A 57,671-nucleotide genomic window follows, 5' to 3' on the forward strand; every position below is an offset into this window, starting at 1 on the left:
CACATCGACATTGCCATCTAAGATGCTTTCGATTGGGCGATCACTCGGGCTCACGATACTAATGGGCGCGTTGGGAAACAGTTCAAACAGGTCATTCAGTATCAGTTCACCCAAAAAATACTGTGCAACTTGGGGCATCGAGATAGTGATAGGTTTGTCATAAGTTAGCGGATCAAAAGTACTCGTCCCCATACAAGATTCAAGACTGTCTAATCCGGCCTGAATAACGGGAAGCTGTTTCTTCAGAAAATCCGTACTTTCAAAATGATGTGCATGTCGAATAAACAACTCGTCACCAAGCTGCTCTCTTAAGCGAGCAAGGTACTTACTAATAGAAGCCTCGCTCTTGCCCAGAATCTTAGCCACTGGCTTGAGTTGTTGGTGTTTATCCAACAACACCAAGATACGTAGAAGATTTAGATCTAAATCTTTATTCACAGCAATAACCCTTCATCGTAAATTCATAAACTTAGCTAACATGTACACGTTAGTATCTAAGTTTAGTCAATACAAGGGAGCGAGCTATTGCTGACGCTATCCTTTCTACCAGCCGTTAGATCTGACGTTCATCTAACATAACGAAGCATCAAAGCGATAAGTTAGATGAAGTAAGCACCCAATTAGCGCTGCGCTTTTTGCTCATATAGCTTTTCATCGGCTTTGTGAAGCACACTTTCCAGTGACTCACTCGCACCTTTGAATGCGACCCCAACGCTCACGGAAACATCAAAACCCAATGAAGCGACTTTAGACTCTGTCACTTGCCTTTGGAGGATCTCTGAAGCTTTCTTAGCATTTTCAAAACTGCAATTCGGCATAATAACGATAAATTCATCGCCACCAACTCGTATCAAGAAGTCATCACGACGGAAAACGTCTTTCATTGAATAAGCGATGTGTTGAATCACTTCATCTCCCCAACTATGGCCAAAGTTATCGTTGATCTTTTTAATTCGGTCACCATCGATGGCGATAACCGAACACGCTTTTCCTTGCACCGCTTGATTGAAAGACGGCTCGTTATAAATTCGACGGTTGTACAATCCTGTCAGCTCATCTTTTAACGCCGAGTGTTTCGCATCTACCAATTCGTCTTTGGCTATCCTGGCCTTATTGACATAAAAGAGATAGTTAAGGCTAGCGAGCAGCAAAACAACAAACACCCAAAAGTAATCAATAACCAACTTGGAATATGGATAGCGATACGTATAAGTAGTCTTATTATCTGCAACCACGGTTTTACTATAGTTCAGATACGAATATGGGTAGCCAGGGTATGTAACAACCACGTTATTGATGTTGTTTGTCGTTTCATAACCTACATCTAAACCACCGCTTATATAAAGTTCTATATTCACGTTCAACACGTAGTCACCAATGATGTTCCCCTCGTCATACACTGGGGTAACAATCGAAATGATTTCCTTTTGGCTTATCAGCCCAATGTGAGGCGGCGATATGATCACCCTATCCGTTAGTTGGTATTCTTTCGCAGTGATCGAACACACCTCACTTCCAAGACAAATGTCTCGTGAAAGATGCGCTTCTGACGGTGTGAAGTTCTCAAATTTATTTGGGAATATGTATTTGGAACCCGAATAAGAACGATAAAAATAGACGAAATTATCGTCGATCCCACCTAGGTTTTTGTACAACGAAATTTGATGCATTAAATGCCTAACAGCGACTTCGGCCTTATTCAGTTCAGGATCACCAAGAGGATAAATGCTATCAACAAAGTTGATCTCATCAACACTGTCGAAGTCATGGCTACCCGCGTCTGACGTTTGATTGATCTGAGATTCCGTAAACAACCCCAACAGAACTAAGTTGTCTTTATGTCTATCTAACTGCAACGTACTTAAATCAAACTCTTTGATGTCATTGTTGATTGCTACCGTGCCAAAACTGACGACAAACAAGAGAAATGACATGGAAGAAAATGTCAGTGAGATCGTCGCCACTTTAAATTTTGGCATTAATTTGATGATTCGTTTGGTTGTCATAATTCAATCACTCTCGACAACTCGACAATACTGTCAACGCTGTACTTGGTAAGCATCCTTCTTTTGTAAGTACTGATTGTTTTCTCACTGATAGAGAGAAATTCTGCGGCATCTTTATTTGTCATTCCCTTAAGCAATAACTTAGCGACCGTCGCTTCACGAGCAGAGAGCTTAAGCGTTCGTTTTGCCTTTTGTGGGTCATTAATCTCTTTAAAAAACGAGTAACCTTTTGCAATGGCTTCAATTGCGTCTTTGAGTACGTTGTAATGCTCCGATTTACACACATAACCATGAGCCCCCACTTTGAACGCCATTTCACTGTAGTAAGCACTGGTTTCAGCAGAATAGAACACCACACGCCCTTTGAACCCATGCGCTCTAATGCGACGATAAAAGTCGAACCCATCGCAATCATTCAAATTTACATCCAAGATCAATAAGTCGATGTTTGATTTACGAACAAACTCATTGGCAGTTTTCAACTCTGAAGCCACGTTGACTTGAGTAATATGAGGTGAGGATTCAACAAGTGATTTGATTGCAACACAAACCAGAGGATGATCATCGAAAATTAAGCAGTTCATTTGATATCTATATCTATTTTTTTGACAAGTTCTAACGGCAACGGTTTAGAAACAAAATATCCCTGACACACTTCTACACCGTATTCCTTTAGCAAAGACCAAGTTTCGTGGTCTTCCACCCCTTCAGCGACAAGCTTAATTCCAAGGTTTTTCGCTAAGCCACATATTGATAAAACGATATTCTTTTTCTTTTGGTCATCTTTAATTTCAAAGACAAACGAACGGTCAATTTTCATTTCGTTGAACGGCAGTTGAGCCAACTTTTCCAAGGTTGAATTCCCCGTTCCAAAATCATCGATCGATACCGTCACGTCATTCACCCTCAATTTAGTGAGGTTCTTGTACAACGAGACACTGTTACGGTAAGTGTCACGCTCGGTAATCTCGATAATGAACGCCGAAGGGTTCACCTCTCGCTCTAAGCATCGAGTAATAAAAGTCTGAGCAAAGTCGCTGTCTTCTAAGTTGAACTGATCGACATTAATAGCGATTTTCTTGTCCAGATTTCGAATTTTAATGTCATCTAACGCGTTGTTTAGAACGGTATCAAACAGCTCTGCTGACAATTTACATCGAGTCACAATAGGCAAGAACACATCTGGGGTTAGCACGCCGTATTCAGGGTGTACCCATCGAGCCAGCGCTTCGTAGCCAGACAAATGCTCCGTGACAAAGTCCACTTTAGGCTGGTAGTAGTTCTGTATTTGGCCATTGGCTAATGCCACCAGAAACTCTTCGTCGGTGACCTCGATCTTCTTTCTCGCAGGACAAGCTTTGTTGGCTGACTTGAGCCTCATCGCTAGCACGTCTTCAATCGACTTTTGGGTATAGGGTTTCTCAATGATGTCTAACACATCAAATGGAAAGCCCTCACACATGGCACGAATAGCCGAAATCACCGTCAGTTCAACGGAGCTGATCAAGACAACATTGCCTTGGTAATTCGCTTCATCCAACATAAACATCATGTCGATTCCGTCGTGGACTGGCATTTGAATATCACAAAAGATAATGTCGTAATTTGTATCAGTAACGCTTTTACAAGCCTCTAACGCGTTATCGAAAACGGTAACCTTGCAACTTAACTTGGTTAGCAGCTGTTTTAACAAGATCAGATGAATCGGGTGATCGTCGACAATCATGATATTAAGATTAGTGTTCATTGGCTTTTAACCACGCTTTTGTAAATTCAATTTCTGACTCAATGGCCCCGACCAATTTCTCTAACTTTTCTTTATTCGCTTTTGGTTCACAACACTCAACGTCTTGGCAGAGCGCAGAAATTTCACTCGCTCCGATTGCGTTTAACGCCCCTTTAATTCGATGAACGGTTCGGTTGATGGTTGGCGAGTGGAAATCAAAATTCGCGACATCTTCAGTCATGGTATCGATAAACACATTGGCAACCGCGATTGCGTCATTTTTCTCGAATCGTTCTAACCAACTGGGAGCACGGCCTGCAGGCGTTGCGTGCTTCTCCAAAATGTCCAATAACTTGGACACACTGTATGGCTTGTAAAGAATGTCATCGATCGCTATGTCTTTGGTTTTCTCACGCGCTACTCGTGAGTCTTCCGCAGTGATACCAATCACGACAATATCTTTAAATTGTTCACTACTTTTGATCTTGTTTGCCAACTCATAACCATCCATTTCGGGCATGTGGAAATCAGTAAGCAGTACCTTAATCGAGTTTTGGTTAATGTAATCCCATGCTTGAAGTCCGTTATCCACAAATACTGGTTTGATGCCGAGCTCATTCATTTGCAACGTCATCACGCTCTGGTTAATTGGATTGTCTTCTGCGATAAGTACATCGCCATATTTCCAATCGCTCACAGCGTCTGGGGTGAGTAAATTAACGGTGTGATCATCTGGTTTTATGATCAAATTCAACAAACTGTCTGGATACTTCAACTGTTCTTTTTCAATCGTTATTTGGTCACTCGAGTTTCGGCGAACCGTCATGCTGACAAGATTGGATTCCGAACTCTGTTTGATGTAAAGATCAGGTGTATTCTCAGACTCTGTTAGCTTCCACTCATGGCACCAACCCTTTAAGTTGTCAGGGAGATCTCGTGAATACGTTAGGCTCCTGATGGAATAGCCCTCATCATCGTCACATCTAACAAACGGGATAGAAACATTGATTATGGTGCCGCGATTCAACTCAGACTCAATGTACAGTTCGCCACCCATGCATTGCAGGAGCTGGTCAACAATGCTGAGTCCTAACCCTGTTCCACCGTAATGTCTTGTTATGCTGTCATCGGCTTGTACGAAGGGTTTCAGCACTTGCTGTTGTTGTGTTGGAGTCATACCAATACCGGTATCGGTTATCTCGACAACTAGCTGATTATCGACAGCCGCAACCACAACACTGATCTCACCTTCTGAGGTGAACTTCACGGCATTCGACAGCAGGTTCGTGAGTATTTGAGACACACGAATGCCATCAACCATCACCCACTGATAAACAAAGGGATGAATCTCAACACGGTAATGAAGGTTCTTACTTTTAGAAATTGGTTCAAAGGTTCTGAATACATCGCAAAGAAGCGGTAATAGTTCGACCTTTTCAGCTTTGACAGACAGCACACCCGATTCGATCTTCGACAGATCAAGTACGCCATCCACCAGCTTATTTAGGTGATCGAGAGAACGAATAGCTTGGTCGACTAAATGACTGTCTTTATCGTTAACCGCATTGATCTTAATGATGTCGAGCAACCCATGCACAGCAGATAAAGGCGTGCGAAGTTCATGGCTCATGGTAGTGAGTAGGTTCTCTCTTGCTTCAACTGCAAGTTTCGCCTCTTTCTCAGCTTTGATTAACGCGTTTTCACGTTTCTTTTGCGCAGATACATCAAGTAAAGACGTCAGGATAAAGCGCTTGTCACTGTTCGATGATGAGATCGTTTTACTCTCTCTGTGAACATGAGAGATATCTAAACGGCAATCTTCGGCCAAGTGAGTATCGTTGAGGTTATCACCATCAAGAATCGTTTTGATCTCAATCTGATTTCCGACTAATGAAGCCCCGCTCGCTTGCGACTTCATGGTACAAACCTGACATTCGTTCGATTGAAACTTAGGACAGTTACTCAGTAATATCTCGTTCTTATCATTATGAATAAAAACGATATTGTTGATCTCTTGAATGATTTCAGAGAGCCAGATTTTCTCTTTCTCTTCATTACCTGCATTTAGCTCCGCCAGTTTGACTTTGTAGCGCAGATTGACCAAAAGCAGATAACCAAGGTATGACAGAGTCACAAACACGACCGATACCAAAGCCGCAAATTTGTTCACGTTACTGCTGTCGTAACCGTAGACCAGATCAAACTTACGATAGTTACGGCGAAGCTTTTCAATCTCTTCCACACTCACCGTATCAATGATGCTGTTCAGTACATTCTTTAACTCGACATTTTTCTTGGAAACTGCGAATGCAATTGAATACGTGATGCCCTCGTCTTTATCAAAAGTCAGTCCTTCAGACGAATCGTTCAGAATCATCGAGTACGTAATATCGTTCGGCACATACGCAGCCGAGATCTCACCACTTCTTAAGTCATCCAATATCTCTTTCATATCGCGATAGCGTGTGATGTTTCTGTCTTCACGCTCGCCAACATTAATGATGCCTTGCTTGCTGACACTCAGAAGAATGCCTTGCTTATCTGTTTTAGGCAGGCCGTTGGCTTCGTTATGGGTTACTTTGGTAAAGCTTGCGTTCATAAATGGTTTGGTGATTAACCACTGAGCAGCCTTAGTTTTCGTCCTATCTCGATACAACACAGGAACAATATCAGCGTTGTATGAGGTGTAACTGGATTCTAGGTTCAACTCAGGGACGACATAATTAAACCCCAACCCTGTTCTTGCAGAAATTAACGCCAGATACTCCACCAGCATGCCATCGAGCTGTCGTTTTTCGTTCTCGAAAAGAAACGGATACGCCTCACCATTTGAGCTGTATGTGATGACATCTTTGCCGTTCTGGTGAGCTTTAAATTGCGAGATAAGCTTGTCGCTAACGTGGTAAGGGTTCTTGGACGCGACCGAACGAATACCACGCCCTTCGACTTCCCACAAAAGAATTGAGTCGATGTCTTCTATTAGCTCTGAGTTATCTTTACTGGAAATGAAGCGAATCTTCTCTTCAGGTAACCATGAAGGCACATCAACAGCACCTCTCATCACATCTTTATGATCGAGATATTCGTTAATTGAAACGTAGGTAGTCACAAGCGCATCAGCCTTCCCTTGCAGTACTGCTTCGAATGCATCATCTCGTGACGTAGCTTTATAGATTTGCTGTGCACCACGCTTCTCAATAAGTTGGCAATACACGCTTTTGTTGACACACGCCCAAGTGAGTTGCTGTTGGTTACTGTTTTTCAGATATGCATCTCGGTACCAAACAGCCAAAGTGGTAGAAAAAATGGGAGCCGAAAATGAAAACTTCTTTTCTCGTTCTGCTGTTTTGCTAAACCCTAATGCGCCATCAATTTTATTTGCTTCAACATCACCAAGCAGGTCAGGAATACTTTGGTAGTGCTTAATTTCTAATTTTAGATTTAAGAAGTGACTTATATTTGATAGGTAATCTAAGCTGATACCATAAATAGCCTCAAAGTTTCCATGTTCATCACGACTGTTATCTGACAGCACACCCACAACAATTTTGTCGTCCCTTTCTTCAGATGCGACAGTAGTCTCTGGAATGACAAAACAGACCAAAGTAATAGCAATAAAAGCGATTGTATTTCTATAGTTCAACATGTAACTTTCCTACAAAACAGGTCGGACATCCTAAACTTGACATCTAATTTGTCAAATTAGGCAACAACCCACATGTGAAAATAAGTTACTGTTATTTAAAACTTAATATGAATAAGTAGGAAAATTCTCACAACCTTTTCCGCTAAGGACTACGAATAAGGTTCTAAGGATTTGACATGAAACAATACTATTAAAGCTGCACTCAAAAACTCATTAATAAAATATATGTAATTATACAACTTTATGAAGATCTCAACATTGGTAACGACAATCCACTACACCATAATTGGTGCGGTATTGTTACAAAAACGAAAACTGACAAAAGCAACAAATGCTGTATAAATCGGCATAAATTAAAATAACAAAGAATATTTAACTGCTATCGTCCTTAAACCATTAAGGTACTAAACCATACTTGCTATCTCTTGGGTCATTTGTCTAACCGTATTTGTTAGAACTCGTCAGAATAATTACCAATTAGTAAAACCAAAGTATATTAAACTTATATCACAAGCTAACAATATACGTATATGTAAAGTGGTAAAATATTAGGTTCACTCTGCAATAACCTCACTGTACCTAAATAGTATCTTCGCTAGTCAAGGCACGACGCTCAGCAATTACTGGATCTTCTCCACCTTTACCTTTTATCTTTCTCAAGCATCTAAAAATAGCTAAATCATCTCAAATTATGCACCAGCTCTACCGATAAAAAAAGTGACAAAAAATAATAATCTCATAAATTCAAGAACTTAAAATTAATTTGTAAGGTCACTTTTTGTTGTTAGCTTTACCTTCGTCACCTATGAATAATGCATATCCAACACATGAATTCACACCAATACCCTTGAGTTTCGTCACGCGCATGAATATCAACGTGAGATTTCGAGAACACCGGGTGACGTGTATAAAGCATTGATTTCAAGGACTGCATGCTCTCGAGCACCAACAAGGACGATTAAAGTAAGCCTACTATTGAGATTGTTATGAACGCGATAAAATTGTCTTTAATTTCCCTGATTTCTGTAGCGACAGTAAACAACGCGTATGCTGTAGAGTGGGACCAATTCAGTGGCGAGATTCTTTTTGCTACCCTCTATACTCATTCAGATTCCAACCTCTACACAGAGGGCAACCCAAATCTAGGCGAAGATTCCAACCGCGGTGATAACGGCGATAAAACCCTGTTGTTTCCCCTTGGTATCGTTAACTTTGATTTTGGCGAAGATCGAGCTCACCGCTTATACATGGGTACCTCTCGTGATGACTTATCCGTCGGCACATTAGCATTTGAGTTCGGTTACCAAAAACAGTTGGATTCCGGTACCACCTTTGATCTGGCCTACCTACCAACCGTTATCCCAGGTGAAGTTTGGACAAACCCTTACGACATGGACGAAGCTAGGCAAAAGACCGATGTTGATGGAGGTGCCATACGAGTAAAATTGAGTAACCTTGCACAAACCAACATTTCTTTGGATATGGCCTATGCCTTCGCGGATGTCGAAGAAGATCATGTTCCTGACGAGCTTCTAGAACGTGATAGCAAAGCTTATTTCATCAAAGCCCAATATCTCTCGATGTTAAGCCCTCAATCTGGCATCAACTACGTAGTAAGCTACACCTTTCATGATGCCGAAGGTAAAGCCAACCAACATAATAGATACGCTGTTGAAGCCTCTTACTTTTTTGTTTCTTCTACTTATGCTTTAGCAGTGACAGGCAATTATGCGCACAGCGATTACCGTGCAGACAATCCAGTATTCGAACGCAGCCGAGCAGATAACAGCTACAAGTTGTTTATCGCCTACGAATACAAAGATCTCGGCAGTTGGGAAAACTGGAGCGTCGCGACCTTTACTGGCACAAGAAAGAATGAATCTAATATCGATTTCTTCACGCACCGTGAATGGCTACTGTCAGCGTCACTGAACTACGCTTTCTAACCTAGTTTAGCTACTTCAAGCCTAAGCAACATCACACTCACTTTAAACAAGCCGTTAGTTTCCAGAACTAGCGGCTTTTTATTACTTGCTTGTTGTTTGAGCAAAAATAGTGGGGTAATACTTCAAAACAAGAGCTATAGCGATACATTTCGGTTTAGTGGCGATGGGTGGCGATAACGTAACTAAAATGCGATAATAAATTCAGTTTCTATTCAGTTATTTACCTATGGCCAAACTCACTTTAGAACCGCCTGTTTACCTGATCGGTGAATACTTATATTCATCAACATCAGGGGTATTGTCTAAGGACGATAACCTTACTCGTTTAAGAGCAAAAGAATCGGCTTTGCTGAATGCATTGATCAAGCGAGTCCCTGACGTTCTATCTCGTGAGAACATCGTTCAAGAGCTGTATGAAAACACCTATGCGACGGATGCGACGATCAACCAACTGGTCAAACGTTTAAGAAAGGCCATGGGAGACGACCAGCGCTCGCTAATTAGAACAATCCCAAAGCAAGGCTACTTGTTAGCCATAGAACCTAAATTAGTCGAGAAACACCCTCATTCTTCACCAGAAATACCTGCAAAATATTTAGCTGTAGAGCATGGGGACTTCGACCCTGTTGATGTCAAAGTTGAAGAACTGAACCGTGTAAACACCCATTCTATTCAACCGAAAGATGAAAGCCGCCTACAACGTTTTGGCGCTGCGACCGTGATAGGCTGTTTATTAGCAGTAGTCATAGGTTATGGACTGGGTTCTTGGTTCGCTCCATCTGCACGTTATCTAGAACAAGTTTCAGTGGTCGAAGCAGAAGCTCAACACATAGACACGTTATCCCAAACACCAACAGTAGTTATCGGCAATAATCAACAAGTTGTGGCGATCTATTTAAAAGACGATGAAGAATCCGTTCATTGTGCTTATCAAGAGCAAGTTACGTTATGCAATTAGAATCGAAGCACTATAAAGTGCTCTCCATGTGGACGATATGTGTTGTGCTTGGCTATCTGCTATTCCAGCTAAACTACACACCAACTAAACCATTTACTGGGTTTTGGAGCGGTCACACGACTGTTGACTATGGCGAGCGCTCACTAAACATCAGCACTCAACTCATCATTGATGGCCCCGAATCTGAGAGTGCGCGGTTAATTACCACGTTCAAACCAAAATCTAGCACTGCTGCGCCTTTTCAAACCAGCGTCACCAGTAACATACAAGTTCAAGGACGGGTCGACTCAAAGATCACCTTCTCTTTAACCGAATTAAATTACATCAACAAAGAAGCACTCGAAGCCTACTTGAACCGCCAGTTACCACAAACAGGTAGCCTAGTCTCAGGCAAATCATGGGCCGTCGATGATGATGAGATCTTCATGTATTTGACCCTCGCGTTCGGCGAGAAAATGGGAGTTATTCTTAAGCGTCGAGAGTAGGTGATTAGCTTTGTTACTAATCCTTCCCTAATCACACCTCCCAGCTCATCTAACATCGGCTAAAATCATAGTGATGCGACGATAAACCTAAATCTTTATCGTCCCTTTATAGATATGGCTTTACACGCCCTATCCAACCTTTACAATGTGCAGCAAATATATTTATCAAGGTTTATCTCTATGTCTATTCAATGGTTTCCGGGTCACATGCATAAAGCCCGCAAAGAAATCGAAGAAGTTATCCCACAGGTTGATGTGATCATCGAAGTACTGGACGCTCGTATTCCGTTCAGTAGTGAAAACCCAATGATCTCTTCACTGCGCGGCGATAAGCCTTGTGTAAAAGTGTTGAACAAACGCGATCTTGCCGATCCTGAACTGACTCAGCGTTGGATTGAGCACTTTGAGAAAGAGCAAGGCGTTAAAGCGATTGCAATTACTACCAGCGTTAAAGAAGAAGTTAACCACGTCATGGAGTTGGTTCGCAAACTTGCACCGCACCGTGAACAGATGGGTAAAAACATTCGCACGATGATCATGGGTATCCCTAACGTAGGTAAATCAACCATCATCAACTGCTTAGCTGGGCGTACAATCGCGGTAACTGGTAACCAACCCGCGGTAACTCGTCGCCAACAACGTATCAATCTGCAAAACGGCGTGATCCTTTCAGATACTCCTGGAATCCTTTGGCCTAAAGTAGAAAACCCACACAGTGGATTCCGCCTAGCAGCAACGGGCGCTGTGAAAGATACGGCGATGGAATATGATGAAGTGGCATTCTACACCGTTGAGTACCTAGCAAAACAATACCCTCACCTATTGCAAGAACGTTACCAAATCGAAGAGTTGCCAGAGTCAGACATCGAATTGATGGAAGCGATTGGCCGTAAGCGTGGTGCACTGCGTGCAGGTGGTCATATTGACCTTCACAAGTGTTCTGAGATTCTACTTCACGAACTTCGTAACGGTACTCTAGGTAAAGTCACTCTAGAGCTGCCTGAAATGATCACTAAAGAATTGGTTGAAGTGGAAGAAGCGGCAGCACTGAAAGCTGAGCAGCAAGCGAAGAAGAAAGAAGAGCGTCGTAAGCGTTACTTGAAGAACAAGCGTTAATCGCGATTAACTTTCTAAGCGTTTTTTATTAACCACTCTCGTACCAGCCTCTAAGATATTCACGCTCTCTATACTTTAGAGCGTGGATATTGCCCCCACTGTTTGTTGATCTAGCTAACATACTGACAAATCTATAGAAACTGCCGTTTACAATCACAAACACTGTGACATACTACGCAAATTATTGTGTATCAATCACGGCTAGCTTTTCAATGCGCTCCTATTCTGGGTTCAAAAATCAGAGATTTAAAACCTATTTCGATAATGAAATCTATTTGCCGTACATAAATTTCATCTACATCCCGATCTCAATATTCTGTGCTTTTATTGTCACCGACTATATCCATTTTGGTACAGAGTGCCTTGGCCCCATCATTTCACGATTCATACTCTTTATATTGATGATGGTTGTCGCCAGATATTGCATAAAAAACAAACCCAACGTTTTAGAACTCGTCGAGAGCATATTCCTTGTTATTAGCTCACTGTTTTTGATCTATATTGGTCGACTCGCTGTTGAGCTGAACAATTTCGATTACCAAGGTGGCATCATTCTCGTCATGATCTACATCGGTACCTTTTCAAGGTTGTCTGCAAAGTACAGCATCACAACGCTTTCCTTTATCTTTTCTTCCTATCTTATTGGCCTTGCCCCTTTACTCTATGAAGCAGAGCCTAAACATGAGATAGAGACTATTTCAGTCTACCTTTCTGCCTATATCCTAATCTCGGCTGCTTGTATTAGACGTGACTTAGAAGTGCATAAGCGTTTCGCGCAATCAGAACAACTACGCAAACAAGCTATACAGCTTCGTAAGCAATCCAATATGTTCGAAGCCCTTTCCTATCAAGATGCACTTACGGGTTGCTACAACCGCCTGTACCTTCATCAAGTGATAGAACCGAGTATCAATCGTCAGCTATCGATCACATCAATCATGATCGATATCGACCATTTCAAATCGATTAACGACACCTACGGTCATCAAATGGGTGATATGGTAATCAAAGAATTGGCGGCAGAGATTCAAAAGAGATTGCCAAGCAGTAGCAACTGTTTTCGATATGGCGGTGAAGAGTTTCTCGTGATGGTACAAGGCGAGACGGAAGCATCAATAAAATCATTGGTCGACTCCCTTTTAGAGTCTCCATCTCGTCTTAGGTTAGAAGTAACCATTTCGATAGGAGTAAAGCATGCGCCAATGGCGATTGGCTCTGTCGAGCAGCTCATCGATGATGCCGACCAAGCGCTCTACATTTCTAAGAAAAACGGCAGGAACCAAGTTACTTGGTGTGATTAGCCGTTTTTATCAAGCTCTACTATTCCCTCTCATAATGATTACAGCTATTAAAAAGCCCCGAGCAATTAAATGCTCGGGGCTTTGATTTTTTGTTTCAGCTTTACCGTGTCTTCAGGAGAAACCTACGTTAAAGCAACAAACTTATATTCAGCCAACTCTTAGTCAACCGACTCTTAGTCAATAAGAAGCTATTAAGAATACGCTGCGCTGGCTGTCTTCTGTTCAAGTTCGACCGGAGAGCCCCAAGAGATGACTTTTTCGTTCACTTGGCTACCACACGGTGCGTTCCAAACCTGTTCCAACTCTTCTTTACCACCAATCGCTTCATAGAACGCAATGGCTTGATGGTTTTCAGACATCACCTCTAGGTAGAGCCCTGAATCGGAGTAATATTGTTGCAACCACTTCGACAGTTCAGACAATAAGCGCTTACCTACGCCGCGACCACGATAATTATTGTCTACATGTAACGCATCGATGAACGTACCACGCTCAAAGTTGTGATTACCAAACGCGCAGACAAAACCAACCAGTAAACCACCTTCTTCAAGCAATAAAACATGTTGGTTGAAAGGAGGGTTTATCAAACGAGTCTGCCAAATAACAGATCTGTCCTCCAAAACATCATGTTCTAGGTAATCATCAGCAAGAATGCCACGGTAATATAGCTTCCAGCTATCCGCGTGTAATTGGGCAATCCGCTCATAATCTTTATATTCAGCTACCTTAATTTCCATTTATTAGCCCTTAGTACTTCCATTTATGACTTGCTACTACATTTCACACTACCTTTATACAATATTTAAGCAAAACATACTAATACACGTTTACACTTTCAATATTGACTTACACGTGTACGCTGATATTCTAGCGCACAGATGTAAGCCCAATGGAAATTTGCTAATGAATAGTGCTGACAAACCATCAACAAAAAAGCCGCCGTTAATCTGGCTTAATATTTTTGTATTCTCTTTTAGTATGCTGCTTGCTGTTGTTGCAGCTCCCGTTTATGGCTACTTTTTCGGCTATGGAATGGAGCACTGGATATGGCTAGCGATCTGTTTTACGTTTTGTAATCTGTCGATCACGACGGGTTATCACCGTTTATGGTCACACAAAGCATTTGAAGCGCATTCAAGCCTAAGATTTCTATTTGCTTTAGGTGGTGCCTTTGCCCTGCAAAACAGCGCTCTACACTGGTCGTCTGATCACCGTGTTCATCACAAGCATGTCGATAACAATGACAAAGACCCGTACTCTGCAAAACGTGGTTTTTGGTACTCGCACATTGGTTGGATGATTCGTAACTACAGCACTTCAATGTATGAAAACTATGAAAACTGTCGTGACCTGAAGAAAGACAAGATCGTAATGTGGCAGCACAAGCACTATGTTCTTCTGGCGTTGATCATGAACTTCGGTGTTCCTATCGCATTAGGCGTGATTTACGGTGACGTGATTGGCATGTTGTTGATCGTAGGTGCGGTTCGTTTGGTCCTTAACCACCACACAACATTCTTCATTAACTCTCTTGCTCACATCTGGGGTAGCCAACCTTTTACTGACAAAAACACAGCGCGTGATAACGGTGTGCTAGCAGTACTCACTTTCGGCGAAGGCTACCACAACTTCCACCACATCTTTGAGAACGATTACCGTAATGGCATTTACTGGTGGCAATACGATCCAACGAAATGGTTGATTAAGAGTGCTTCATTGATGGGCTTAGCAAGCAAGCTAAAGAAAACGCCTCAAGCCCGCATTGAAAAGGCCGAAGCGACTATGCTACTTAAGCGCACGCAACAAAAGATCATGCATCGTGCCGACAAGCAACAAATCGCAGACAAGCTTCAAGAAGAGTTCGATGCACTGGTATCAAACATGAACGAATACTACGCAGTCAAAAAGCAGCTACTTGAAAGCAAGCGTGAAGACGTGGTGAAAAAATACGAACACTCTGTACTTAAAGTTCGTTATCAGCAAATCAAGCTAAATTTTGAACAACAAAAACGAAATTGGGCTCAAACTGTAGAACAGTACGCTTAACTTTTTAGTAACATATTCTGTTTTTTATCAAGCGCCTAGGCTATATCAGCCTCGGCGCTTTTTTGTTTTTATGACCTTATCTATGATTAGGGTTGAATAAAAACTCTAATCAAATCTGAAGCAACATCTAATATCACACTTACAATGTAAGAAAACGTTTTCTTACATTTATTGCTGTGATCAAAGTCACTTACAGAATTTCGTTTTGTAACATAAAATGCGCGCCCTCCTGTTCCACGGACTACAAAAGCGAATCATTTTATGAAAATGTTAAAAACATCACTAGCGCTAGCAATTTCTACTACCCTTTTATTCGGCTGCGGTGACGAAACAACAAATAATTACTACCCAGAAGTGCCAACTGTCCCTTCTTCTACAGAAGCTAAAATTGCCGTATTTAACCTTTCTTTTGACCGTTATACCTACGAAGATCTTGTAGCCGAAATGAAACTTACCAAGCCAGATCAAGACGCATTGGTTGAAGGTTGGGCAAATGACAGTCTGTCAGATGAAGATAAAGCTACGGCTCTTAAAGTAATCCAGATTCGTAATGTAGCTGCAATCATCCAGACTGAGCGCCCAGAAGTGATCATGATGGCGGAGTTTAACAACGACGGTACCGCTGAAAATAACGATGCTCTTATCGGTTTCCGCTTGAACTACCTATCTGTTTCTCAAAACTCAAACAGCATTGATCAAGACGGTAATGACTTAGAGCCAATCGTGTTCCAATATTTTGCCAACTTCGCGACCAATACTGGTCTGCTTAATGAATTTGGCTTCGATCTGGATAACGATGGTGTTGCTGGAGCTCTACCTGGTGACGCGTGGGGCTTTGGTAACTACCACGGACAATATGCGTTCGCGCTAATGTCTATGTACGAAATTGATCACGACAACATCCGTACTTTTCAAAAATTCAAATGGAGCGATATGCCTTCGGCTACTATGCCAACTATCACCAACTGTAACGATTCTTGGAACCCTATCCCAGACGGCATGGAGTGTGGTGACGACTGGTATACCGCTGAAGAGTGGGCAGAAGTGCGCCTTTCTTCTAAAAACCATGTTGACGCGCCAATTCTGATCCCACAAGAAGATGGCACTACTGAGACAATTCACTTGCTTATGTCTCACCCAACACCACCGATTTTCGATACAGGTAAGAACAAAGTTCAAAATGCAGATGAAGTGAACTTCTGGGTTGATTACATCGAAGGTCAAAACTACATGTACGATGACAAAGACGTTAAAGGCGGCTTAGCCGATGATGCCAAGTTCGTAGTAATGGGTGACTTAAACGCTGATCCTCTTAAAGGTGATGGTGACTTAACTGCAATTAATGCTCTTATGGATCACGACAAAGTTAACCGTTTAGCGACGTTCGGTCCACTAGCGCCAGCTAGCCTTGGTGGCCCAGAATGTTTAGCACTGGGTGAATGTAAGGAAGCAAACTGGGATACTCCATATCCAGGTCAAGTAACAAGCACAAGCGGTCTGCGCCTTGATCACGTTGTACCATCAGAGAACTTAACTATTTCAGATTCTGGCGTGTACTGGCCTGCTACATTTGAAGATGGTCGTCTGTTAATGAATGACGAACGTGTAGGTAACTACGGTAACGGTAAAGATATTTCTTCTGATCACCGTATGGTTTGGATTAAAGCTGAAATCCAAAACTAATACCTTTCAGTAATTTATCTATCTAATGCCCGACCTTCGTGTCGGCCATTCATGTTTCTTTCTAGCCGCTCTCTTCGTCTTCTCCCTGTAAGGTTTGCCTCTACTATTATGGATGCTGGATTCCATAGTTATTGGATTCCAGAGCTCTTTCTTCAATCTAAAATATAACTATATTACTTGAACTTAACGAGTTTATAGCTAAGGAATTGAGAATGAGTAAACTGACTATTATTGCAACGATCGTCTCTAAAGAAGGCAAAACTGAGCTAGTTAAATCAGAGATGATTAAACTGATCGATAAAACCCGTGTTGAAGACGGCTGTATTAACTACGATCTGCACCAAGATAACAGTAACCCTGCTCACTTTGTTTTTCATGAGAACTGGGAGTCTGAAGCTCATCTAGAGAAACACTTAGCGAGCCAACACATCGCTGACTACGTGGCTGCGACTGAAGGTTGTATTGAAACCTTTATGCTTAACAAAATGACGCATATTGCTTAGCCAGTCACTCCATACTGATTCAATAAAAACCCTGCTCTGATTGCAGGGTTTGTCTTTTCTACAAGCTTATTATCTGCTCTTTCTAATAATGAAAAAACCCGCCAGAGTAGCGGGTATGGTCAATAATCATGACTGTCAAAGACAGATAGGTAACAACCACCAATCCAATATTGAGTGCCACTTTACAGTGGCACTCTGACATTTCTTTTGCTGATCGCTAGCACGGGGGCACTAGTTAAAAGCACGAGCCAAAATGCCATCCCCTTGATATTGGTAAACACTTGAATTACTACTTACAAAGACCGACTCTCCGGGCTTAAGAGAAACTGACCGTCCTTCTGAAGTGACGGTCGCCTCTCCTTCCACACAGAACAAGATCTCCGCGCTACGTAGATACTGTGACTTACTCTCATCAGTCGCAGACAAGATATCAAAGCCAAAGTCATCCACTGGAATTGGATAGCTCATCTTGCCCTCTTTCAATACAGGTTTAAGGCGAATATCTTCTGGCTTAATCGGCTCAAAGATTGTGTTGTCGATAAGCTCAGGGACATCGATATATTTGGGAGTGAGACCGGCACGCAGCACATTGTCTGAGTTTGCCATAATCTCTAAACCCGTACCTTGAACATAAGCATGTGGGGTTTCTGCGAAAAGGAACATCGCTTCACCAGGCGCCAGTTCAACCGTGTTAAACATTAATGGCGCAAATAAGCCAATATCACCTGGATAATGCTGCTTGAACTCAATGCTATATTGAAGAGCTTCACGCCCCATGACCGTTTTGGCTGGTCGCGCATGTGCAGCATAAAGCTCATTAAGCGCAGACTCTTTGCGGTCACCTTCAAGAGACATAATGGCGCTAAAGAAAGACTTCAAAGAATCACTGTCGGCATTGGCTTTTAGGACATTAAGCTCAATCGCTAGCGAAGGAATATCCGCTTCTTCGAACAGGGCAATGATATCGTCGATTGGACGAAAGCCATTCATCGCTTTGTAAAAGGTCAACGCATAAACCAACTCAGGTTTATGATTTGGATCTTTGTAGTTACGATTAGACGCATTCAAAGGGATACCTAGTGCATTCTCTCGCTCAAAACCTAACTCTGATTTTCGCTTGTTCGGGTGAACCTGAATCGACAACGGTGTTTCAGCGGCCAACACCTTAAACAGGAAAGGTAATTCACCGAAACGTGCCGCCGTGTACCCGCCTAAGACATCGATTTTGTTTTCATCGATCATGTGAGAAAGCGACTCACCGGTATCACCTACTTTTGAGCAACCATTAGGATGAGCACCCATCCAAATTTCTGCTTGCGGTTCTTGGTTTGGGTTCACAATACCAAACAGTTGGTTGATGGAGTCTTTGCTTCCCCATGCGTAGTTTTGAATAACGTTGTCGAGTTTAAATAGAGACATAATTACTTCTCATTAAAAATCTGGCTGCCAAGCTTGAGTGTGGCGGCGATATTACGGGCAGTACGAGTCAGGTTTTGATTCGCTTCTGATAAAACTTGCTCTAGAGACTGAGGTGATCGTACGGTTCCAAACAGGCTAGACATTGAGCCGTAAAGCTTTTCAACGTCTTTACCCAAAGAGCCAGCAATACCAATGGTTGGAATGTTCTGCTTAAGAGCACGCTGAGCGATACCAAATGGAGTCTTGCCTTGCAGGGTTTGGTTATCCATCTGCCCTTCACCCGTCACGACCAATGAAGCGCCTTCAAGTACCTTATCCGCATCCAACGCATCCAGTACCATCTCAATACCCGCTTTAATTTGGATATTGAACGCTAGGCTTAGCCCTAACGGCGTACCACCAGCAGCACCAAAGCCCGTGCTGTCGCGATGATTAATACCTGTCTGCGCCTGAGCGATATCGGCAAAGTGCCCAATAGCAGCATCAAGTTGTTGAACTTGAATTTGTGATGCGCCTTTTTGCGGACCAAACACGGCACTTGCTCCGCTTTCGCCACATAATGGGTTATTCACATCGCACGCGACCAAGAACGTCACTTCCTTGCATCTAGGGTGCAGTCCATCAAGATCGATGCTTGCTAGCTGACTTAACTCTGCGCCGCCACCAGATAACTCGTTGCCTTGCTTGTCTAATAACTTGCCTCCCAACGCTTGAAAAATGCCTGCACCTGCATCATTGGTTGCGCTGCCGCCCAAACCAATAATGATTTGTTCAACACCTTGATCTAATGCATCTTTAATCAGTAACCCTGTACCGTAAGATGATGCTGTAAGAGGTGCTCTTTCTTCTACGGTTAATCGGTCTAAACCCGATGCTTGAGCAAATTCCACCAAGGCAGTTTTTACGTTAGCGCCCTCAACTGTCTGTTCTAACGAAGCCCAATAAGCCGTACATTCTCGACCTAGTGCGTCTGTTGTTTGTAGCAGCTGTTTCTTACCGTTAAGCGCGGTTAGCAGCACGTCTACGGTACCTTCACCCCCATCAGCGAGAGGCAGTTTTACAAACTCTGCGTAAGGGAAAACATCGGCAAATCCACGCTCAATGCAAGACGCAACTTGATGAGCATCGAGTGATTCTTTAAATGAATCAGGGGCAATTACAATTTTCATTGTCGTTCACCATTCCCGCCCACCAAGGTGAGCGGGTTATCGAAATTAGAATTTGATTTGGAATGTTTTTGCTTGGCAAGGTGCTATCTGGCCGAACTCTTCAGATGCTACATCACCTTCGCGTACGCGCTCGTCCATGCTTGTCTCTTTCCAGCTTGAAACCGCTTGAGTGAAAGAGATTGAATCCGATACTGAACCCGTTTCTGCTGGGTTGTAGACACGCATGATCAGTGCATCTTCGTCTTCAGCTTTCTTAAGTACACTTAATACCGCACCTGCTTGTTGCTTTGATAGCAAGCTGAAACTCATTGGTAGGTTTTGTTCGCCCACATTCAGCTTCATCGCGTTGTAAGGGATCTTGTTGTAGCATTCGATCTGAGTGACATTGTCACGTGCTTGCGCCATGATGTTCGCATTAATGTGGTTGCCAGAGAAGCCACACAGTGTGAACTCACACACTAACTTGCCGCGCACTTGTGAATCTGGTGTTGGGATCTTGATACCAGAAGGACGACCTGGACGAAGCAATAGCTCTTCTTTACCCAACACGCCGATACCACGGAATAGTGTCAGTGCGAAAGTATCTCTGTTTTCGTCGCCTTGAGATGCAATCACCTCAAATTCACGCAGACCATTCGACATGATCGCCATTCCTGCTTTGCCGTTTTCTAGCGCTGCAAAGTTCATTAACTGATACACAGGAACTGGCGCTTCTTTCCATTTCTCTTCTTCCCAAACCGCCATTGCAGGGTCGTTGGTCGGGCGAGTGATACAACCGAACTGGTTATCTGCAACGACAGTTTCAGAAACGAATGGCGTTGGTACTAGCACACGTACACGGTGGTCGTCGGCTTGGTTGTCTAGCTCCATGCGAACTTCGATACGGCGAGAGCCTTGTTTTAGTACCACTTGGCATTGCGTTTCTACAAAACCGTTTTGACCCGTACGTTCTTCACGCTCTGCCAGGTTTGCAGGCACGTTCATACGGAAAGCGATGTTCGCTACCGATTGGAAGCCTTGGTGGTCAATCGATGTTTCTACCGGGAATTCATCTGAGTACAACAGCCACTCTTGACGAGATGGTGAGTAATCGTACTCATCGCCGTCATCAGAACCGTCTTCTAAACGAAGTACTTGGTCGAATACTTGCTCTGTTTCTTTATCGAAAATAGTCAGAGTACCGTTGTCGTTTACATTGATTCGGTAGTATTCGTTCTCTAGCAAGTAGTCTTTCTGCTCAGCGACTTTTACAGCACCCTTCTCATTACCTTGGATGTGTAATGTAGTGAAGCCCATTGCTGGTACAGTGCGTTTGATTTGAATATCAAACTCCATGAACGGGTCGTAGTTTCCGTAGTGAACAATTTGACGGTCTACTTTACCTGGGTCGATTTGGCGCTTGTCTTGGATGAAGTACTCAACTGGGTTTTCGTTTTCATCAAAGATAGAAAATTCTTGAGCACGGATAGTGATGGTTGTGTTCACCACTTCTTCACGCTCATACGGAGAAAGGTTAAACATCGCCAGTTTGTCGCAACCTTCGCGATCCGGCATATGGTCAACGATTTTACGTTTGTAAAAGTGGATTAGGTTTGTCGCCATGTCGTCCGCAAGGATGTAACGGTTTAAGATTTCAGCGTGTACCTTATCTGAACAACAGCAACCAATAGAGTCATGAGCGTGGTTCTTCATGCTCTCTTTCCACATTTTCTCAATCAAACCGTGGTGGTATTCAAAGCCTAATGTCCAAGCGATAGACGCTAGAGGCTCTAAGATGTTTACAATCTTGTTTTCGATTTCCGCGTGGATCAGTTTGATGTCCATACGTGTTGACGAAATCGTGCGGTGAACACGCATGTATTTACCGTCGTTGAATTCGCCTTTGATTGTGTCGAGTTGGTCGCGTGCTGCTTCTACTTTCTCAAACACTTCTTCGTAACGGCTCATTGAGAATTCACGATCTGGGTAGATTTCGCGAAGCTTGTCCATTACTTCAAAGATGTCTTTTTGAATTGGCATTTGGTCGTGTCCATTCGGCAACAAGATGTCTTTGGTTACCGATGGTTTCTCTAGCACTGGGAAGTACTTATCTAGACGAGCACGCAGGCCTTCTTCATCTTGTGGAAGATATTTACCAATCGCGTAACCTAGTGGAAGCACTTGTGCCGTTACTTCACTACCGTCGTTTGACTGCCATAAGAATTCTGTTTTGTTGGTGCCGTGACGCTCTGAACAACCACGCCAGAACATTGCACGCGTGATATCGAAGCCGTTGTAGATCATCGGCAACTGAGAGCTCATGCTGAATGAATCTGGTAGGTAACCGATCTTCATTGCATCGCCAAATTTCATACAGTCGCGAATGCCATACATCATGTTACGTACAATCGACTCACCAGAAACTTGCATTGTGTCGGTTTGAGAATACCAAGGGCCAATAATTAGCTTGCCCGCTTCAACCAATGCTTTTACGCGTTCTGTGTTCTCTGGTTTGATCGCGAAGTAATCTTCTAGAACGGCTGTTTGACCATCTAGAACGTAATATTTGTATTCTGGATCGCTCTCCAGACGGTTCATGATTTCTTCCATGTTGTTCACTAGAAGAATACGAGACTCTTCTGTTGTGAAATACCATTCACGATCCCAGTGCATGTGTGGAGTAATATGTACGCGTGATGTAGTCATAATCATTTACCTAAATGTGTCGCTTCGAGTAAATCTTAAATTCGTACTCAAATACGGCTAAATTAAAGTTTTTCAAGGGGTTAAAATTGGCTGCCACTAAATTTAGGGTGCAGAAAACTACGTCCAGAATCTGTGTGAATAAAACCGTTAGGAACACAGGTATTTAGGACAGCCAAGTTGTTCGTTATTTTTATATGGTGTTTTTAATGACGAGCTATAAGTGAGCTCAAAATTCAGTTAGTTCTGTGTTGCAGTACTTGCTTCAAACTTACCCTTTTTTACAGCGTGACCACGCCACATAAGAAGAGTAATGGTTGAAATCACTGTGCCGACAATGGCAGCACCGAACCAGATTGCAGCAGCAGAGAATGCGCCCAAACCAGAATCGTGCAACAAGAAGATAGAGAAGATACCTGCGCCCGGAGTTGATAGACCAATACCTGCCGCACCAACCATTGCACCTGTTACTACAGAGCCTAGTAAGAATGAGCCGATTACACGGATTGGGTCTTCAATCGCCATTGGGATTGCACCTTCGGTAATACCCGCAAGGCCAAGTAGCCATGTAGATTTACCGGTTTCAATCTCAAAGTCTTTGAATAGACGTGGAGCAATCATGGTTGAAGCCGTTACAGTGAACGCCGATACCATTTTTACCGAACCAAAGATTGCGTAAGGACCATAAACACCGTTCGCCATTGCACCTAAACAGAATGCGTAAGCAGCTTTGTTTACAGGACCACCTAAATCGAATGATACAAACAGACCTAGAATCGCACCCAATAACAATGCGTTAGTGCCTGACATACCGTTCAACCAGTCCGTTAGACCTTGGTTTAAGAACGCAACAGGTTTACCGATAACAAACAGCATCAAGCTACCTGCCACCAAAGTACCAATTACTGGGTAAAGGTAGAAAGTAAGGAAACCGTTAAACGCAGGACCCAAGCGAACATGCTCTTTTACCCAACGCATTACGTAACCAGCAATCAAACCACCAACAACACCGCCTAGGAAACCTGAACCAATGATGTTCGCGGCAATACCCGCAGCAAAACCAGGACCAAGTGCCGGTTTGTCGGCTAATGAGTAAGCTGTGTAAGCTGCCAGTACTGGCACCATTAATGTACCTAATAGGCCGCCACCTAGTTTACGATACATCCACAACCAAGAATCTTTTGTTGCGTAAAGCTCTTGCAAGTCAAAAATTTGCGCGATAAGAACAGCAACCGCAAGAACAGTACCACCAGCAACGATAAGAGGAACTGCGTAAGAAATACCAGAAAGCAGCGCTTGTTTAAGCTCAGTTTTCAATGGCAATTTCTTAGGTTTGTCGTCAGTAGCTACTGTGCGTTCTGCACCGTTACCTTTTTTCGACTCTTCAATCGCTTCATTTAGAATGCGTTCACCGTGTTTAATCGGTTCTGCAACTGGCGTTTCAACACGAGGGATTCCGTTAAAACGATCCACTTCTTTAATCGCGACTTCAGCAGCAAAAACACACGCCACAGCATTATTAAGTTGTTCAGCTGTTAAGCGATCTTCAATACCGTTTGCGCCCTGCTTTTCAACATGAACCTTGTAGCCAAGCTTTTTGCCCGCTTTTTCTAGGTACTCAGCCGCCATATAGGTGTGAGCAATGCCTGCTGGGCAAGCAGTAACACATACAATTGTCGGCGCATTTGTATCTAAGTTGTCTTGTTTTTCTTCTTGCTGATTATCGCCATCAAGAAGTGCGAAGATTTCATCAGCGGTTGTCGCTTTTAATACAGCTTCACGAACATCGTCATCAACCAATGTGGTTGTCAGTTCAGTCAGCAGGTGCATGTGGGTAGAGCCCGCTTCTGCATTTGGAATAGCAATTAAGAAGATAAGATTCACATCTTCGTCTTCATCTAGGCCTTTCCATTTCATGTCTTCTTTTAGTGTTGCTACAGCGAAGCCAGCTTCTTTAACCGCGTCAGTCTTGCCGTGCGGTACTGCTAGGCCTTCGCCAAGCGCTGTCGGGCCTTGCTCTTCACGAGCAAATACTGCATCAAGATACTCTTGCTTGTTATGCAGTTTGCCTTGCTGATCCAGTTGGTCAGCAAGTGCGTAAATCGCTTCTTCTCGACTGCTAAACGTAGTTTGCAGATTTACGAGCGACTTATTCGTTAGAGTAGTAAGTTTCATAACCTTTGTCCCATAGTCACGGATTAGTACGACAGTCGTCCCTGTCGACGATGAGAATAATACAACTTAAAGACATTTAATCCGTGATCACGATCTCACCAATACATATTTGTATTTAATTTGTATTTAAATCGTATTGGTAAATACTTTGAGAAAGCTTGTTATGTATCGTTTAATTTGTATTATATGTACTACAAAACACCGATACGATGCTCACACTAACCTTGAGAGCAAGGCTTATATAGAGCAAATTTACGTATTTAAGGTACAGGTTGTTAAACAAAGTCTAGTTGTTCTAGCGCACAAATGAGGCAAAAATGGCAAGACTCCCGATGTATCGCCAAATCGCAGATGCAATACGAGAAAAGATCAGTTCTGGCGAATATAAGGTTGGAGAAGCACTTCCAACAGAAGCGCAGTTACGCGAAGTATTTTCTGTCAGCCGTGTAACGGTTAGACAAGCGCTCAAGCTACTGATCGAAAATGATGAACTTGAAAGCGTGCAAGGCAGCGGCACTTACGTTAAAGAGAACAAAATCAATTACGACATCTATAAACAATCTAGCTTTCAAGAAAAGTGGGCGCATTTAGATGTCGTTACCCACAGTGAGGTTCTCGCTTTTGAAATGAAGCCCTGCTCTCTAGCTATGTCTGAACACTTAGATATTAAAGAAGGCGAATTGGTTTTCTACGTAAAGCGTGTCCGTTTCATCGACAACAACCCAATCACGGTTGAAGAAACCTGGTTGCCTGTTGCTCTGTTCCCAGACCTTACGTATCAAGTGATGCAAACATCAAAATACAACTTTATTGAAAACACCAAAGGCATGGTGATTGATCGAAGTGAGCAGGAACTGGTGCCGATCCTTCCACCAGAAGATGTAGCTCATCAGTTAGGAATCGACCCTGCTCAACCGATTATTGAAAAACGTACTCGTGGTTATCTCGCCAATAACACCGTATTTGAATACAGCCGCAACTACTTCACATCTAACGATTACCGATTCACTTTGGTCGCCAGACGCCAAAGGTAAGACTTAATCTAGCACTGCATATAACCAACACAGAGGACGCCTGTTCTCTGTGTAAATGCGCACTTCCTGCTCATAACACCAGTTTCATCCTCCCCAAATATTCCTAAACCGATATCAAACAACCTCACGAAAGATCATTCACCTTCATTTAAATACTGTTCGCGCGCTTTGACCATAAAATGAACGCCCAATGACAAGAGCAACCGTCGACAGGAATGTAGATGAATACCAAACAACTTGAGGACGCGGTCAATGAAGTGACCTTGTTCAATCAACACCTGCACTTAATCCAATCCGTCCATACCATTCCTACACCAAAAGTGAATTGGGAGTCGATTGCTATGGAACCGGCTCCTGTAATGCCAACGGTTCGCTTCGACCATAAAGTCAAAGCCATGGAAGCGCTCGACGAGTACAAACCCAACTGGCTCGACATGCTGCTGGGCAACAAATCCAAGTTGTATACCCTCACCGCCAATATTGAGCGAGCGGCAGAGAAAGACATCGAACAATACAAAACTGAATTTGTACATTGGGTGCAGAACTACAGCTACTGGGCCAAAGGCAATCAATTGTCGAAAGGTGTTTTGGATAACGATAGCCAAGCGAAGCTGTCTGCCCTTTCTGAAGCGCAACAGAACCCTATCAACGCCGCAGTGGTCGACACTAAATTGATCAACCATAACTTTAATACCTACAAGAATGGTCACCTGCTAGAAATCAACATTCAGGTTAATAAGCACAACGTCATCCCTAAAGAGAAAAAGGTATTGTGCCAAGGTGAGGTAAAGCTAGAGACCCTGTCCCTATCTGAAAGTAATGCCTTGTATCGAGAGTATGTGTGTAGCTGTGTTCTTAAATGTGCTCAGGACTCTTTCAATGTCTTACCCGAGACAAGCGTCGTAATCAATGTTGAGCAGGTTTCTCCTAGTCATTCCAATGAGACGATTCTTTCGTGCCATGTAGAGAAAGGTTTGCTGGAGTTCTTATTGATTGAAGACGACAAACCTTCTGAGATCCTTGAATTCTTTGTGCACATTGAAGATTTCAACCCTCATCGTGGCAACGGGTTTTCTGAGATCAAAACTATCTTCTCCCCTTTACCTATTGCGTCGTAACTCAGTCCATCTTTTGGCTCGAACACTGACTACTCATCACGACTAACTGTTAGTTGGTCGTGTTCAATCACTTATATACCTAACCATTATGTCGACCTACGCTATCTCAAGAACAACACGTCCAATACAAAACACAGCTCTAAACAAAACCAATTTCAACCCGTTACCTTTGGTCGCAACGGTCTTATCCATGTCACTTTTCGCTGAAGAAACGGTACCGACCGAAGAGCCCGTACTTACGGAACCAATTGAACTTATAGAACAGCGTGAGCTTACAGATAAGCAAGTCTTGCAAGATGAAGCGATATTGGAAGAAAAGTCGGAATCAGAAGACGAATCGCCCTTCACAACGTTAACCAAATTGGGGTTTATCTACTCTCAAAACACCAGTTCATCTTTGTCTATCAATTCTGGGATATCCGTAGGCTACAAAAAGGAAAACTGGGGACAACGTGTCCAGTTCGACACCTACTATACCGATGCTGAAAATGATGAAGATGGTACTAATCGCTATACCACCAACTATGGCATTAGCTATGACCTAAACGAGGTAACTTACTTAGTCGCGACAACACGTTTTGAACACGACCACTATGGTACCTATCGTAAGCAATTCATTACCGCGACCGGTTTGGGTCGTCACTTTTACGATACCGAAAGAATCAAGCTTCAAGGCTCTGCGGGGCCGGGTTACCGAATCAGTAAACGACAATCCTCCGACGAAGAGTTCCCAAACAAAGAGAACTACGAACTGATCGTTAATGCCAGTATCGATGGATCTCTAACGCTTACAGAAACGTTCTCTATGGGCGCAACTGCAAACATGGCCTACGGTGAAGAGAACACAAACTACAACCTAAAGGGTTATCTAAAGAACATTCTGATGGGCAATTTAGCACTGACGTTTGATACCGAATACATTTACAACACCACTGTCGCCTCAGACCAAAGCAACAGCGAGATCTACAGCTCAATGAACCTAAATTACGACTTCTAAGAAAGATTTCCCCCATCGAACATGCAAAAGGATTTGCGTGATCGTCCAGTAAATCATTACCAAGACCTATACAAACTCTCGATTCATCGACCCAACACCTACTTCTATTACTTAGAAAAATTGTATTGAGATGTGTTTTTGGAATCGATCGCTCAAAGCTCTGTCAGCTAAATGTAAAACCACACTCGGACCAATGAAAATCCCGTAATTTATCGCTAAAGTCCGCCTACCTTTTGTATTACAAATCACTTTTTATGTTCAACTCTCAACAAACTGTAAAACACTTCAAGATTGCTGCACTTATTTCTTGCGGTTTATTACTCGCAGGCTGTGAAGCCAACGCTAAAAGCGACCAATCAGACCTTACAACATGTACCGGCTGTAACTGGAACATAGAACAATGGAAAATCACCCTTCCAGTCAGTGGCGACGATTATTACGACAATGGTCGTAGTAGCGCAGCCGAGCTCATTCCCCAAGAATGCAATGGTAAAGAGTACTTAACCAACGGTACTAATCTCCCTTGGTTCTCTCGTGAATCAGTTAACGGCGAAGAGCGTCTCAAATTTACAGTAGATCTTGGCGGCCAAGTTTCTACAACACCAAACACAAAATACGTTCGTTCTGAGCTTCGTGAGCTATACAACTATGATTCCGAAAATCGTTGCAGCACTAAAGAGCAAAACTGGGCAGTAACAGGAACACATGAACTCAAAGCAACACTAAGCGTTGATCAATTTCCGGATAAAGATGTAACGGGTAGTGACCCAAAAGTGGTTCTTGGCCAAATCCATGGTAAAGACATTAAACAAGCGCTCGTGAAATTACAGTGGGATGGTGAAAACAAACCAGTACGTGTCGTTCTAAATGATTCCTTTCTGTCAGGAAACCAAATTTGCAGCGACTGTAAGCCGTTTAGTGTCAACCTAGGCTATGCACCTGCGAACCTTGATTGGGATTACACAATTCGTCTCAACGACCAGGGTATTTACCTTTCAACACTAATTAATGATGAATTAACAGAGCAATTCTTACCTTGGGGTGTCGAAACAGAAGACCGTGATGGCAACAAAGTTACCCTTTCAAAGGCATGGTTAGAGGAAGAGTATTACTTTAAAGCTGGCCTTTACGCTCAAATAAAACCTTCAAGAGAGTTTGCAGGGCAAGTGTTCTCGGTCAGTTTCGCGAAGATCAATATTGATCATAACTAATCACGCTTAACTAAGTCTTAGATACAACGAACAGCAGGCTCTAACCCGATAAGCCCTCACTCTCTTTAAACAGCGCATTGATTCCTTCAGTAATGCGCTGTTTTTGTTTTTAGTCACCAATATAGAGCCTTCTTGTTCGTTTCCCCTTTCTTCTCGATTTACTGTTGATTATATAGAAAACGTTAATTCTGTTTTGCTTAATGCCCCGTTTATCTACAAACCTTGGTGTAATAGATTGGACTCAAGCAAACAAAAGGAGCGAATACATTATGTTATCTAATCAACTAGAGCGTGCACGCGCCATCGATTTACCAACACGCGAAGCGATGCTTCAACGAGCTCCTTCTGTGCAACAGTTTTGGGACAGCAATAAAAGTCTGTTCAGTGAAGCTTGGAAAGAGTGGGAAGTGAGTGCAGAAGGCAGCCAGCTAAAATTCGATGATTCACTACTGGATGCTCGCCTGCGTGAAGCCGTTAGACAGGCATGGCAAGATCCAACGAAAGAAATTGCAGTACAAGACCTGCTCGAAGAAGTCTCACCTGGTGTGTTTAAATTCCAGTTTTTTGATCCAGAGCGTTTGGCCGGACTGCGCGATTACTTAGAAGAAGTATCTAAGGCTCAAATCCCGTTGCGCCCGCCTTATGGCATAGTCCTCAACCGAGGTGGTGCGATGCTGGATAGCCGATCTGAAGGTTACTTAGCAGCGCCGAGTTTTCAAGCGTTTTATCGCGACCTGCTCGACAGTTACATGCGTCCAATTGCGCGTTTATTGTTCCCAGAAATCATGGGCTACGATACGCAAACTTTTGGATTCTCTATTCAGTATCAAGCGAACAAAGACACATCTTTGCGCCTTCATACCGATGCATCTTCTGTCACGCTCAATATCAATCTGAATTTACCCGATGAAGCGTTTTCAGGCTCTGCACTCAACTTTTATGACCCGGCAACAGGCAAAATGAATGAGGCGACATTTACACCCGGCATGGCAATGATCCACCGAGGAAACGTAGCACACGCCGCACTGCCAATTACCAGTGGTGAACGCTCTAACTTCGTATTGTGGTTATATGGCGACCGTGGACAGATCCCACAGCACAACTCAGGATTGGAAGCGATAGATGCTCATCAGCGTTGGACGGTACCAACGGTTGTGCCTGACAGCTTCGCTCCGTTTTAATCGGTTCGATTAGGATGGGATTAGCCTGTTCAGACGGCTAATACAGTAAATAACAAAGCGCCCACCATGAATAATGGTGGGCGCTTTTTCGTTTCTTCGATTACGTTAACTGTCAATCGACTCGATAGATTAGGCTGGTTTGGTTCTCAATCGAGTCAACACATCCATTTGCTTTAGGTTCGCCATACCGACATACGCGACAGGCACTAAGAACAATGAGAAGAAAGTTCCGACAGACAAGCCACCGACCAGTACCAGACCAATATTAATACGACCCAATGAACCCGGACCATCAGCCAGCGCTAACGGCAATGAACCTAAGATCATCGTCAGCGACGTCATCAAGATAGGACGTAATCTTGAACGTGCACTGCTGATCGCCGCTTCTTGCGCACTCGCACCCGATTTACGTTTCTCGTTCGCAAACTCCACCAGCAAAATACCGTGTTTAGTGACAAGACCAACCAAAGTCAGCAAACCGATCTTAGAGTAGATATTAAGGCTTTGACCAAATACCGACAGTGTTAAAATCGCACCGACGATACACAATGGAACCGTTAGCAAGATGATCATAGGGTCAACAAAGCTTTCAAATTGCGCCGCCAGAATCAGGAAAATAAAAATCAACGCCAATACGAACAGCACCTGTGCACCAGCGGTTGAATCAACGAGATCTTTTACAATGCCGTTGAATTCGTAGCTTTGTGCCGGTTTCAATAAACTTGGAACCGTGTCATCAATGTATGCTTTCACATCGCTTGCTGTGTATCCGGGCATTAAGTCAGCCGTAATTTCAGCGCTGTCTTTACCCATGAATGTCTTGAAGTTCGATTCCGACGTCACTTGTTTGATTGATACAAACTGAGACAAAGGTAGCCTTTGACCCGACTGTGAATCCACATACAGCTTATCCAATACCTTGAAATCACCAAGATCGCTCAGGTTTACTTGAACTTGGATTGGATATGTATAGCCATCATCCGCCTGTAGATCCGCTGCTTTCACTGAACCTAGAAATGTCGATAACGCATTGGTTACATTGCCGTAATCCACGCCAGACAACACAATCGCATTACGGTCAATCGACAAGTCATAGCGTAACTGGTCACGCAACATCGAGTTTTTAATGTTGGTCACACCCTCGTAATTCTCTAGTGCCTCTACCACTTTGCTCGCCGTGTCAGACAAGACTGTCGTATCACGGTTCACGGTCGTGAGTTCGAGAATCATGTTAGTCGCAATGTTCAAGTTATCCGCAGAGCGAACCTTGAAAGACATGCCATACGCAGAAACTGAACTTTGCGCTTTGGCGATAAACTCGTTCACCAATTCATCTGCAGATTGGTCACGCTCTCCCCATGGTTTTAACAAAACGTGATTGGTCGGTGTGCCTTCGATGTAAGACAGGTTAGCCTCGACCGATTCATCGCCTTTAAACACACTGTTTAACTGTTCGTTGTTATCGAGGTGGTACTGGCGACCTACTCCCGTCGGAGGCGTTGACGTCACCTCAACAAAACCTGTGTCCTCCGTTGGAAGCAGCACTTGAGGCATCTTCCAAACCGCTAATGCAGACAACGCAATCAATACCAAAGCGATACCGCTCATCAGGGCTTTACGTTCAAACCACTTACCTAGCTCATTGGTGTACACATCAGACAGAACATTGAGCTTCGCATCAACCTTTTGATACCACTTCGCTGGTGTTGAAACGGGCTTCATCAAGTAAGCGCTCATCATTGGCGAGAGTGTTAATGCCACAAAACCAGAAATAATCACCGCAGCTGCTAGCGTGAAAGCAAATTGTCTAAACAGATCAGCGGTTAAGCCCGCCATTAGACCAATCGGCAAATACACAACAGCTAAGGTGAGCGTCATCACAATCACAGGGAATACGATCTCTCGACACCCTTTAATTGCAGCATTGAACGGAGTTTCACCCTCTTCGATATGACGGTAGCAGTTTTCAGCCACAACAATCGCATCATCAACCACCAAACCAATGGCGAGAATGATAGCCAGAATCGTCAGTACGTTGATGCTAAATCCAAGTAAATGCATGACAGCAAATACACCGATCACACACACTGGAATGGTGATGATCGGAATTGAAGCAACTCGAAAAGAGCCAAGGAACAGAACCACAACCGCTGAAACCAAAACTATCGCTTCAACTAAAGTCATGAAGCCTTCATCAATTGCGGTTTTAATGAAATCAGCTTGGTTGTAGACCATCTTCATCTCAATGCCTTCTGGCAACTGAGGCTGAATCACATCAATCTGTGTCTTAACTTTATTCGCAACGGTTACTGGGTTTTCACTTTTCAGTGGCAACACCTGAATCGACATCGCTAGATTGTCATCTACACGCAGAATACTTGGTGTAAGACTCTCCTCACCCATTTTGACTTCAGCAATATCACCTATACGAATGATCTTACCGTTATCAACACGAACCACTAAGTCTCTTACATCATCAACGCTGGTTACTTGGTTGACTGGGTTGATGGAGAAATCTCGCACCTGCCCCTTGATGGTACCTGCGGTAAACGTTGCGTTGTATGAGCTCAATGTTCCAACAACATCGGATGCACTCATATTGAGCGCCATCATGCGATCCGGTTGCAACCAAACACGCACCGCCTTCTCGCTACCACCATACGGTCCCCAAATGCCACCCACACCTTGGATGTGCTTAAATTGAGGCACGACTTGTTGGCTAATGTAGTCGTACATGTCTTGCTTAGACATCTTGCCAGTATTCACAAACGTGATGATGTTACTCGGCATACTGGTGTCAGAAGAATCATCCGTGACCGTTGGCTTATCCGTCATACTCGGCGGGAAATCACCAATCGCTTCAACGCTGCTGCGCAGGTTGTTCATCAGGCTTGTGTATTCAACTTCATCAATGTCGTCTTCAAAGATGATTTTTAGATTACACGTGCCTTCCTGACAGTCCGTCGTCATGGTTTTCACGCTGTCGAGGCCTGTTGCAGCGGTAATGAGCTTATCTGCCACATTACGCGACATGAACTCAGCACTAGCGCCATTAATCGCAGCCGTTACCGTTGCTGACGGTGTTTTATGTTCTGGAAAGTATTGGATTGAGAGCTTTTGAAACGACAAAAGCCCAAGCAAAACAATGGTGATGCTCAGAACTGACGCAAACACAGGGTGCTTGATACATATCTCAGGAAGCTTCATTCAGATTCTCCTTCGTTCCAGCTTCCTTGCTTAATGTTTCCTTGCTGTGAGTTTCGCTTGATGATTCCTCAACAGCCGCGCTAGTCTCTGCTTGCTCGCTGTTTTCGTTGATCGCTTCATCTACACCTTTCGATGCTTCCGTCCAATCAACCGAAGGTTCAATTGGATGTGCTTCGTCCACCTGTGTTACGGTCTTTTCTACTTTAGGCTCAGCGGTCTTCTGAGTGTTCTCTTTGCTTGTCGGTTCCGTTATTAACTCAACAGTTTTCTGTTCAGCATTTGGGTTCATGACCTTAACTAACGACGCTTTCTTAAGGTTCTGTTGTCCCGTCACAACGACGTTATCGCCAAGCTTCAAACCTTTCTCTACAACAACGTAACCATCGTTAGTATTCACGCCTAATTCGACAATACGTTGCTCGATTTTTTCGCCATTCACGACCCAAACAAAACGCTCTGCATCTTTGGCTTGAACGGAGTTTTGAGAAACCACCATCTGCGTTGAATCTTCGCTCGTCATCTGACTTACTTTGGCAAACATACCCGGAACTAAGCGATGCTCCGGGTTAGTCACGTGCGCGTGCACTTCTACACGGCCTGAGCTTTCGTCCACCGCTGGCGCAATGTAATCCACCACGCCAGAAAACGCTTCATCGACAAATGCATCAACTTGGATGGAAACATTCTGCCCAAGCTTTGCGTTGCCTAAGTCCGACTGTCCAATGGAATACTGAACTTCGACAGGATCGAGTTTGATCAAACTGACCAACGCGGTTGCGCTATCAATCTTACTGCCCACTGAGTGGGTGAAATTAGTTAGCTGCCCATCAAATGGCGCGACCAATAAATAGTCATTCATCAGCGCTTCTTTCTGACGGAAATCAGCTGCGGCTAGGTTCGCCTGTTCTCCCAGTTCTTCCACATCTTGTTGAGACATAGAGTCAGGCTGTTTCTTTAGTAATTCTTGTACACGTTTTAATTTCGACTTTGCTAACGCTAGAGAGCTTCTTGCTTTGTCTAAATCGGCTTTCGCTTTGGTATTGTCCAGTTGAGCGATCAGTTCGCCTTTTTTAACTGAATCTCCATCTTTGAAATGGATGTTGAGAATTTTGTCGGAGGCACTAAATGTTAATGCAGCAGAATCCGTTGCCCTGATTTTGCCAACCTCGTTGATTGAAGAAGTGAATGCTTGTTTGTGAGCTTTTTCGATAGTCACAGGAATTAAGTTTGAGTCTTGGGCAAACGATGGAGAGATATGTAAGGCAAACAGTGCCAAACAGATTGTTTTACTAAGCTTTGTAAATTTCATTTTTAATAACCATAACCGTTGAATTCGTCTGAATTAAAACGTTTTTCTAAGCAGCTATTTCTTACTTAATGAGCTTCCAGCTATTTAAATAATGCTAAAACAGCTAATAATGAGAAAAGGGCTCAACTCACTGTCGAGCCCTGCAATTTTTATATGATTCCTAAATTTTTACGTTCTGAACTCCAAAGTAAAAGTTAAAAACGATGCTGATACTGTACACCTAGGAGTAAGGCATCAGCAGTCACATCAGCAGTTATATTGGAACTCGTTCCTGGGATCGTCGTCAGGCTTTCGTCAATATCTTGTGATTCTCCGATGATAAATCCGACACCAATATCCACAGAACTGGCAGCCGTGAAGTTATATGTCCCTCCGACCGTTAGCCAATGACGGTTAACATCAGGAATTGATAACGATGTGAGTTCGTCAGTTGGGGAAATGTCGTACATGTAACCCGCTCGTAGAACGATGTCTTTCGACATGGTGTACGTACCACCGACAGAAATATGCCCTGCATCTTTCCATTGGTACTCTTTAATTGAGTCGTCATAAGAGTCAGATGTTAGCGAGTCAAATTCAGACCAGTTCACCCACTGTAGGCTGTAATGGAAAGCCCACTGTTCGTTGAGCTGGTGCCAACCGGAAAACTCTAGAGTGTCTGGTAACGGAACATTCATCTTGTCGGCAGGGACACCGCCTTTGGTAATGTCACCTTCCACTTCAATATCGGGGCTGTAACGGTAAGTAATACCAAATTTATTGCGCTCATTTACCTGATACGTTGCACCAATATTGGCACCTAAACCAAAACCGTCGGCATCAACATCAAGTAGGTTCTTACGGTGAATTTCACCTTCACCGTAGATAACATCAATACCTGCGCCCAAGTTGATCTTTTCAGATAATTCATAAGCGACAGCAAAGCCAAAGTTGATGCTTGAGAGTGCCGTTTTTCCTCCAAACTCATCTGCTGAAAATGAGTCATCAAACTCAACATCAGTGCCGAAATTGGAATGCACGGTAGCACCCAAAGTGAACTTTGAGTCTTGAATTGGATGGACGTAATGGATGTTCGGCACTAACGTACCTGCGCTAAGTTCTTGGTCATCCAATGATGTGGTATCACCCATTAAAGGTGTGTAACTGACGTTCGATACATCAATTCCACTATCGATATAGACAGCACCTACCGACAACATAGGTTGCTCGATGTAGGCCATTGCGGCACTGTTCTTAGCTACAATCGCTGCGCTATCTGCAATGACAGCATCACCCGCAAACGCACGGCCTAAGCCGGTTGCTGATTGTGCGTTCAGTTGAAAACCAGCTGCGTTGGTTAGACAAGGGACAAGAGCAGCCGCAGTGCCCAATAAAAGTTTATTCTTCATCTTGAGGCACCTCTGTTTCGATGTGATCTTCGTTATTTATGACGACTACTGCACCGTCACTCATTACCATTGAAGCAACGGCGATTTGTTGAGTGTCCACAGCTTCAAGTACATCAGATATGTTCTCTCCCGGCATACCTGGTAGCCCGTCTTCATCAACAGGACCTTCATACGGGAACAAATACGTACCATGCCCACCCGTGGTGGTTCTAACAGCACCACGTTTTTCACTTATATTTTCTGATGTGCCTGTTATTGGATCTAACCCAAGTGCAGTAATAAGTGGCTCGGTACCAGTGCGTATGTTATCTGGTGCTGTGTTTGGAATTACGCTGTCTGGCACGTAATCAACTCCAACATCACAGGTTTCACCACAATCTCCGACGGCAGCTAACAAAAGAGTTGGTTGTTGTACTGCAACTTGACGAGAAATAAAGCTAGCAGGATCGGCACTATCAATCGTTGCTTGAACCCCTTGTTTAAGGTCAGTTACAACCAGATCAAAGATGTCATTCTCCAACTGACTCACAAGCAGCGCGTTATCTGTTGAAAGTGCACCAAACTCACGAAGCGCTTCAATACATTGCTGGTTTGTTGCCTCTGCGGTACAGATATCAGGAATGACAGTTTCAGCAATGCCACGCTGAACGTCTGGAGACTTCTTTACACCTTCAGACATCTCAGGGCCTAACGTCTGCGAAGACAAAACCAGATTGGTTAGCCCTTGTCCCGGTACAACAAAGTTCACCGTGTTAAATGCAAAGTCTGAGTTATCACCCAAATCACGAGTAGGTTGGCTGAATTCACTCACCATCACTGACATGATTCCCCCTAGTGATTGTCCGATTAAATGAATATCATCCTTTTTTACCCAAGATTCTTGGCTTAACGCGTAGCGAAGACCTAAAAAGTCGGAGACAGATTGTTGAAGGTTAGAACGAAGCGCTAAAGGAGAATCAATATTGATGAAGAACGCCTTGTTTGCTCGAGCACTGATTTCTACTCCTGTTTTTTCGCCATCGTTAGGGTCAGTATCAGTGTTGTCATAACGCATTCTTTCCCCATGATATGGCATATCAATCGCAACAACGGCATAACCTTTTTTTGTATATTCCGCAGCCATCAACGATGCTGTACCGCGCTCCGCAGTAACACCGTGGATGAATATCGCAGTCGGAAATCCGGTCGACGTTTCTATCGGCCTTGGAGTGTCTTCGTAATTTGGCAAATAAATATCAGCCGTGATATTGAGGAATTCAATTACTTTAGGGGATGACATCTCAGCAGTAGGGAAGCCACCATCAGCATTAGTAATCCATTCATAGAGTGGTGGGCAGTTTTCTTTCGGGTCAAACTCATCAATGGTGCATTCAGACTCTCGACCTTCAGTAAAAGGCAAGTAAGACGGTATTCTTAATTGCTTACTGTATTGATTGTAATCTCCATTAAATTCTCGAACTTTTTCATAACCGTCTAAAAACTTGGTATTAAACTTTACATGATTGTCTCTCATAGCATCCAGTGACGAATATGAACTCTGAGTTTTAAACTGCGCGGCATATACAGGAATACCCTTCTCGGGATAAAGCGAATAATATGAATCAATCGCATTCAATACCTGCTCCTGAAGGCTTATTTCCTTATCGCTTTCTAGCGGAACACCTGAATAAATCAATTCATCAAAGCTAGCGTCTGCTTTTAAAGGTTCGTCAAATTCAGTTTTTACTCCATCAGTCACAACGATCGAATAAGTCGTCCCTTCTTTTAACCCTGACTCGCACTGAATAATAATATTGGAGCCATCAGCTGATATTTGAGTGCCAACTTCCTCACCTGTTGACTCATTAATTAACACCACATTCCCCGATAAAGTTTCATTATTCAGTGGAAAACGCTTATCAGAATTAACACTTTGCAGAGGAATTAAAATAGGCTCTGCACAAAGTCCCCAGCCGTCTAAAGCGGCGTATGAGTTGTTGTAGTCCTGATAATAGGCATCATTGGTCGATGACATTGCGGCAGTGTGTTCACCGACTCCGGTAATGGTTCCGTCGTCGTCATACCCGTATCCATCATTCGGTTTTGGTAATTCATTAATGTTGTAAGGAACTAATACTGAAACGGCTTCTTGAGTCGAGTCTTCTGACTGACAGCCGAGTAAGGCAAGCGTGATTAGTCCACATAAATATGGCTTATTGAATTCTTTCAAAACAGCTCCTTCGTAGCTTTCGCATTTAACTGGTGTGGTCATGCGATTTATCGTTATTTGAGTTGCCGGTTGAGTCGGAGGTAAGTTCGACTTTTATTCGCAGAGAGCAAGGCAACACGAAGTTGGAATGACACGTTGATAGAACTACGTAAGAAATTTGAGCACTTAACCCACACCCACTAAATCAGCGTCACCAGTTAATGATCTAATAGCTACTAACACCAAGCACCTGAAACCACATTAAACAACCTCAAAAAGGTATATAAGGAAATCTAATTAGGTTAATAACTCAATTTAAATCATTAACTTAAACATCAAAGATAACGAAATCAGTAAGTTTATATTTGTAACGACATTTGTTATATTTAGGTTAGAACGCTTATTACAATGAGAACCCAGATGTCTGCTGAATTTATTATCAATGATGATATACAGGTCAATTTAGAAGAGAGTGAAATCCATCACTTTAAGACAGGCCGTACGTACCCAATAGGTTCTAACGAATCAGAGCTCCTTAAGTTTTTTATCTCTAGACCCAATGAGGTGATTACTCGCCAAGTTCTGATTGAGCAAGTATGGGTGTCGAAAGGTATCTATGTTGAAGATGGCAGCTTAATGCAAACCATCTCTATCTGCCGAAAAGCGCTTGAAGACAAGAGTGGAATGATCATTGTCACTGAACGCGGCAAAGGCTACCGATTTGCAGGGCAAGTAACACAAGATAAAGAACGCGCACTACGTAAAATTCAAGCCCAACCTACGCAACAAACTGAACAACCGACAGAGAGCTCTATAGAAGAAAGCGCGACAGCAGAAAAAGCAGTCCCAACGAAAAAGACAAATCATGTGTTAGCGCTAATTGCTTTATTTATAGTAACCGCGGGTTTGTCCCATTATTTGTTTGCTTATTTAGACAGAAATAGCTTAGGTGAAGATCTTACAGGGCAACATTTTATCTCTTGTACAATCGAAACCGACGAGTTCACCTTTAAAGAACTCTACAACGTCACTCTTTATGAATATAAGGGTCGAAAAATCATCATAGATAATTCAGGAAAATCTTTGAGCTTCCCTAGCGAATTTAAAGGAGTTACTTGTGAATAAAGAAAAGCAGATATTCGTTGTCGTGGCTCTATTGGGCATTTTGGTCGGCTGGTTAACAACCTTTATTCCGAAAGAGCACCTTAAAGGTCATTATCTAGCCAATACAGCATCGGTGGTCAATCCGCCTGAGAAAATAATTTATAATCAAGCTTCCGTGAATATTGAGTTTAAGAAGAATAATAGTTACGAGCTGTTATATGTTTCGACTAAAGAGGCTGGTTTCACATCGTCTGGAACTTACGTTGTCACTCAACACGATATTTCGTTAGACGAAACTCAACACGAACAGATCATTCCAGATAGAGATCTCTCGTTTTATGAGAAAGTCATGATCAGTGAAGGTGCGGTGCTTTCTTCCGATGCGATGACCTACATTCCACTGAACGACAAAGAACTGTTGTTGGTGACTCAACGCGGGATGATTCATTTCTGTAAGAAAGTCGCTTGTGCTGACTTGCCCGCTTATTCCATTTCGGATCCGGACGTAAATATCAACTAACCCTTCCTTACCAACAGGTCGAACTCTGTAACTTTTATGTGACTTAACTCTGGCGTCTGCTAATTCCCAATTATGTAGGCGTCAGATTTTAATCTTCTGATTCTCTAGTCCTTTGAATCAAAAAATACCTTCCTAAATGTAAGAAATAACCCTTTCCTTTTGATTTCTACCACTAAGCTAGAAAAGCCATAATTTTATAAATCAAAACCTTTATATGCAACCTCACACAACAAAAGTGATCCAAGCTATATTCTAACGAACGATATAATTTGTTTATTAACATCTAAACAACAGTAGTTATGCATGATTTACAACCACAATTAACATCGCAAAAAATGTTTGTCTTAGATCATATCAACCTCAACTATGCCTCGTGCCACAGTGTAGTTTTCTGTACATTCATTGTCATATTCTGAAACACTTTCTTATATTTTTTAAACTTTGTGGAGATTTCTATGTTAGAGCTCTTGATCGGATTAGTGATTACCATCGCTGTTGGTTACTTTATTGTAAAAGGCTATAAAGCAGCGGGTGTATTATTAACTGCTGGCCTTGCCCTACTTCTTATTACTGGCCTTATTGGTCACACAGTTTTACCAGCTAAGGTAGCTTCAACTGGTAACATGGTTACCGACTCACTAGAATTCGTTAAGTACATGCTTCAGTACCGTGGCGGCGGCCTAGGCATGCAAATCATGCTTCTTTGTGGTTTCGCTTCTTACATGACTCACATCGGCGCAAACAACGTGGTAGTGAAACAGTTTTCTAAACCACTGTCTGTTATCAAATCTCCATACGCACTACTTGTTGCTGCATACATCGTAGCGTGTCTAATGTCTCTTGCAGTAAGTTCTGCAACCGGCCTTGGCGTACTATTGATGGCAACGCTATTCCCAATGATGACGGCAATGGGTATCTCTCGCCCTGCTGCGGTAGCGGTATGTGCTTCACCAGCTGCAATCATTCTTTCTCCTACATCAGGTGATGTTGTTATTGCTGCAGAAAAGTCAGGCTTAGACCTAGATGTGTTTGCGGTTCAAACGGTACTGCCAGTGTCTATCTGTGCAATCATCGTAATGGCTGCAGCTGCTTTCTTCTGGAACAAGTATCTAGATAAGAAAGAAAACACACCAATGGAAAAAGTAGACGTTTCTGAAATTGAAACAACGGCGCCAGCTTTCTACGCTGCCCTACCATTCCTGCCAATCATCGGTGTTTTCCTATTCAACGGTCGTACGATCCCAGGCCTTAAGCTTGATATCTACACTATCGTTGTTGGTTCTATCTTCGTTGGCGCAATCATCGATTACGTTGTGAAGAAGTTCGACGGTGAGAAAACGCTAGAAGACCTAGATTCTTGTTACCAAGGCATGGCAGAAGCATTCAAAGGCGTGGTAATGCTGTTGGTTGCGGCGGGTGTATTTGCTCAAGGCCTAATGTCTATCGGCGCGATTGATAACCTAATCGGCCTTGCTGAAGCAGCAGGTGCTGGCGGTATCGCACTGATGCTTATCCTGACAGGTCTTACGGTTGCTGCCGCTATCGCGACAGGTTCTGGTAACGCACCTTTCTACGCTTTCGTAGAGCTTGCGCCATCATTAGCAGCGAAAATGGGACTAAACCCTGCGTTCCTAATCATTCCAATGCTTCAAGCATCAAACCTAGGTCGTACTATCTCTCCAGTATCTGGCGTAGTAGTAGCAACATCAGGTATGGGTAAAATCAGTCCATTCGAAGTTGTTAAACGTACATCAGTACCAGTAATCTGTGGTCTTATCACGGTTATCTTCGGCACACTAGTATTGGTTCCAATGACGGCTTAAGCCTCAAGTTCCTGTGTTCCATTAACCAAAAGCAGAGCAAAAAGAACACCAATTCAGATATAAAATGCTTAAACAGAAAAGGCGCTAAACTTAATAAGTTCAGCGCCTTTTTAATATCACTTTCTCAACATCGTTAAAGCTGAAGAGATATGAGTAAACAGCACGGCTTGAAATAGTTTAATTTCAAAGGAACAAGCCCTACTTCATTTCTCCATAACGCTCTAGGTAAAGAACGGTTGCTGCGGTACGTGAAGGCACTTGTAGCTTTTTCAAAAGGCTTTTCATATGTACCTTAACTGTCGATTCAGAAATGAACAGGTGGTCAGCGATCTGCTTGTTACGGTAACCTTTCGCGACTTCTTGAAGGATCTGCATTTCACGTTCAGTCAGTTGGTCGAAGATGTCATTGCGGCTACCAGCATCGTTTAGGTAACGAGCAACCACACTGCTATAAGCTTTGTCGCCACTGTGTGCTTGCTTAAGCAGTTCGATCAGTTCATCCGGCTCAGTGTCTTTCAACAGGTAACCATCAGCGCCCGCTTTTACAATCGCTTCAATGTCTGCAGGGCTATCAGAGACAGTCAGGATTACAATGTTTGCGCTTGAACCGTCAGTACGAAGTGCTTTCAAGGTATCTAAACCAGACATGCCCTTCATATTGAGATCCAAAAGGATCAAATCAGGTTCTTCTTCATGAGCGAGAGCAACCGCTTCAGTGCCGTTACTTGCTTCTGCAATCACTTCGAATTCGTCTTCAAAGCTCAGTAATTGGCTTATACCTCTGCGCATCAATGGATGATCATCAACCAGCATTACTTTACAAATCGTCAACTTTAACTTCCTTCAAACTTTTATATTTCAATATGACTGTACAGCCTTCACCTTGAGCTGCTTCAATCGTTAAGTCGCCATTCAGTCTTGCCGCACGCTCCTGCATAATGCTCATCCCATAGTGGTTCGTTTTAGAACTACTTGAGTCAAAGCCGTCTCCATTATCTTTAATCACGACTAACACTTCACCGTCCTCATCGATACAGCATACATCTATCAAGTCGGCATTGGCGTGTTTTATTGCGTTTATTGTTGCTTCACGAATCAATTGAAGCAAGTGAACCTGACTGTGTGCATCAAGTTCAATCGATGAAAGATTATTGGTGAGGTTAATCTTCGCATCAGTTCTTTCACTGAGTTCCTCAAGCATGGTGCTCAAGGCATCTCCAAAGTTGCCCTCTTTAATGGTCAACCTGAATGTGGTGAGTAGCTCTCTTAATTGAGTATAGGCGTCAGCCAAACCATTACCGATTTCCGACGCTATTTGCTCTGACTGCTCTCTGTGTTGCTGCTCTGGCAGTTTACCAATTACACGCTTTAATAATGTAACTTGGATTTTTAAATACGACAGTGATTGAGCCAGTGAATCGTGCAACTCACGTGCGATCGTCGCTCGTTCTTCCATAATAATAAGCTGTTCGGCTTTCTTTTGGGCGCGATTATAATAAATAGCTCGAGATAACAGTTGAATAAAGCTCTCGATTAGCGCCTTGGTAGAATGCCCGTGATGATAAGAACAGTACAAGTAGCCAAGAATAAGTTCGTTATCATCCAACTTCATCTCGAACTTTTCGTAATCTAAATTCGAATCGTAACCTTCATCCATAATCAATGAACGGCCTGAGTTATCTACAATTTCGAGCCTCAGTGATTCAATCCCTTCCAAGCTTACGAGGTGCTGCAAGATAGCTCGAAAATTTTCAGGCGCGATACGCGTCACCGTGAGCTCTTGTGACGAGTTATAAAGTGCTTGCAGTGACTGGTTGGCATTTTGTAGTTCTACCGTCTTGGCATCTACTACATCTTCAAGATTGCGATAAAGTACGCCGAGATCTTTCGCCATCGAGTTGAAGGTTTTCGTCAAAATACCCATTTCATTGCTACTGGTCACTTTGAGTTCTACCTCAAAATCACTGTTCTTGATTCGCTGGCTGGCTCCAACCAGGGCATGCAGTGGTTTAACAACCTGTTTACGTACAAAGTGAACAACAAAAAGAGATATGACGAGAATTCCGCCTAAACCAATACCACCAGCCCACGCCAGTTTAATCAGCTTATCTTCAGAGAATTCTTGCAGCTTAAAAACGAAGCCATCGATTTCAGTCACGAAGTTTTCAACCAACACGAGATAGTGTTTGCGATCTTCACTGTTCAATACGCGTTTCAGCTCATGCCAACGGCCAATGATTAGATAGTAGTCTTCTGTGATGTCTGTCGGAACTTCCCAACTTACCAAATTGGTCATCGAAGGTGAGTAAAGAGAGCTTTCGAATTCACGGATATGAGAATCATAATCAACTGATTCTATTTGAATATCATGGGCTAGACGGTAGCTCTGCATACGCATTGAACCTGCGACGTTCACCGCTTCTGCATCATTCAAGCTTGAAGCCAATGTAAAGATAGCAAAGCCAGTCGTAGCAACCGACAACAGCAGTATAGATAGCAGTGACTTAGCTATCGTACTCGTTACAGATGAAACCGGTTTTATAAGCAAAAGAGCCTTCCTATTGATAAATGACTTGCCAGCAAGATCGTATTGTCACACATCAAAAATCATAGCTCCATTCAATATGTGATCACTCGCTTCGTAATTTATTGATCTGAGACAATATATGCCCCCAATTAGCCCTAAGGGGGTATTTATACAATTGTTTCTAAAACTACACTACTTGTGAGGACAAATTACAAGATATTAATGGAATAATGACCTACAATTACAACATCTTAGCAACATCTATGGGTATCTAGTGGTAGATCTATCAAAACGCCGTCTATTTTCTAGACGAAAAGTTGATTCAAGCCAGATTCGTTTGCCTTGGATTAAAAACCTAGAAAGCTTTGCAGATGACTGCACTCGCTGCGGTAAATGCATCGAGAGTTGTGAGACTGAGATAATCATTGTAGGCGATGGTGGGTTTCCTACTGTCGATTTCTCAATTGATGAATGTACGTTCTGCTATCAATGTGCAGACGTTTGTCCTGAACCCATTTTTACGCCAAAGCAAGGAGAGCCTTGGCAAGCAAAAGCACGTATTTCTGATAAGTGTTTAGCGCAACAAAACGTTGAATGCCGAAGCTGTGGTGACATGTGTGAACCTATGGCCATTCAATTTCAACTTAGAGCAGGCAGTGTTGCTCTACCAAAAATCGAGTTAAATGAGTGTAACGGTTGTGGAGCCTGCGTAGCAGTTTGCCCTACTTCAGCTATTCTTGTGAGTAATGCATAAATAAAAACAACGAGAGCAATTTATGGCACTAAATGAAGTGCATATATCAAGTTTAGTCGTGCATGTGAGCCCTGAGCATCTCAATGAGATCAAAGCAGAGATCGAGCAATTCGATAACGCTGAGATCTACGGAGATAGCCCTGAAGGCAAAATCATCGTGGTCCTAGAAACCGAAAACCAAGGTTTTGTAACGGACACCATCGAAGCAATAAACAACATTAAGAACGTTTTAGGGACAGCTTTGGTTTATCACCAAATCGAAACTGGACTAGAAGAAACGGATTTAGAAACTGGAAGCAACAATTCTCAACTTGAGGGTGAAGTATGAAAATGACAAGACGTGCGTTTGTGAAAGCAAACGCAGCTGCATCAGCGGCAGCCGTTGCAGGTGTAACACTACCGGCAACAGCAACCAACCTGATTGCTAGCTCTGATCAAACAAAAATCACGTGGGATAAAGCGCCTTGTCGTTTTTGTGGTACGGGCTGTTCGGTACTAGTAGGTACTCAAAACGGCAAAGTGGTTGCGACTCAAGGCGACCCAGAAGCACCGGTAAACAAAGGCCTTAACTGTATCAAAGGCTACTTCCTTTCAAAAATCATGTACGGCAAAGACCGTCTAGAACAGCCTCTTCTTCGTATGAAAGATGGCGAGTTCCACAAAGATGGTGATTTCGCACCAGTATCTTGGGACAAAGCGTTCGACGTGATGGCTGAGAAATGGAAAGCATCTCTTAAGAAGAACGGTCCAACAGGTGTTGGTATGTTCGGTTCTGGTCAGTGGACAGTAATGGAAGGCTACGCAGCCGTTAAGATGATGAAAGCGGGTTTCCGTTCAAACAACATCGATCCAAACGCTCGTCACTGTATGGCTTCTGCGGTAGGTGCATTCATGCGTACCTTCGGTATCGATGAGCCAATGGGTTGTTACGATGACTTTGAACACGCAGACGCATTTGTATTGTGGGGTTCAAACATGGCAGAAATGCACCCAGTACTATGGACTCGTATTACAGACCGTCGTCTAAGCCACCCACACGTTCAAGTAAACGTACTGTCTACTTACTACCACCGTTCTTTTGAGCTTGCAGACACTGGTTACATCTTCAACCCTCAGTCTGACCTTGCGATTGCAAACTTCATCGCAAACTACATCATCCAAAACGATGCAGTTAACTGGGACTTCGTGAACAAGCACACGAACTTCAAGCAAGCAACGACAGACATCGGTTACGGTCTTCGTGACGATGATCCTCTACAGAAAGCAGCAGCAAACCCTAACTCAGGCGCAATGACTGCTATCTCTTTCGAAGATTACAAAGCATCTGTTGCTGAGTACACAGTAGAAAAAGCATCTGAAATGTCAGGCGTATCTGAAGAGAACCTGATCAAGCTTGCTAAGCAATACGCGGATCCAAACATCAAAGTAATGTCTCTATGGACAATGGGTATGAACCAACATACTCGTGGTGTGTGGATGAACAGCCTTGTGTACAACATCCACCTTCTAACAGGTAAGATTTCTACTCCAGGTAACAGCCCATTCTCACTAACTGGCCAACCATCTGCGTGTGGTACAGCTCGTGAAGTAGGTACGTTCTCTCACCGTCTACCTGCAGATATGGTAGTTGCGAACCCTAAACACCGTAAGATTGCAGAAGACATCTGGAAACTTCCAGAAGGCACTATCCCAGCAAAACCTGGTAAACACGCCGTTGCTCAAGACCGTGCATTAAAAGACGGTACGATCAACGCTTACTGGGTAATGTGTAATAACAACATGCAAGCTGGTCCAAACATCAACACTGAGCGTCTGCCTGGTTACCGTAACCCAGATAACTTCATTGTTTGTTCAGACCCGTACCCAACAGCAACAGCTCAAGCGGCTGACCTTATCCTTCCTACAGCAATGTGGATTGAGAAAGAAGGTGCTTACGGTAACGCTGAGCGTCGTACACAAGCATGGTACCAACAAGTGAAAACGGTAGGTGAAGCTAAGTCTGACCTATGGCAAATCATGGAATTCTCTAAGCGCTTCACTATTGAAGAAGTTTGGGGTGAAGAACTGGTTGCGAAAATGCCTGAGTACCGTGGCAAAACCATGTACGACGTGCTTTACAAAAACGGCAATGTTGATGCTTTCCCTCTGTCTGAAGCTCAAGAGCTTAACGACGATGCACAAGCACAAGGTTTCTACGTTCAAAAAGGTCTATTCGAAGAATACGCAGCCTTTGGTCGCGGCCACGGTCACGATTTAGCACCATACGATCGCTACCACAAAGTTCGTGGTCTACGTTGGCCTGTTGTTGACGGTAAAGAGACACTATGGCGCTTTAAAGAAGGTTCAGATCCATACGCTAAGAAAGGTTCTGATTGGGACTTCTACGGCAAGCCAGATGGTAAAGCACTGATCATCAATGCTCCATACGAAGCGCCACCTGAAGTACCAAACGATGAATACGATATGTGGCTATGTACAGGTCGTGTTCTTGAGCACTGGCACACAGGTACTATGACTCGTCGTGTACCAGAACTTTACAAAGCAGTACCGGATGCACTTTGCTACATCCACCCTGCTGACGCTAAAGCTCGTGGTCTTCGCCGTGGTGATGAAGTTCTTATCGAAAATAAACGTGGTGAAGTTCGTGTGCGTGTTGAAACTCGCGGCCGTAACCGTCCACCACAAGGCTTGGTATTCGTACCATTCTTTGATGCAAGAATTCTGATCAACAAGTTGATCTTGGATGCAACAGATCCTCTGTCTAAACAGACGGACTACAAGAAGTGTCCAGTTAAGATCACTAAAGTCGCTTAAGCCTAGGCTTAGAGAGACGATCTTAAGTATCTAATATTGCGGCTACTTTTTTCACTGTTTTGAAAAAAGTAGTCCTCTCAAAGAATTAGCCTTTAGGCGGAGAAATTAACATGAAAAAACTGATTACTGCCCTACTATCAGCTGGTCTTTTACTAGCTGGTGCAGTTCAAGCTGAAGCTGAGCTGGATAACCCAGGCGGCATTGGTGGCGTAGAATCTCTACGTGGTGCAAGTGAACTAGAAGCAACTCGCGCAGCGGACGACTTTAAAAAGTTCCCACGCGACCAAGTACTAGAGAGCGATTACGTATACCAACCACCATTGGTACCTCACACAATTCGTAGCTACGAAGTTTCTTTAAACGCAAACAAATGTCTGTCTTGCCACAGCTGGAAAAATGCGAAAGAAATGGGTGCAACTAAGGTGAGTGTAACTCACTACATGAACCGTGAAGACGCCGTTCTTGCTGATGTGTCACCTCGTCGTTACTTCTGTCTGCAGTGTCACGTTCCTCAAGCTAATGCAAAACCACTAGTTGAGAATGAGTTCAAACCTGTAGATTCACTGCGTTAATCGTAGCCGGACTGTAAGAGAGGCTATACATGATAAAATTACTTAAAGCGTTTTGGAAAAGACTCGCGACACCAAGTAAAGCAGCGGTAGGCGTTGTTTTATTCTTGGGTTTCTCGGGCGGTCTTTTGTTCTGGGGTGCATTTAACACGGGTATGGAAGCAACCAACACAGAAGAATTCTGTTCTGGCTGTCACGCACCTATTGTTGAAGAGATCCAAGAGACGATTCACTACTCTAACCGTTCAGGCGTTCGTGCAATCTGTTCAGACTGTCACGTACCGCATGAGTGGACTGATAAAATCGTTCGTAAAGTTCAAGCATCAAAAGAGCTATATGCGCACTTTATTTCTAAGACGATTGATACGCCTGAGAAATTCAAAGAGCGTCGTCACCACTTAGCAGAGCGTGAATGGGCTCGATTGAAAAAGAACGATTCACTTGAGTGTCGTAACTGTCACCAATTCGATTACATGGACTTCTCAGAGCAGAGCCCTCGTAGTGCGAAACAACACTCGACAGCGCTAGCTTCTGGTGAGAAAACGTGTGTAGACTGTCACAAAGGTATTGCACACAAACTACCAGACATGCACGGCGTTGAAGGCTGGCAATAAGGAGCGATTGAATGAGTACTTTAGAAAGCGTAATTTGGCACATCCTAGGTTACAGCGCTATGCCAGTTATCATTCTGGGCGGCTTCGCAGGTGTTGCAGCCGTATCTCTTTGGATTTTATCTATGGGTAAAGACAAAGAAATCGATTAAGAATCGAGATTGCGTTAACTTTTTCCAGTTATGCTTGAGATAAGTTGACACTAAAAAGCCACTGAATTCAGTGGCTTTTTTATTATCTGGCGTTTCTGTTTATTGCTCGGGGGATGATGAAACCTTAGTAAAGCGACATCGCAGCTAATATAAAGAAAGCCTTATATAACAAAACCTAGGCTTCGTTTTTCGGAGCTTCTGTGTCAGCAGGCTCTTTATCGACCGTTTCTTGATCAACAATCGGCAGCACCTGTTTTACATAGTTACCCGGTGCCTTGCCAATCACAGGGTTAAGCTCAGAACCTTGATTGAAAGGTTCGATTTTCTCGTCAGTCTCAAAGCCCTGTAACCACTGATCCCAGTGTGTCCACCATGAACCTTCGTTATGGCTCGCATTTGATAGCCACTCATCAGCAGAATCATCAAGATTGTCATTCAACCAGAACCCATATTTCTTCTTGTCTGGATGATTAACAATACCTGCAATATGACCTGATTCACCCAACACAAAAGTTTTGTTGCCACCTGTGTTCAATGCACCACGGTAAGTCCCCTGCCATAAGGCAATATGGTCTTCTTTGGCTGAGATGAAGTAGCTCGGTATTTTGATCTTATTCAAATCAATCCAAACACCACCTACTTTCACGCCTTTGTCTTGTACGAGTTTGTTCTCAAGGTAGAGCTCACGCAGCAAGAAGTTATGGCATTTCGCAGCCACGTTGGTGCTGTCACTATTCCAGTACAACAAGTCAAACTCCATTGGGCTGCTGCCTTTTAGGTAGTTATCAATGTAGTAGTTCCAGTACAAACTGTTTTCACGAAGCAAACTGAACGTCACGCTCAACGAGCGACCGTCCATATAACCTTTGGCGTCGTTCTGTTTCTCAATCGCGTTAATGATCGTTTCGTTGATATACGCACCAACCTCACCCGGCTGCGAGAAATCTAACAAAGTGGTAAAGAAAGTCGCGGTTTTGATGCGCTTCTTCATGCGTTTCGCCGCATAGTAAGCAACCGTAGACGCCAATACCGTGCCGCCGATACAGTAACCCGCCGCATTGATCTGCTCTTTACCTGTAATGTCTTCAATCGCCGCGACCGCTTTCACTACACCTTCCGTGACATAGTCACCGAATTCTTGGTCTTTCTGTGCTTCGCCCGGATTACGCCAAGACATCATGAACACGCTGTGTCCTTGCTCAAGCAACCAGCGCACCATCGAGTTCTTCTCACGAAGGTCAAGAATGTAGTACTTATTGATGAACGGCGGAACGATCAACAAAGGCGTCGCATTCACCTGAGGTGTCTTTGGATAGTATTGAATAAGCTCGAACAGGTCGTTTTGGAAAACAACATCACCTTCAGTATTTGCAACATCAACACCTAAACGGAAGGCATTATTGTTGGTCATACGGATCTTGAGGATATCAGCACTCGCTTCAACGTCTGCTTGTAGTTGCTCTAACCCATCAAGCAGGTTTTCACCATTTCGCTCAAGCGTCAGTTTCATCAGCTCTGGGTTAGTCGCAATGAAGTTGCTTGGAGAGAGAGCATTGATGGCCTGACGAGAAAAGAACGCTACTCGCTCTTTGGTTTTCTCGTCGATGCCTTCGATAGAGTTGATGGTATCGATGTAGCTTTTGCTAAATAACAAATAGGATTGCTTGATAAAGCTGTAAAACGGGTCGTTTTTCCACGCCTCGTCAATAAAGCGCTTGTCGCTACGATCTTCGGCTATCACACTCTCGGTGTTGCCCATCAACGCGGCATTTTGCCAGATCTTGAGTTGCTGTTCCCACCACTGGGATTGTAGCTGAAGAAGAACAGCGGGTTGGTTAGCGGCTTGCTCGAAGATTTTTGATGCGTCATCAAAATTCAGTTCTTGCATCGCTTGATTGAGGGGAGATTGCGCGGCTTCCTTGTTTTGTTCAAAGTTATCCCACCATTGCTGGTTTGTTTGTTGAAGTTTAACAAGGTAGTCCGAAAAGAAGTGTTGAAACATAACATGACTCCAATAATCGGAAAATCGCCACCGAGCCTCACAGTAAACACTGCGCTAACTCGATGGCGATTAAATTTATGCAGGTGTAACTGTTTTCAAGTTTTCAGTTGTTAATGTTTCAACATCTTCTTTGAATTCTTTAGCCACTGCTTGAAGCTTAGAGCTATCACTCATCATTTGTTGAGACAGTTGAGTTAGCGCTGCTAGCTGTTGGCTGTTGAATGCAGTTAAGCTGTTTACATCTTTGATTTCGCTTACTGCTTTCATTTGTGCAAGACCCATGTCCGTGTAAGTCTGCATCGCATTCATTTGCAGTTCCGTCATTGTTTGGACGTTCTTTGCAACCAACTTGTTGAACTTGAAGTACGGTTCAAATTGCTTTTCAGTTTGGTCAGTAATTGTTTTGAAAATATCCGTGTACATAAGTAACTCCTGATGAATACATAGTTTAGTAATACAAGTTTAGGTAATGTCTTTCTACGAAGGCTCACCAGTGAGATAAGCGACTTCGATAAATTGTTAAGCTGCCACAGGCAAGTCGGGTTTAGCCTTCAATACCTTTAAGCAAAACAGCGGTTCCCATTCCTCCACCCACACAGAGTGAAGCAACACCATAAGTTGTCTTTTGTTCGAGCATCTCATGGATAAGTGAAACAATGATTCGATTGCCTGAAGCTCCCAGAGGATGGCCTAGCGCGATCGCTCCACCATTCACATTGACCTTAGGTTTGAACGCCTCTAGAGGCAGGTCGTGTTGCTCAGAAAGCTGATACATCACACCAAGCGCTTGTGCTGCAAAGGCTTCATTCAGTTCAAACAAATCGATCTCTTCAAGCGTAAGCTCAGCTTTGTCGAGCGCTTTTGATACCGCTTCCACAGGACCTAAGCCCATGATTTTTGGGTCTAAGCCGGATTGTGCATAGCTGCTTAGTTCAACCAGTGGTGTTAGCCCGTATTTCGAGACTGCACTCTCTGATGCCAAGATAATTGCGCTCGCGCCGTCATTGATACCTGAAGCGTTGCCCGCCGTTACGGTTCCTTCACGGTCGAATGCCGGACGAAGCTTTTGTAGGCCTTCGAATGTTGCGTCAGACTTCGGATACTCATCGGTATCAAAAGTCACTGTTTGTCTGCGCTGCTTCACTTCAACTGGCACGATTTGCTCGGTGAATTTGCCTGCCTCGATTGCCGCGACCGCTTTCTGTTGACTCTCTAGCGCATAGTTATCTTGAGCAAGGCGTGAAATGTTCAACGCGTTCGCGATGTTTTCAGCCGTCATGCCCATGTGGTAGTTGTTAAACGCATCCGTTAAACCATCACCTACCAACAGATCTTTCATCGAAATGTCGCCCATCTTGTGTCCGTTACGAATACTTGGCGGAACCACAAAAGGGATTTGAGACATCACTTCGACACCGGCAGCAACCACCACTTCAGCGTCTTGCGCCTTAATGTGCGCCGCCGCATCCATGACTGACTTCATGCCACTGCCACAAATCATGTTGACGCCGTACGCTGGTGTTTCTTCTGCAAGCCCTGCGTAGATTGAAGCTTGACGCGCAACACCCATGCCTTGCCCAGCAGAAATCACGTTACCGACGATCACTTCATCAACCGCATCTAGCGGAAGGTCTGCAGTCTCTAGTGCACCTTTAATCGCGACCCCAGCTAATTCGCCTGCTGACACGTTCTTTAGCGAACCTGTAAACGCGCCAATCGGTGTACGCTTTGCTGCAACAATAAATACTTTTTCCATCATTCCATTCCCTTGAAGTTCACCGATTAGTGCATGTACAAGCCGCCGTTCACAGACAGAGTCTCGCCTGTAATATACGCACCGGAATCACTCGCTAAAAAGCCCACGGCATCTGCAATCTCAACAGGTGTAGCCAAGCGTTTCATTGGGATTTGGTTCTTGATTGAATCAAGGACTTCAGGCTTCATTTGCTCAACCATAGGTGTTGCCGTGTAGCCAGGCGCAATCACGTTCACTGTTACGCCGCTACGAGCGCCTTCTGCTGCCAAGGCTTTAGAGAAACCAATCATTCCCGCTTTAGCCGCCGAGTAATTAGTTTGCCCGAATTGACCTTTAAGACCGTTCACTGAAGAAATGTTGATGACTCGGCAGTTGCCCTTTTCGCACATAGGCGCAAACAAAGGCTGTGTTACATTGAAAAGACTGTTGAGGTTAGTCTCAATCACTTCTTTCCATGCTTCCGCATCCATCTTTTTAAAGACGCTGTCACGCGTAATACCTGCATTGTTTACCAACACATCAACCGTGCCTTCTTCTTCCAACAACTTGCTTAAGCTCAGTGCACATTCAGCGGTGTTAGTGACATCTAATTCAAACAGTCTCACTTGATCTTCAGTGAATTGTTTTTCATTAAACCAATCTAATGCACATTGATAATTCCCAGTAAAATAGGTCGCGATCACACGATATCCATCCGCGACTAATTTCGAAGATATTGCTGATCCGATACCGCCTTTTGACCCTGTAATTAAAGCAAGCTTTTTCATTAATGGTTCCATCCCTTACAAGCAATTAAATAACAATGGTGTTAATAAGATAATGTCTTATTTGATAATTAAACTTTACATTTTGCTTTAATTAAACCCTACATCTCAAAATCAAAAAGTATTATTACAAATACAAAATATTTTGATGTTATGACTCAAAACTTGACTTGCATCTCAAAACCCATGAAATGTTATGAGCATGTAAACGGCGATAAATTACTGATATTACGTGACTTTATTTAATTTCAATTATATCATCAAGCCGATAAACCATTGTTTATCATAAATAAAATGATGTTCCCTAACTTATTTCAAGAATAATGCAACATTGAAAAATTAAACAATTGACGGTGCAAATAATAATCAGACCATTATTTCTTATTAATAAATCTATCGAAGCTAACCTATATCGAGTTCAATATAATTTAATGCCTAAATTCATAGTAACTAACTGTTTGATTAGGTGATAAAAACATATGAGCAATAAAAAAGCCCACTCTCACAGAGAGTAGGCTTTCGGTCTAAATCAATAAATAGAAAGGTCAATCGCTATTAATACCTGTCTCTTATACACATCTGACGCTGCCGACGATCTTACGCGTGTAGATCTTTCGGTCTAAATCAATAAATAGAAAGGTCAATCGCTATTAATACATCTAATATTGATAACGGAGTGGATCTTACTTAGTAAATATTTCATTTGTATTTACATCTAAATAAATTTTATTTTCAAGAGATAAGCCACCGCAATAGATAAAATAGACATCTCGGTCACTGTATTTCACCGATTTCACCCAACCGCCTAATTCTTCGAAATCACTTGGCGCACATTCGCCTTCAGAGATCAGCTTCGCGACCGTATTACGAAACTTCTCTTGATGGATCTTAAGGTCGTCGGATTTAACCAAGTAAGAATCCAATATCTCTTTGTTTTCTTTCTCAGAAATAATCACTTCATCGTTAGATAAGCCAGACATTGAAACCCATTCAGCAGTCTGTGGTCCCCCTTCTTTTAAGACGATGTAATCTGAGATACGAGCCCAATCACCCTGCTTCTCTAATATTTCGACTTTTTCGCCTTTGTAGAGGTAATCGGTTATCAAGCCATCAACTTCAGGCTGTTCTACCACTTCTAGCTTTCTATCCTGAACGTAAAACTCTGTCTGTTCTGGCTCAGGTTTAAGTTCCATGATCGGTTCTAAGTCTGCGTCAGACTGTGGAGCTACTTCTGTAACGGGCTCTTCAATTTTTTCTGGTGGTGTTGGGTCTTCTTTCATAACGAAGAAGTAATACGCAGCTCCTCCTCCGCCCAGTACTAACAACACAAGTAAAGCGATCAGCGCTTTTTTCATCAAATCCACCAGCTCTTCCGTTTTAGGTATGGTTCAAGTGTACATCAACTCATGCTGTCACTCATCTATACTCTCTAATGAGAACAAGGTAAATAGAGGAAAGTCATGCGTTTTTGGGTAAAGGTTATAATTGTGAGTGTACCTTTAAGTGCTAATCTCGCGTTCGCAAGCCATTGTGATCGTGAAAACTGGCAAATACTGTTGGATCGCCAATTGGCATTTGAAGGGCGTTACAATCAATACACCAAAGAATTTAACCAAGTTCTCTCCACCTATGATTCCCAGACCCTACTCTCTAAACACTTCACCGAAACACAGATCATTGAGCTTTGGGCAAAGTACGAAGAAAGGTTTAATGTGCAGCTCAAAAGCCACATGAATACCGCTTATGATGTGTCTGAAGTTTTACTCAAGCAGGCATACGTTGTATCTACAGAACTTGAAGGGGCTCAGTCGCTTACTCGTTCATGGCAGGCTGTCGCTAAGCATTGCACAAAAGCCAAGCTTCCGAGCCAATCAGAAAGCGCACAGGTGCATGTGGCAAGCTCACAATCACTTTCTAAAGATCTCCATACACTCAGCGAAAAATTCCGCCAGCTGTCATCAAAGTATCGTCAAGAGGCCACTATGATAGATGAAGCACGCCACTCAAAGTCGTCGCAAAATGATGTGCCAAACTAAAATCCAAACCCTACTTTCACTGCTTTGCGACTGGATTTATTGTGATAACGAACTAGCGTTCTAACCAAAACACTCCCCTAAATCGTTAATCAAAGCTTTATCAATAAGTTGTGAAACTAATGTGCTAACTATCAACAATAAAGTTCAATTTCCAATCAATGCAAGCGAGTATGTGAGATATTCATCACAAAATAGATTTACAAACGCCAGAAAATTGTTATCATGAATCTTCATATAACTTAATAACAAGAAACATTTTGGCTAGGTAATATGCAAAAAACTATGGCTTTCAACTGCTTGAGTAACACGGAATGGACTGCAGAGATAAGAGGTAAACTTTTATCTGTAGCTAAACACATGGAAGAGTTCGGTTCAGTAAGTGAGCTAGAGCTATGTAAGATATTTGGAGAAACAATTTGGAATGATGGTGTGGATTACCATTCACATGCTTTTTCATTCAGAATTAATGCACAAACTGGGGATTGTTCAATCTCTCACTTTAAGTATCACTAAGTTTTGCACCTATCATATACGGAGTACCTTTCACGAGGTGCTCCGTTTTTTATTGCCGTGAGTTTGTCATTTTGTGGAAGATCTTTGGTCAGCTTAGTATTCTTATCCAAAGATCAAACCATTTCGTTTTCAGCTCACTCTACTCGATAACACTCATCCTTTCCTTCTACCTAATCGGTATAAACAGGAAGCGGCGCATTACCTTTCACTTGTCTTATCGCGAGATGAGTATGAATGTCTTTAACGTTAGAGAGACGTTGAAGCTTTCTGGTAAACGCTTCATAAGCCATCAGATTCGGGCTAACCACTTCTAGTAGATAATCATAAGCACCAGACACAACATGGCAGCTGATCACCTCCTCCATCTCGACAATCGCACTTTCGAACTTATCGATCGACACTTCTTGGTGGTTGTTTAAGCTCACCTCAACAAACACACTCATCGCCACACCCACCTTCTCTCGAGATAAGCTCACGCGGTAACCGTCGATAATGCCTTTTTCTTCCAGCCTTTTGATACGTCTAGCACAAGGTGACGGGGATAAGCCGACTTCATCAGCTAACTCTGCCGTGGTCAATCTACCGTCCTTTTGCAGCAACTCGAGAAGATGCCTATCAATTCTGTCCATAGCGAAAGCCATTCATTAGTTAAATTCGTTGATAATTGAAAGAATGTTAGCAGAAATCATCAATGATTGGTCAAGTTAGAACGAAACTTGCCAACTTGAGGCATGAGCTCTCCTTCATAATGAGTCATCATTCACTTTCATTGTTTATTATGAATCTTGGCTATCTTTCAATTACCGTCACTCTGCTCATCTGGGCGAGCTTTTTCCTTTCTCTTAAAGGCGGCGCGAATTCAGCTTTAACGCCTGCAGACATCGCACTCACACGCTTCCTTATTCCCGCCTTGGTATTATTACCTTTAGTGTGGAAAGCGCGTAGTGCCATTACAGCAGTGCCTAACCGTTACTTAGCAGGTATGTTCGTCGGTAGTGGCCTGCCTTATCTACTGGTTGCAGGTACAGCCATGCAGTTTGTTCCAGTTTCCCACGGCAGTGCTTTAGTGCCCGGCACGCTTCCTCTGTTTGTTACCGGGATTGCGGTGCTCTTTTTCAAGCAACCACTCAGTCGCCACCGAATCGTTGGCCTAGCTTTGGTGTTACTTGGTATTGTGTTGTTCTTGGGGAGCAGTTTGAGTAGCTTCAATTTTGAATACACCAAAGGTCACT

The 57,671-nt window shown here is 43.3% G+C and carries 47 protein-coding genes (2 of these 47 cut by a window edge); 25 read left to right on the top strand and 22 right to left on the bottom strand.

Annotated features, from left to right (window positions below; genetic code table 11):
- From FLM53_RS20600 to FLM53_RS20620, 5 genes are all read right to left on the bottom strand, one after another.
- A protein-coding gene (locus FLM53_RS20600; protein ID WP_176679619.1) for a LysR family transcriptional regulator crosses the window boundary here: on the bottom strand, positions 1-438 show its 5' portion. It extends 447 nt beyond the left edge of the window; the window shows 438 of its 885 coding nt (coding positions 1-438); the start codon lies at positions 436-438; its stop codon lies beyond the left edge, outside the window.
- Between the two features lie 182 nt (positions 439-620).
- Complete coding sequence (locus FLM53_RS20605) at positions 621-2,006, bottom strand: diguanylate cyclase (protein WP_176679618.1); 1,386 nt, start codon at positions 2,004-2,006, stop codon at positions 621-623.
- Entirely contained in the window at positions 2,003-2,590 is a 588-nt protein-coding gene (locus FLM53_RS20610) for a response regulator transcription factor (protein ID WP_176679617.1), read from the bottom strand. Before FLM53_RS20610 ends, FLM53_RS20605 begins: the two co-directional genes overlap by 4 nt.
- Positions 2,587-3,753, bottom strand: a complete 1,167-nt coding sequence (locus tag FLM53_RS20615; RefSeq protein WP_176679616.1) for an EAL domain-containing protein — start codon at positions 3,751-3,753, stop codon at positions 2,587-2,589. Before FLM53_RS20615 ends, FLM53_RS20610 begins: the two co-directional genes overlap by 4 nt.
- Positions 3,743-7,378, bottom strand: coding sequence for an ATP-binding protein (locus FLM53_RS20620; protein ID WP_176679615.1), 3,636 nt, complete (start codon positions 7,376-7,378; stop codon positions 3,743-3,745). The genes FLM53_RS20615 and FLM53_RS20620 overlap by 11 nt, the downstream gene beginning before the upstream one ends.
- Positions 7,379-8,364: 986 nt before the next feature.
- On the opposite strand from FLM53_RS20620, the gene FLM53_RS20625 reads away from it, so the two are divergent.
- From FLM53_RS20625 to FLM53_RS20645, 5 genes are all read left to right on the top strand, one after another.
- On the top strand, positions 8,365-9,324 hold the full coding sequence (locus FLM53_RS20625) for a DUF2860 family protein (RefSeq protein WP_176679614.1): 960 nt from the start codon (positions 8,365-8,367) through the stop codon (positions 9,322-9,324).
- A gap of 226 nt (positions 9,325-9,550) precedes the next feature.
- Positions 9,551-10,282, top strand: a complete 732-nt coding sequence (locus FLM53_RS20630) for a winged helix-turn-helix domain-containing protein (protein ID WP_176679613.1) — start codon at positions 9,551-9,553, stop codon at positions 10,280-10,282.
- Positions 10,273-10,767, top strand: a complete 495-nt coding sequence (locus FLM53_RS20635) for a hypothetical protein (RefSeq protein WP_176679612.1) — start codon at positions 10,273-10,275, stop codon at positions 10,765-10,767. Before FLM53_RS20630 ends, FLM53_RS20635 begins: the two co-directional genes overlap by 10 nt.
- A gap of 180 nt (positions 10,768-10,947) precedes the next feature.
- A complete protein-coding gene (gene ylqF, locus FLM53_RS20640) occupies positions 10,948-11,883 on the top strand; it encodes a ribosome biogenesis GTPase YlqF (protein WP_176679611.1) in 936 nt (311 codons plus the stop codon).
- A gap of 275 nt (positions 11,884-12,158) precedes the next feature.
- Positions 12,159-13,184 (top strand): GGDEF domain-containing protein, encoded by a 1,026-nt coding sequence (locus FLM53_RS20645; RefSeq protein ID WP_176679610.1) that lies wholly within the window; start codon positions 12,159-12,161, stop codon positions 13,182-13,184.
- Between the two features lie 191 nt (positions 13,185-13,375).
- Here FLM53_RS20645 and FLM53_RS20650 read toward each other — a convergent pair whose 3' ends face one another.
- Positions 13,376-13,921: an N-acetyltransferase gene (locus tag FLM53_RS20650; RefSeq protein ID WP_017633065.1), complete on the bottom strand. Its 546-nt coding sequence runs from the start codon at positions 13,919-13,921 to the stop codon at positions 13,376-13,378.
- 166 nt (positions 13,922-14,087) lie between these two features.
- On the opposite strand from FLM53_RS20650, the gene FLM53_RS20655 reads away from it, so the two are divergent.
- From FLM53_RS20655 to FLM53_RS20665, 3 genes are all read left to right on the top strand, one after another.
- Complete coding sequence (locus tag FLM53_RS20655) at positions 14,088-15,230, top strand: fatty acid desaturase (RefSeq protein ID WP_176679609.1); 1,143 nt, start codon at positions 14,088-14,090, stop codon at positions 15,228-15,230.
- Positions 15,231-15,491: 261 nt separating this feature from the next.
- Positions 15,492-16,913, top strand: coding sequence for an endonuclease/exonuclease/phosphatase family protein (locus FLM53_RS20660; protein WP_176679608.1), 1,422 nt, complete (start codon positions 15,492-15,494; stop codon positions 16,911-16,913).
- A 212-nt stretch (positions 16,914-17,125) separates the two neighbouring features.
- Entirely contained in the window at positions 17,126-17,416 is a 291-nt protein-coding gene (locus FLM53_RS20665) for a putative quinol monooxygenase (RefSeq protein WP_176679607.1), read from the top strand.
- Between the two features lie 231 nt (positions 17,417-17,647).
- On the opposite strand, the gene manA is transcribed toward FLM53_RS20665, so the two are convergent.
- The 4 genes from manA to mngA all read right to left on the bottom strand — a co-directional run bounded on the left by manA (position 17,648) and on the right by mngA (position 24,861).
- Entirely contained in the window at positions 17,648-18,835 is a 1,188-nt protein-coding gene (gene manA / locus FLM53_RS20670; RefSeq protein WP_176679606.1) for a mannose-6-phosphate isomerase, class I, read from the bottom strand.
- Positions 18,836-18,837: 2 nt separating this feature from the next.
- A complete protein-coding gene (locus tag FLM53_RS20675) occupies positions 18,838-20,004 on the bottom strand; it encodes a glycerate kinase (RefSeq protein WP_176679605.1) in 1,167 nt (388 codons plus the stop codon).
- 45 nt (positions 20,005-20,049) lie between these two features.
- The gene (gene mngB, locus FLM53_RS20680; RefSeq protein ID WP_176679604.1) at positions 20,050-22,689 is read right to left on the bottom strand and encodes a mannosylglycerate hydrolase; all 2,640 of its coding nucleotides are present in this window, start codon (positions 22,687-22,689) and stop codon (positions 20,050-20,052) included.
- Positions 22,690-22,926: 237 nt separating this feature from the next.
- Positions 22,927-24,861: a PTS 2-O-a-mannosyl-D-glycerate transporter subunit IIABC gene (gene mngA, locus FLM53_RS20685; protein ID WP_132788158.1), complete on the bottom strand. Its 1,935-nt coding sequence runs from the start codon at positions 24,859-24,861 to the stop codon at positions 22,927-22,929.
- Positions 24,862-25,178: 317 nt separating this feature from the next.
- Between mngA and FLM53_RS20690 the strand changes: the two genes are divergently transcribed.
- The 5 genes from FLM53_RS20690 (at position 25,179) to FLM53_RS20710 (ending at position 30,402) form a co-directional block, all read left to right on the top strand.
- The gene (locus FLM53_RS20690; protein WP_176679603.1) at positions 25,179-25,895 is read left to right on the top strand and encodes a GntR family transcriptional regulator; all 717 of its coding nucleotides are present in this window, start codon (positions 25,179-25,181) and stop codon (positions 25,893-25,895) included.
- Between the two features lie 221 nt (positions 25,896-26,116).
- Complete coding sequence (locus tag FLM53_RS20695) at positions 26,117-27,013, top strand: hypothetical protein (protein WP_176679602.1); 897 nt, start codon at positions 26,117-26,119, stop codon at positions 27,011-27,013.
- 190 nt (positions 27,014-27,203) lie between these two features.
- Positions 27,204-28,010 carry a DUF481 domain-containing protein gene (locus FLM53_RS20700; RefSeq protein ID WP_370779585.1) on the top strand — a complete coding sequence of 269 codons (807 nt, stop codon included), beginning with the start codon at positions 27,204-27,206 and terminating at the stop codon, positions 28,008-28,010.
- Positions 28,011-28,264: 254 nt separating this feature from the next.
- Positions 28,265-29,221 (top strand): polysaccharide lyase family 7 protein, encoded by a 957-nt coding sequence (locus FLM53_RS20705; protein ID WP_176679601.1) that lies wholly within the window; start codon positions 28,265-28,267, stop codon positions 29,219-29,221.
- Between the two features lie 269 nt (positions 29,222-29,490).
- Positions 29,491-30,402: a 2OG-Fe(II) oxygenase gene (locus FLM53_RS20710; RefSeq protein WP_176679600.1), complete on the top strand. Its 912-nt coding sequence runs from the start codon at positions 29,491-29,493 to the stop codon at positions 30,400-30,402.
- Positions 30,403-30,531: 129 nt separating this feature from the next.
- On the opposite strand, the gene FLM53_RS20715 is transcribed toward FLM53_RS20710, so the two are convergent.
- The 4 genes from FLM53_RS20715 to FLM53_RS20730 form a co-directional block, all read right to left on the bottom strand.
- Positions 30,532-33,609 (bottom strand): efflux RND transporter permease subunit, encoded by a 3,078-nt coding sequence (locus FLM53_RS20715; protein WP_176679599.1) that lies wholly within the window; start codon positions 33,607-33,609, stop codon positions 30,532-30,534.
- Positions 33,596-34,918, bottom strand: a complete 1,323-nt coding sequence (locus tag FLM53_RS20720) for an efflux RND transporter periplasmic adaptor subunit (RefSeq protein ID WP_176679598.1) — start codon at positions 34,916-34,918, stop codon at positions 33,596-33,598. The genes FLM53_RS20715 and FLM53_RS20720 overlap by 14 nt, the downstream gene beginning before the upstream one ends.
- A 194-nt stretch (positions 34,919-35,112) precedes the next feature.
- On the bottom strand, positions 35,113-36,306 hold the full coding sequence (locus tag FLM53_RS20725) for an outer membrane protein transport protein (protein WP_176679597.1): 1,194 nt from the start codon (positions 36,304-36,306) through the stop codon (positions 35,113-35,115).
- A complete protein-coding gene (locus FLM53_RS20730; RefSeq protein ID WP_176679596.1) occupies positions 36,296-38,557 on the bottom strand; it encodes a lipase in 2,262 nt (753 codons plus the stop codon). Before FLM53_RS20730 ends, FLM53_RS20725 begins: the two co-directional genes overlap by 11 nt.
- 357 nt (positions 38,558-38,914) lie before the next feature.
- Here FLM53_RS20730 and FLM53_RS20735 point away from each other — a divergent pair, with 357 nt between their 5' ends.
- The 3 genes from FLM53_RS20735 to dcuC all read left to right on the top strand — a co-directional run bounded on the left by FLM53_RS20735 (position 38,915) and on the right by dcuC (position 41,941).
- Positions 38,915-39,619 carry a winged helix-turn-helix domain-containing protein gene (locus tag FLM53_RS20735; protein ID WP_176679595.1) on the top strand — a complete coding sequence of 235 codons (705 nt, stop codon included), beginning with the start codon at positions 38,915-38,917 and terminating at the stop codon, positions 39,617-39,619.
- On the top strand, positions 39,612-40,118 hold the full coding sequence (locus FLM53_RS20740; RefSeq protein WP_176679594.1) for a hypothetical protein: 507 nt from the start codon (positions 39,612-39,614) through the stop codon (positions 40,116-40,118). Before FLM53_RS20735 ends, FLM53_RS20740 begins: the two co-directional genes overlap by 8 nt.
- A 455-nt stretch (positions 40,119-40,573) precedes the next feature.
- The gene (dcuC, locus tag FLM53_RS20745) at positions 40,574-41,941 is read left to right on the top strand and encodes an anaerobic C4-dicarboxylate transporter DcuC (RefSeq protein ID WP_123285646.1); all 1,368 of its coding nucleotides are present in this window, start codon (positions 40,574-40,576) and stop codon (positions 41,939-41,941) included.
- 198 nt (positions 41,942-42,139) lie between these two features.
- Here dcuC and FLM53_RS20750 read toward each other — a convergent pair whose 3' ends face one another.
- Together FLM53_RS20750 and narQ are read right to left on the bottom strand one after the other, a co-directional pair.
- Entirely contained in the window at positions 42,140-42,772 is a 633-nt protein-coding gene (locus FLM53_RS20750) for a response regulator (RefSeq protein ID WP_008219279.1), read from the bottom strand.
- Positions 42,759-44,489 (bottom strand): nitrate/nitrite two-component system sensor histidine kinase NarQ, encoded by a 1,731-nt coding sequence (gene narQ / locus FLM53_RS20755; protein ID WP_123285647.1) that lies wholly within the window; start codon positions 44,487-44,489, stop codon positions 42,759-42,761. Before narQ ends, FLM53_RS20750 begins: the two co-directional genes overlap by 14 nt.
- 253 nt (positions 44,490-44,742) lie before the next feature.
- Here narQ and napF point away from each other — a divergent pair, with 253 nt between their 5' ends.
- The 6 genes from napF to FLM53_RS20785 all read left to right on the top strand — a co-directional run bounded on the left by napF (position 44,743) and on the right by FLM53_RS20785 (position 49,368).
- Positions 44,743-45,222: a ferredoxin-type protein NapF gene (gene napF / locus FLM53_RS20760; RefSeq protein WP_123285648.1), complete on the top strand. Its 480-nt coding sequence runs from the start codon at positions 44,743-44,745 to the stop codon at positions 45,220-45,222.
- 22 nt (positions 45,223-45,244) lie between these two features.
- A complete protein-coding gene (locus FLM53_RS20765) occupies positions 45,245-45,550 on the top strand; it encodes a chaperone NapD (protein ID WP_017058194.1) in 306 nt (101 codons plus the stop codon).
- The gene (gene napA / locus FLM53_RS20770; RefSeq protein WP_176679593.1) at positions 45,547-48,036 is read left to right on the top strand and encodes a periplasmic nitrate reductase subunit alpha; all 2,490 of its coding nucleotides are present in this window, start codon (positions 45,547-45,549) and stop codon (positions 48,034-48,036) included. The genes FLM53_RS20765 and napA overlap by 4 nt, the downstream gene beginning before the upstream one ends.
- Positions 48,037-48,146: 110 nt before the next feature.
- Positions 48,147-48,608: a nitrate reductase cytochrome c-type subunit gene (locus FLM53_RS20775; protein ID WP_017062614.1), complete on the top strand. Its 462-nt coding sequence runs from the start codon at positions 48,147-48,149 to the stop codon at positions 48,606-48,608.
- Between the two features lie 29 nt (positions 48,609-48,637).
- A complete protein-coding gene (locus tag FLM53_RS20780; RefSeq protein WP_170964248.1) occupies positions 48,638-49,219 on the top strand; it encodes a NapC/NirT family cytochrome c in 582 nt (193 codons plus the stop codon).
- An 11-nt stretch (positions 49,220-49,230) separates the two neighbouring features.
- Positions 49,231-49,368 (top strand): TIGR02808 family protein, encoded by a 138-nt coding sequence (locus FLM53_RS20785; RefSeq protein ID WP_010430103.1) that lies wholly within the window; start codon positions 49,231-49,233, stop codon positions 49,366-49,368.
- Positions 49,369-49,543: 175 nt separating this feature from the next.
- Here the strand turns inward: FLM53_RS20785 and phaC are convergent, their stop codons facing one another.
- The 5 genes from phaC to FLM53_RS20810 form a co-directional block, all read right to left on the bottom strand.
- Entirely contained in the window at positions 49,544-51,370 is a 1,827-nt protein-coding gene (gene phaC / locus FLM53_RS20790; protein WP_176679592.1) for a class I poly(R)-hydroxyalkanoic acid synthase, read from the bottom strand.
- 75 nt (positions 51,371-51,445) lie between these two features.
- Entirely contained in the window at positions 51,446-51,793 is a 348-nt protein-coding gene (locus FLM53_RS20795; RefSeq protein WP_132764780.1) for a phasin family protein, read from the bottom strand.
- A 121-nt stretch (positions 51,794-51,914) separates the two neighbouring features.
- Complete coding sequence (locus FLM53_RS20800; RefSeq protein ID WP_176679591.1) at positions 51,915-53,126, bottom strand: acetyl-CoA C-acetyltransferase; 1,212 nt, start codon at positions 53,124-53,126, stop codon at positions 51,915-51,917.
- A 26-nt stretch (positions 53,127-53,152) separates the two neighbouring features.
- Positions 53,153-53,893: an SDR family oxidoreductase gene (locus FLM53_RS20805; protein ID WP_048606360.1), complete on the bottom strand. Its 741-nt coding sequence runs from the start codon at positions 53,891-53,893 to the stop codon at positions 53,153-53,155.
- 680 nt (positions 53,894-54,573) lie between these two features.
- Entirely contained in the window at positions 54,574-55,254 is a 681-nt protein-coding gene (locus FLM53_RS20810; protein ID WP_176679590.1) for an SH3 domain-containing protein, read from the bottom strand.
- Positions 55,255-55,350: 96 nt separating this feature from the next.
- Between FLM53_RS20810 and FLM53_RS20815 the strand changes: the two genes are divergently transcribed.
- Both FLM53_RS20815 and FLM53_RS20820 read left to right on the top strand, forming a co-directional pair.
- A complete protein-coding gene (locus FLM53_RS20815) occupies positions 55,351-55,926 on the top strand; it encodes a hypothetical protein (RefSeq protein ID WP_176679589.1) in 576 nt (191 codons plus the stop codon).
- Positions 55,927-56,196: 270 nt separating this feature from the next.
- Entirely contained in the window at positions 56,197-56,439 is a 243-nt protein-coding gene (locus tag FLM53_RS20820; RefSeq protein WP_146490726.1) for a hypothetical protein, read from the top strand.
- A 170-nt stretch (positions 56,440-56,609) separates the two neighbouring features.
- On the opposite strand, the gene FLM53_RS20825 is transcribed toward FLM53_RS20820, so the two are convergent.
- The gene (locus FLM53_RS20825) at positions 56,610-57,068 is read right to left on the bottom strand and encodes an Lrp/AsnC family transcriptional regulator (RefSeq protein WP_176679588.1); all 459 of its coding nucleotides are present in this window, start codon (positions 57,066-57,068) and stop codon (positions 56,610-56,612) included.
- A 149-nt stretch (positions 57,069-57,217) separates the two neighbouring features.
- Between FLM53_RS20825 and FLM53_RS20830 the strand changes: the two genes are divergently transcribed.
- A protein-coding gene (locus FLM53_RS20830) for a DMT family transporter (RefSeq protein ID WP_176679587.1) crosses the window boundary here: on the top strand, positions 57,218-57,671 show its 5' end (the start). The gene runs 476 nt beyond the window's last position; 454 of the gene's 930 nt are visible here — the first part of the coding sequence; the start codon lies at positions 57,218-57,220; the stop codon falls past the right edge of the window.

This window comes from Vibrio sp. Scap24, from assembly GCF_013394185.1.
In the GTDB taxonomy this organism is placed as follows: domain Bacteria; phylum Pseudomonadota; class Gammaproteobacteria; order Enterobacterales; family Vibrionaceae; genus Vibrio; species Vibrio pomeroyi.

Coding starts and splice junctions, on each gene's coding strand:
- FLM53_RS20605 (WP_176679618.1), bottom strand. CDS start 2,006: ATGACAACCAAACGAATCATCAAATTAATGCCAAAATTTAAAGTGGCG.
- FLM53_RS20610 (WP_176679617.1), bottom strand. CDS start 2,590: ATGAACTGCTTAATTTTCGATGATCATCCTCTGGTTTGTGTTGCAATC.
- FLM53_RS20615 (WP_176679616.1), bottom strand. CDS start 3,753: ATGAACACTAATCTTAATATCATGATTGTCGACGATCACCCGATTCAT.
- FLM53_RS20620 (WP_176679615.1), bottom strand. CDS start 7,378: ATGTTGAACTATAGAAATACAATCGCTTTTATTGCTATTACTTTGGTC.
- FLM53_RS20625 (WP_176679614.1), top strand. CDS start 8,365: ATGAACGCGATAAAATTGTCTTTAATTTCCCTGATTTCTGTAGCGACA.
- FLM53_RS20630 (WP_176679613.1), top strand. CDS start 9,551: ATGGCCAAACTCACTTTAGAACCGCCTGTTTACCTGATCGGTGAATAC.
- FLM53_RS20635 (WP_176679612.1), top strand. CDS start 10,273: ATGCAATTAGAATCGAAGCACTATAAAGTGCTCTCCATGTGGACGATA.
- ylqF (WP_176679611.1), top strand. CDS start 10,948: ATGTCTATTCAATGGTTTCCGGGTCACATGCATAAAGCCCGCAAAGAA.
- FLM53_RS20650 (WP_017633065.1), bottom strand. CDS start 13,921: ATGGAAATTAAGGTAGCTGAATATAAAGATTATGAGCGGATTGCCCAA.
- FLM53_RS20655 (WP_176679609.1), top strand. CDS start 14,088: ATGAATAGTGCTGACAAACCATCAACAAAAAAGCCGCCGTTAATCTGG.
- FLM53_RS20660 (WP_176679608.1), top strand. CDS start 15,492: ATGAAAATGTTAAAAACATCACTAGCGCTAGCAATTTCTACTACCCTT.
- FLM53_RS20665 (WP_176679607.1), top strand. CDS start 17,126: ATGAGTAAACTGACTATTATTGCAACGATCGTCTCTAAAGAAGGCAAA.
- manA (WP_176679606.1), bottom strand. CDS start 18,835: ATGTCTCTATTTAAACTCGACAACGTTATTCAAAACTACGCATGGGGA.
- FLM53_RS20675 (WP_176679605.1), bottom strand. CDS start 20,004: ATGAAAATTGTAATTGCCCCTGATTCATTTAAAGAATCACTCGATGCT.
- mngB (WP_176679604.1), bottom strand. CDS start 22,689: ATGACTACATCACGCGTACATATTACTCCACACATGCACTGGGATCGT.
- mngA (WP_132788158.1), bottom strand. CDS start 24,861: ATGAAACTTACTACTCTAACGAATAAGTCGCTCGTAAATCTGCAAACT.
- FLM53_RS20690 (WP_176679603.1), top strand. CDS start 25,179: ATGGCAAGACTCCCGATGTATCGCCAAATCGCAGATGCAATACGAGAA.
- FLM53_RS20695 (WP_176679602.1), top strand. CDS start 26,117: ATGAATACCAAACAACTTGAGGACGCGGTCAATGAAGTGACCTTGTTC.
- FLM53_RS20700 (WP_370779585.1), top strand. CDS start 27,204: ATGTCACTTTTCGCTGAAGAAACGGTACCGACCGAAGAGCCCGTACTT.
- FLM53_RS20705 (WP_176679601.1), top strand. CDS start 28,265: ATGTTCAACTCTCAACAAACTGTAAAACACTTCAAGATTGCTGCACTT.
- FLM53_RS20710 (WP_176679600.1), top strand. CDS start 29,491: ATGTTATCTAATCAACTAGAGCGTGCACGCGCCATCGATTTACCAACA.
- FLM53_RS20715 (WP_176679599.1), bottom strand. CDS start 33,609: ATGAAGCTTCCTGAGATATGTATCAAGCACCCTGTGTTTGCGTCAGTT.
- FLM53_RS20720 (WP_176679598.1), bottom strand. CDS start 34,918: ATGAAATTTACAAAGCTTAGTAAAACAATCTGTTTGGCACTGTTTGCC.
- FLM53_RS20725 (WP_176679597.1), bottom strand. CDS start 36,306: ATGAAGAATAAACTTTTATTGGGCACTGCGGCTGCTCTTGTCCCTTGT.
- FLM53_RS20730 (WP_176679596.1), bottom strand. CDS start 38,557: ATGACCACACCAGTTAAATGCGAAAGCTACGAAGGAGCTGTTTTGAAA.
- FLM53_RS20735 (WP_176679595.1), top strand. CDS start 38,915: ATGTCTGCTGAATTTATTATCAATGATGATATACAGGTCAATTTAGAA.
- dcuC (WP_123285646.1), top strand. CDS start 40,574: ATGTTAGAGCTCTTGATCGGATTAGTGATTACCATCGCTGTTGGTTAC.
- FLM53_RS20765 (WP_017058194.1), top strand. CDS start 45,245: ATGGCACTAAATGAAGTGCATATATCAAGTTTAGTCGTGCATGTGAGC.
- napA (WP_176679593.1), top strand. CDS start 45,547: ATGAAAATGACAAGACGTGCGTTTGTGAAAGCAAACGCAGCTGCATCA.
- FLM53_RS20775 (WP_017062614.1), top strand. CDS start 48,147: ATGAAAAAACTGATTACTGCCCTACTATCAGCTGGTCTTTTACTAGCT.
- FLM53_RS20780 (WP_170964248.1), top strand. CDS start 48,638: ATGATAAAATTACTTAAAGCGTTTTGGAAAAGACTCGCGACACCAAGT.
- FLM53_RS20785 (WP_010430103.1), top strand. CDS start 49,231: ATGAGTACTTTAGAAAGCGTAATTTGGCACATCCTAGGTTACAGCGCT.
- phaC (WP_176679592.1), bottom strand. CDS start 51,370: ATGTTTCAACACTTCTTTTCGGACTACCTTGTTAAACTTCAACAAACA.
- FLM53_RS20795 (WP_132764780.1), bottom strand. CDS start 51,793: ATGTACACGGATATTTTCAAAACAATTACTGACCAAACTGAAAAGCAA.
- FLM53_RS20800 (WP_176679591.1), bottom strand. CDS start 53,126: ATGGAAAAAGTATTTATTGTTGCAGCAAAGCGTACACCGATTGGCGCG.
- FLM53_RS20805 (WP_048606360.1), bottom strand. CDS start 53,893: ATGAAAAAGCTTGCTTTAATTACAGGGTCAAAAGGCGGTATCGGATCA.
- FLM53_RS20815 (WP_176679589.1), top strand. CDS start 55,351: ATGCGTTTTTGGGTAAAGGTTATAATTGTGAGTGTACCTTTAAGTGCT.
- FLM53_RS20820 (WP_146490726.1), top strand. CDS start 56,197: ATGCAAAAAACTATGGCTTTCAACTGCTTGAGTAACACGGAATGGACT.
- FLM53_RS20825 (WP_176679588.1), bottom strand. CDS start 57,068: ATGGACAGAATTGATAGGCATCTTCTCGAGTTGCTGCAAAAGGACGGT.